The 56,572-nt window shown below is 63.5% G+C and carries 55 protein-coding genes and 3 tRNA genes (2 of these 58 cut by a window edge); 27 read left to right on the forward strand and 31 right to left on the reverse strand.

All coding sequences use genetic code 11. The features are described from left to right. Positions 1-293, reverse strand: partial view of an Lrp/AsnC family transcriptional regulator gene (locus QE379_RS14005; protein WP_307001364.1) — the 5' portion only. Its footprint begins 169 nt before the window's first position; the window shows 293 of its 462 coding nt (coding positions 1-293); it begins with the start codon at positions 291-293; its stop codon lies beyond the left edge, outside the window. 115 nt (positions 294-408) lie between these two features. Here QE379_RS14005 and QE379_RS14010 point away from each other — a divergent pair, with 115 nt between their 5' ends. Together QE379_RS14010 and QE379_RS14015 are read left to right on the forward strand one after the other, a co-directional pair. Beyond that, a complete protein-coding gene (locus tag QE379_RS14010; RefSeq protein ID WP_307001366.1) occupies positions 409-1,554 on the forward strand; it encodes a PLP-dependent cysteine synthase family protein in 1,146 nt (381 codons plus the stop codon). After that, complete coding sequence (locus QE379_RS14015; protein WP_307001369.1) at positions 1,551-3,566, forward strand: M3 family metallopeptidase; 2,016 nt, start codon at positions 1,551-1,553, stop codon at positions 3,564-3,566. The genes QE379_RS14010 and QE379_RS14015 overlap by 4 nt, the downstream gene beginning before the upstream one ends. Positions 3,567-3,785: 219 nt before the next feature. On the opposite strand, the gene QE379_RS14020 is transcribed toward QE379_RS14015, so the two are convergent. The 3 genes from QE379_RS14020 to QE379_RS14030 form a co-directional block, all read right to left on the reverse strand. Next, a tRNA-Ala gene (locus QE379_RS14020) sits at positions 3,786-3,861 on the reverse strand. A gap of 76 nt (positions 3,862-3,937) precedes the next feature. Then, positions 3,938-4,013, reverse strand: a tRNA-Ala gene (locus QE379_RS14025). Positions 4,014-4,099: 86 nt separating this feature from the next. Beyond that, positions 4,100-4,423 carry a TIGR02300 family protein gene (locus QE379_RS14030; RefSeq protein WP_058717749.1) on the reverse strand — a complete coding sequence of 108 codons (324 nt, stop codon included), beginning with the start codon at positions 4,421-4,423 and terminating at the stop codon, positions 4,100-4,102. 95 nt (positions 4,424-4,518) lie between these two features. On the opposite strand from QE379_RS14030, the gene aroA reads away from it, so the two are divergent. The 5 genes from aroA to QE379_RS14055 all read left to right on the forward strand — a co-directional run bounded on the left by aroA (position 4,519) and on the right by QE379_RS14055 (position 9,211). Then, positions 4,519-5,850, forward strand: a complete 1,332-nt coding sequence (gene aroA, locus QE379_RS14035; RefSeq protein WP_307001373.1) for a 3-phosphoshikimate 1-carboxyvinyltransferase — start codon at positions 4,519-4,521, stop codon at positions 5,848-5,850. Beyond that, on the forward strand, positions 5,847-6,482 hold the full coding sequence (gene cmk / locus QE379_RS14040; RefSeq protein WP_307001375.1) for a (d)CMP kinase: 636 nt from the start codon (positions 5,847-5,849) through the stop codon (positions 6,480-6,482). Before aroA ends, cmk begins: the two co-directional genes overlap by 4 nt. A gap of 380 nt (positions 6,483-6,862) precedes the next feature. After that, positions 6,863-8,572: a 30S ribosomal protein S1 gene (gene rpsA / locus QE379_RS14045; protein WP_175310703.1), complete on the forward strand. Its 1,710-nt coding sequence runs from the start codon at positions 6,863-6,865 to the stop codon at positions 8,570-8,572. Between the two features lie 154 nt (positions 8,573-8,726). Next, positions 8,727-9,014, forward strand: coding sequence for an integration host factor subunit beta (locus QE379_RS14050; RefSeq protein WP_307001377.1), 288 nt, complete (start codon positions 8,727-8,729; stop codon positions 9,012-9,014). Positions 9,015-9,127: 113 nt separating this feature from the next. After that, positions 9,128-9,211 (forward strand) — tRNA-Leu (locus tag QE379_RS14055). 65 nt (positions 9,212-9,276) lie between these two features. On the opposite strand, the gene QE379_RS14060 is transcribed toward QE379_RS14055, so the two are convergent. Further along, entirely contained in the window at positions 9,277-10,446 is a 1,170-nt protein-coding gene (locus tag QE379_RS14060; protein ID WP_307001379.1) for a site-specific integrase, read from the reverse strand. 211 nt (positions 10,447-10,657) lie between these two features. Here QE379_RS14060 and QE379_RS14065 point away from each other — a divergent pair, with 211 nt between their 5' ends. The 5 genes from QE379_RS14065 to QE379_RS14085 all read left to right on the forward strand — a co-directional run bounded on the left by QE379_RS14065 (position 10,658) and on the right by QE379_RS14085 (position 16,751). Further along, positions 10,658-10,855, forward strand: coding sequence for an AlpA family transcriptional regulator (locus QE379_RS14065; protein WP_307003236.1), 198 nt, complete (start codon positions 10,658-10,660; stop codon positions 10,853-10,855). Positions 10,856-11,435: 580 nt separating this feature from the next. Next, entirely contained in the window at positions 11,436-12,851 is a 1,416-nt protein-coding gene (locus QE379_RS14070) for a hypothetical protein (protein WP_307001381.1), read from the forward strand. 160 nt (positions 12,852-13,011) lie between these two features. Beyond that, positions 13,012-14,177 (forward strand): IS3 family transposase gene (locus QE379_RS14075; protein ID WP_373461696.1). Its coding sequence is split into 2 segments (ribosomal slippage): positions 13,012-13,273 and positions 13,273-14,177, totalling 1,167 coding nucleotides; the frame shifts between segments, so codons are not numbered across the junction. Between the two features lie 112 nt (positions 14,178-14,289). Further along, positions 14,290-15,497 (forward strand): IS3 family transposase gene (locus QE379_RS14080; protein WP_306998613.1). Its coding sequence is split into 2 segments (ribosomal slippage): positions 14,290-14,614 and positions 14,614-15,497, totalling 1,209 coding nucleotides; the frame shifts between segments, so codons are not numbered across the junction. Positions 15,498-15,543: 46 nt separating this feature from the next. Next, positions 15,544-16,751, forward strand: a protein-coding gene (locus QE379_RS14085; RefSeq protein WP_307000024.1) for an IS3 family transposase whose coding sequence is annotated in 2 segments (ribosomal slippage) — positions 15,544-15,868 and positions 15,868-16,751 — 1,209 coding nt in all. Because the reading frame shifts where the segments join, the coding sequence is not laid out codon by codon here. A 267-nt stretch (positions 16,752-17,018) separates the two neighbouring features. Here the strand turns inward: QE379_RS14085 and QE379_RS14090 are convergent. Then, on the reverse strand, positions 17,019-18,782 hold the full coding sequence (locus tag QE379_RS14090; protein ID WP_307001384.1) for an RNA-directed DNA polymerase: 1,764 nt from the start codon (positions 18,780-18,782) through the stop codon (positions 17,019-17,021). A 243-nt stretch (positions 18,783-19,025) separates the two neighbouring features. On the opposite strand from QE379_RS14090, the gene QE379_RS14095 reads away from it, so the two are divergent. Further along, on the forward strand, positions 19,026-19,568 hold the full coding sequence (locus QE379_RS14095) for a MucR family transcriptional regulator (protein WP_307001386.1): 543 nt from the start codon (positions 19,026-19,028) through the stop codon (positions 19,566-19,568). Between the two features lie 40 nt (positions 19,569-19,608). Here the strand turns inward: QE379_RS14095 and QE379_RS14100 are convergent, their stop codons facing one another. Beyond that, positions 19,609-20,235 carry a recombinase family protein gene (locus QE379_RS14100; protein ID WP_307001388.1) on the reverse strand — a complete coding sequence of 209 codons (627 nt, stop codon included), beginning with the start codon at positions 20,233-20,235 and terminating at the stop codon, positions 19,609-19,611. Positions 20,236-20,686: 451 nt separating this feature from the next. Between QE379_RS14100 and QE379_RS14105 the strand changes: the two genes are divergently transcribed. The 4 genes from QE379_RS14105 to QE379_RS14120 all read left to right on the forward strand — a co-directional run bounded on the left by QE379_RS14105 (position 20,687) and on the right by QE379_RS14120 (position 25,536). Further along, positions 20,687-22,045: an AAA family ATPase gene (locus tag QE379_RS14105; protein ID WP_307001390.1), complete on the forward strand. Its 1,359-nt coding sequence runs from the start codon at positions 20,687-20,689 to the stop codon at positions 22,043-22,045. 26 nt (positions 22,046-22,071) lie between these two features. Beyond that, positions 22,072-22,569, forward strand: coding sequence for a hypothetical protein (locus tag QE379_RS14110; protein ID WP_307001392.1), 498 nt, complete (start codon positions 22,072-22,074; stop codon positions 22,567-22,569). Between the two features lie 1,102 nt (positions 22,570-23,671). Next, the gene (locus tag QE379_RS14115; RefSeq protein ID WP_307001394.1) at positions 23,672-25,111 is read left to right on the forward strand and encodes an ABC transporter substrate-binding protein; all 1,440 of its coding nucleotides are present in this window, start codon (positions 23,672-23,674) and stop codon (positions 25,109-25,111) included. A gap of 5 nt (positions 25,112-25,116) precedes the next feature. Continuing rightward, positions 25,117-25,536 (forward strand): DUF4112 domain-containing protein, encoded by a 420-nt coding sequence (locus tag QE379_RS14120; protein WP_307001396.1) that lies wholly within the window; start codon positions 25,117-25,119, stop codon positions 25,534-25,536. 5 nt (positions 25,537-25,541) lie between these two features. On the opposite strand, the gene QE379_RS14125 is transcribed toward QE379_RS14120, so the two are convergent. The 11 genes from QE379_RS14125 to QE379_RS14175 form a co-directional block, all read right to left on the reverse strand. Beyond that, on the reverse strand, positions 25,542-26,249 hold the full coding sequence (locus QE379_RS14125) for a ribonuclease T (protein WP_307001398.1): 708 nt from the start codon (positions 26,247-26,249) through the stop codon (positions 25,542-25,544). Next, positions 26,246-26,641 carry a hypothetical protein gene (locus QE379_RS14130; RefSeq protein WP_307001401.1) on the reverse strand — a complete coding sequence of 132 codons (396 nt, stop codon included), beginning with the start codon at positions 26,639-26,641 and terminating at the stop codon, positions 26,246-26,248. Before QE379_RS14130 ends, QE379_RS14125 begins: the two co-directional genes overlap by 4 nt. Positions 26,642-26,670: 29 nt before the next feature. Beyond that, entirely contained in the window at positions 26,671-27,507 is an 837-nt protein-coding gene (nadC, locus tag QE379_RS14135; RefSeq protein WP_307001403.1) for a carboxylating nicotinate-nucleotide diphosphorylase, read from the reverse strand. After that, complete coding sequence (nadA, locus tag QE379_RS14140; protein ID WP_307001405.1) at positions 27,504-28,496, reverse strand: quinolinate synthase NadA; 993 nt, start codon at positions 28,494-28,496, stop codon at positions 27,504-27,506. Before nadA ends, nadC begins: the two co-directional genes overlap by 4 nt. A 45-nt stretch (positions 28,497-28,541) precedes the next feature. Then, a complete protein-coding gene (locus QE379_RS14145; RefSeq protein WP_307001407.1) occupies positions 28,542-29,276 on the reverse strand; it encodes a DUF4230 domain-containing protein in 735 nt (244 codons plus the stop codon). Next, on the reverse strand, positions 29,258-30,118 hold the full coding sequence (locus QE379_RS14150; protein ID WP_307001409.1) for an MBL fold metallo-hydrolase: 861 nt from the start codon (positions 30,116-30,118) through the stop codon (positions 29,258-29,260). Before QE379_RS14150 ends, QE379_RS14145 begins: the two co-directional genes overlap by 19 nt. Positions 30,119-30,209: 91 nt before the next feature. Continuing rightward, complete coding sequence (locus QE379_RS14155) at positions 30,210-31,829, reverse strand: M56 family metallopeptidase (protein WP_307001412.1); 1,620 nt, start codon at positions 31,827-31,829, stop codon at positions 30,210-30,212. Beyond that, positions 31,826-32,194, reverse strand: coding sequence for a BlaI/MecI/CopY family transcriptional regulator (locus tag QE379_RS14160; RefSeq protein WP_307001415.1), 369 nt, complete (start codon positions 32,192-32,194; stop codon positions 31,826-31,828). Before QE379_RS14160 ends, QE379_RS14155 begins: the two co-directional genes overlap by 4 nt. Positions 32,195-32,432: 238 nt before the next feature. Next, positions 32,433-32,756, reverse strand: coding sequence for a Grx4 family monothiol glutaredoxin (grxD, locus tag QE379_RS14165; RefSeq protein ID WP_056439494.1), 324 nt, complete (start codon positions 32,754-32,756; stop codon positions 32,433-32,435). 23 nt (positions 32,757-32,779) lie between these two features. Continuing rightward, complete coding sequence (locus QE379_RS14170; protein ID WP_267435363.1) at positions 32,780-33,016, reverse strand: BolA/IbaG family iron-sulfur metabolism protein; 237 nt, start codon at positions 33,014-33,016, stop codon at positions 32,780-32,782. Between the two features lies 1 nt (position 33,017). Beyond that, positions 33,018-33,341 carry a DUF1476 domain-containing protein gene (locus QE379_RS14175; RefSeq protein ID WP_307001419.1) on the reverse strand — a complete coding sequence of 108 codons (324 nt, stop codon included), beginning with the start codon at positions 33,339-33,341 and terminating at the stop codon, positions 33,018-33,020. Positions 33,342-33,581: 240 nt separating this feature from the next. Between QE379_RS14175 and QE379_RS14180 the strand changes: the two genes are divergently transcribed. Then, a complete protein-coding gene (locus tag QE379_RS14180) occupies positions 33,582-33,713 on the forward strand; it encodes a hypothetical protein (RefSeq protein WP_307001422.1) in 132 nt (43 codons plus the stop codon). Between the two features lie 40 nt (positions 33,714-33,753). On the opposite strand, the gene leuD is transcribed toward QE379_RS14180, so the two are convergent. Together leuD and leuC are read right to left on the reverse strand one after the other, a co-directional pair. Beyond that, positions 33,754-34,374, reverse strand: coding sequence for a 3-isopropylmalate dehydratase small subunit (gene leuD, locus QE379_RS14185; protein WP_307001424.1), 621 nt, complete (start codon positions 34,372-34,374; stop codon positions 33,754-33,756). Between the two features lie 163 nt (positions 34,375-34,537). Beyond that, a complete protein-coding gene (gene leuC / locus QE379_RS14190) occupies positions 34,538-35,992 on the reverse strand; it encodes a 3-isopropylmalate dehydratase large subunit (protein ID WP_307001426.1) in 1,455 nt (484 codons plus the stop codon). A 152-nt stretch (positions 35,993-36,144) separates the two neighbouring features. On the opposite strand from leuC, the gene QE379_RS14195 reads away from it, so the two are divergent. Next, complete coding sequence (locus tag QE379_RS14195) at positions 36,145-37,398, forward strand: MFS transporter (protein ID WP_307001428.1); 1,254 nt, start codon at positions 36,145-36,147, stop codon at positions 37,396-37,398. Between the two features lie 20 nt (positions 37,399-37,418). Here the strand turns inward: QE379_RS14195 and QE379_RS14200 are convergent, their stop codons facing one another. The 4 genes from QE379_RS14200 to QE379_RS14215 form a co-directional block, all read right to left on the reverse strand. Beyond that, complete coding sequence (locus tag QE379_RS14200) at positions 37,419-38,108, reverse strand: glutathione S-transferase family protein (RefSeq protein WP_307001430.1); 690 nt, start codon at positions 38,106-38,108, stop codon at positions 37,419-37,421. Continuing rightward, entirely contained in the window at positions 38,108-38,743 is a 636-nt protein-coding gene (locus QE379_RS14205; RefSeq protein WP_307001431.1) for a CoA transferase subunit B, read from the reverse strand. Before QE379_RS14205 ends, QE379_RS14200 begins: the two co-directional genes overlap by 1 nt. Positions 38,744-38,745: 2 nt before the next feature. Continuing rightward, positions 38,746-39,603, reverse strand: coding sequence for an HAD family acid phosphatase (locus tag QE379_RS14210; RefSeq protein WP_307001433.1), 858 nt, complete (start codon positions 39,601-39,603; stop codon positions 38,746-38,748). A gap of 244 nt (positions 39,604-39,847) precedes the next feature. Beyond that, a complete protein-coding gene (locus QE379_RS14215; protein ID WP_307001435.1) occupies positions 39,848-40,549 on the reverse strand; it encodes a CoA transferase subunit A in 702 nt (233 codons plus the stop codon). 101 nt (positions 40,550-40,650) lie between these two features. On the opposite strand from QE379_RS14215, the gene QE379_RS14220 reads away from it, so the two are divergent. Further along, entirely contained in the window at positions 40,651-42,300 is a 1,650-nt protein-coding gene (locus QE379_RS14220) for a thiamine pyrophosphate-binding protein (protein WP_307001438.1), read from the forward strand. Positions 42,301-42,572: 272 nt separating this feature from the next. Here QE379_RS14220 and QE379_RS14225 read toward each other — a convergent pair whose 3' ends face one another. Both QE379_RS14225 and thiS read right to left on the reverse strand, forming a co-directional pair. Further along, positions 42,573-42,755 (reverse strand): CsbD family protein, encoded by a 183-nt coding sequence (locus tag QE379_RS14225; protein ID WP_307001440.1) that lies wholly within the window; start codon positions 42,753-42,755, stop codon positions 42,573-42,575. A 90-nt stretch (positions 42,756-42,845) separates the two neighbouring features. Further along, positions 42,846-43,895: a sulfur carrier protein ThiS gene (gene thiS, locus QE379_RS14230; protein ID WP_307001443.1), complete on the reverse strand. Its 1,050-nt coding sequence runs from the start codon at positions 43,893-43,895 to the stop codon at positions 42,846-42,848. Positions 43,896-44,010: 115 nt separating this feature from the next. Between thiS and aroQ the strand changes: the two genes are divergently transcribed. The 7 genes from aroQ to QE379_RS14265 all read left to right on the forward strand — a co-directional run bounded on the left by aroQ (position 44,011) and on the right by QE379_RS14265 (position 49,406). Continuing rightward, positions 44,011-44,445, forward strand: a complete 435-nt coding sequence (aroQ, locus tag QE379_RS14235; RefSeq protein ID WP_307001444.1) for a type II 3-dehydroquinate dehydratase — start codon at positions 44,011-44,013, stop codon at positions 44,443-44,445. 14 nt (positions 44,446-44,459) lie between these two features. Next, positions 44,460-44,945, forward strand: a complete 486-nt coding sequence (gene accB / locus QE379_RS14240; RefSeq protein ID WP_307001446.1) for an acetyl-CoA carboxylase biotin carboxyl carrier protein — start codon at positions 44,460-44,462, stop codon at positions 44,943-44,945. A 6-nt stretch (positions 44,946-44,951) separates the two neighbouring features. Beyond that, the gene (gene accC, locus QE379_RS14245) at positions 44,952-46,304 is read left to right on the forward strand and encodes an acetyl-CoA carboxylase biotin carboxylase subunit (protein WP_307001448.1); all 1,353 of its coding nucleotides are present in this window, start codon (positions 44,952-44,954) and stop codon (positions 46,302-46,304) included. A 208-nt stretch (positions 46,305-46,512) separates the two neighbouring features. Continuing rightward, positions 46,513-46,848 (forward strand): arsenate reductase (glutaredoxin), encoded by a 336-nt coding sequence (arsC, locus tag QE379_RS14250; protein WP_307001449.1) that lies wholly within the window; start codon positions 46,513-46,515, stop codon positions 46,846-46,848. A 160-nt stretch (positions 46,849-47,008) separates the two neighbouring features. After that, on the forward strand, positions 47,009-47,347 hold the full coding sequence (locus QE379_RS14255) for a P-II family nitrogen regulator (protein ID WP_007405799.1): 339 nt from the start codon (positions 47,009-47,011) through the stop codon (positions 47,345-47,347). A 103-nt stretch (positions 47,348-47,450) separates the two neighbouring features. After that, positions 47,451-48,863 carry a type I glutamate--ammonia ligase gene (glnA, locus tag QE379_RS14260; RefSeq protein WP_307001451.1) on the forward strand — a complete coding sequence of 471 codons (1,413 nt, stop codon included), beginning with the start codon at positions 47,451-47,453 and terminating at the stop codon, positions 48,861-48,863. Between the two features lie 258 nt (positions 48,864-49,121). Beyond that, on the forward strand, positions 49,122-49,406 hold the full coding sequence (locus QE379_RS14265; protein ID WP_307001452.1) for a hypothetical protein: 285 nt from the start codon (positions 49,122-49,124) through the stop codon (positions 49,404-49,406). 30 nt (positions 49,407-49,436) lie between these two features. Here the strand turns inward: QE379_RS14265 and QE379_RS14270 are convergent, their stop codons facing one another. From QE379_RS14270 to QE379_RS14290, 5 genes are all read right to left on the reverse strand, one after another. Continuing rightward, complete coding sequence (locus QE379_RS14270) at positions 49,437-49,745, reverse strand: putative quinol monooxygenase (RefSeq protein ID WP_307001453.1); 309 nt, start codon at positions 49,743-49,745, stop codon at positions 49,437-49,439. After that, positions 49,742-50,356, reverse strand: a complete 615-nt coding sequence (locus QE379_RS14275) for a peptidylprolyl isomerase (protein WP_373461794.1) — start codon at positions 50,354-50,356, stop codon at positions 49,742-49,744. Before QE379_RS14275 ends, QE379_RS14270 begins: the two co-directional genes overlap by 4 nt. 166 nt (positions 50,357-50,522) lie before the next feature. Next, a complete protein-coding gene (locus QE379_RS14280; RefSeq protein ID WP_307001455.1) occupies positions 50,523-51,497 on the reverse strand; it encodes a quinone oxidoreductase in 975 nt (324 codons plus the stop codon). Between the two features lie 34 nt (positions 51,498-51,531). Beyond that, positions 51,532-55,692, reverse strand: coding sequence for a translocation/assembly module TamB domain-containing protein (locus QE379_RS14285; protein WP_307001457.1), 4,161 nt, complete (start codon positions 55,690-55,692; stop codon positions 51,532-51,534). After that, a protein-coding gene (locus QE379_RS14290; protein ID WP_307001459.1) for an autotransporter assembly complex family protein crosses the window boundary here: on the reverse strand, positions 55,689-56,572 show its final stretch. 1,126 nt of this gene lie beyond the right edge of the window; the window shows 884 of its 2,010 coding nt (coding positions 1,127-2,010); the start codon falls outside the window, past its right edge; it ends in the stop codon at positions 55,689-55,691. Before QE379_RS14290 ends, QE379_RS14285 begins: the two co-directional genes overlap by 4 nt.

Genomic DNA, 56,572 nt, shown 5'->3' on the forward strand with positions numbered 1-56,572 from the left:
CGGTAGAATTCGACCACCTCGGGCATATCGCTGACCGCGCGCGCGAAGGTGTCCAGCCACTCGGCAGAGTGCTCGGCGGTACGGACGCTGACGAACACCGCCATGCCGGCCTCCAGCTTTTCGGGATCGAGCAGCGCGACGCGCTTCAGGATATACCCCTCGTCCTCCAGCCGCCGGATGCGCCGCCAGCAGGCATTTTGGGAGAGGTTCACCCGGATCGCGATCTCCGCGACCGAAAGGCTGGCGTCGGATTGGAGCTGGGCAAGAATGGCAGTGTCAATTTTATCGATCATGGCGCGTTGATCCGCAAATTTCTCACATTCCAACCGCGATTACACCGCAGCTTTGGTATGATTTGGCAGGTGATTCCGCATATTCTTATCGACGAATAAGGAAAAGTCGATGTTGATGACCACCGCGAATCCACCCCATCAGGACACATCCAGCCATGCTTCGGCGGCCGAGCGGCTGGGGATCGTGACGGCCGAGCGCCCGATCGACCGGGATTTTGTCGCCCGTGCGCTGGGCGTGCTCGACCGCGACCGGCGTCGCTGCCCGGAGACGCCGTTGCTGGCGCTTCACCTGCCGGCGGCTCCCTTGATCGATCTCTATATGAAGGACGAGTCGGCGCACCCGACCGGCAGCCTGAAGCACCGGCTGGCGCGTTCGCTCTTCACCAGCGGCGTCGTGGCGGGCGTGATCCGCGAGGGGCGGCCTTTGGTAGAAGCGTCGTCCGGCTCGACCGCGGTATCGGAGGCCTATTTCGCACGGCTGCTCGACCTGCCCTTTCACGCGGTCATGCCCGCCAGCACCGCGCCCGCCAAGATCCGGGCCATCGCCGCTCAGGGGGGGCAGTGCCATCTAGTCGCGCCGCACCGCCTGTATGACGAAGCCCGCGATCTGGCCGATGCGCTGGGTGGGGTCTATCTGGACCAGTTCACCAACGCTGCCCCGGCGACCGACTGGCGCTGCGACAATATCGGTTCGGCGATCCTGACCCAGATGGCGGGCGAGCCGCATGTGGTTCCCGATTGGATCGTCGTCGGTGCGGGCACCGGCGGGACCGCCGCTACCATCGGACGCCATTGCCGCCATCGCGGTCTGCCGACCCGGCTGTGCGTCGCCGATGTCGAACATAGCGCCTTTTTTGCGGGGTATCGCGACGGGGATCCCGCGGCACGCTGCACCCAGCCATCGCGAATCGAGGGGGTCGGACGTCCGCGAGTCGAGCCGTCCTTCCTGCCCGGTACGATCGACCGGATGATGAAGCTGCCCGATGCCGTGTCGATCGCCGGGATGCGGATCGCCAGCGAACTGCTCGGCCGTCCGGTGGGCCCGTCGACGGGAACGAACTTCGTCGCAACCGCGATGCTGGCGCTGGAAATGACGGCCGCCGAACAGGTCGGTTCGGTCGCCACCCTGATCTGCGACCACGGCGCGCGCTATGCCGATTGCCACCATGATCGACGCTGGCTGGCGCAACAGGGCCTTGCCGAAAGCGTCGACGCTGCCGAGATGAGCCTGCGACATATGTTTCTCAAGGATGCCGAATGACCATGAATCCGCTTCTTGCCGATACCGACCTTCCTGATTTCGCCGCGATCCGGCCGGAGCATCTGGTTCCGGCCGTCGACCAGATGATCGCCGACGCGCGCGCCGCCGCCGACCGGATCGGCGGCTCCAACGCCAGCGACTTCGCCGATGTCGTATTGGCCAGCGAGCGGGCGGGCTTCGCGATCGCGCGCGGCTGGTCGCCGGCAAGCCATCTCCATTCTGTCGCCGACACGCCCGAACTGCGCGCCGCCTTTGCCGAGGCGCAGGCCAAGCTGGCCGAATATGGGCTGGAGGCGGGACAGGACCCGCGCCTGTTCGCCGCCTTCAACCGGGTGAACCTGGCGCCGCTGACCGAGGCGGAGGCGCGCGCCGTGGTGCTGGCGCGGCGCGATTTCACCTTGTCGGGCGTCGGGTTGGACGATGCCGCCAAGGCGCGCTTCCGCGAGATCGGGGTCGAGCTGAACAAGCTGACCACCGAATTCGGCAATGCCGTACTCGATTCGAGCGAGGCTTGGAGCGAGCACGTCACCGACGAGGCACTGCTGTCGGGCCTGACCGACAATGCGAAGGCGATCCTGGCCGCCTACGCCGCCGAGAAGGAGTTGGACGGCTGGCTGGTCACGTTGCGCGAACCCAGCGTGCAGGCGATCCTGACCCAGGCCGACAATCGCGACCTGCGGGCGCGCGTCGCGAAGGCCTATGCCACCCGCGCATCGGACCAGGCCGCCGATCCGAGCCATGACAATAGCGCACGGATCGACCGTATCCTGGCGCTGCGTCACGAAGCGGCCCGGTTGCTGGGCTTCAGCGATGCCGCCGCCCGTTCGGTCGAAACCAAGATGGCGCAGTCGGCGGACGAGGCGCTGGCCTTCCTGTCCGACTTGGCCACCCGCGCGCGCCCGCTCGCCGAGCGCGAACTGGCCGAGGCGAGCGCCTATGCCGCCGAGAAGTTCGGCATCGCGAAGCTGGAACCCTGGGACACGGGTTATGTCGCCGAGCATATGCGCCGCGAGCGCTTCGGCGTCGATCGCGAGGCGATCCGGGCATACTTCCCCCTGCCCCGCGTGATGGAGGGCACGATCGCGCTGATCGAGCGGCTTTACGGCATCCGTCTGGTCGAGCGTGCGGGCGTGTCGGTGTGGAACGCCGATGTCCGCTATTATGACGTGCAGGATGCGAGCGGTGAGATCGTCGCAGGGGTCTATTGCGATTTCCATGCGCGTGCAGGGAAACGCGGTGGCGCCTGGATGGATGTGTGCCGTCCGCGCTTCCGCGATGCCGATCGCTTCCACCGGCCGATCGCCTATCTGACCTGCAACTTCCCGCCCGCGACCGGCGACACCCCTGCCCTGCTGGCGCATGGCGATGTCGTCACGCTGCTGCACGAGTTCGGCCATGTGTTGCACCATCTGCTGACCGAGGTCGATCTGCCGTCGATCGGCGGGATTTCGGGCGTGGAATGGGATGCGGTCGAGTTGCCCAGCCAGTTCATGGAGAATTTCGCCTGGGACCGTGCCACGCTGACCGCCTTGTCGGCGCATGTCGAAACCGGCGAGCCGCTGCCCGATGACCTTTTCGCCAAGATGCTGGCGGCGCGGCGTTTCCAGGCCGGGCTGTTCCTGCTCCGCCAGATCGAGTTCGCGACCTTCGACCTGCGGCTCCACCGGGATTACGATCCGGCAACGGGCGGCCGGGTGATGGAGGTGCTGAACGCGGTGCGCGACGAAGTGGCGGTGATCCGTCCGCCGGAGTGGAATCGCTTCCCGCACAGCTTCAGCCACATCTTCGCGGGGGGCTATGCGGCGGGCTATTACAGCTATCTCTGGGCCGAGCTACTGTCGGCGGACGCCTTCGCCGCATTCGCTGAGGAAGGCCAGGCGGCGGGCGACCGTTTCCGCCGCGAGGTGCTGGCACGCGGGGCGAGCCGCCCGGCGGCGGAGAATTTCCGCGCCTTCCGGGGCCGCGCACCGCAGCCGGACGCGCTGCTGCGCCATCACGGGCTGGCGGCGTAATCACAGGGGCCGGGCCGTCGATCGGCCTGGCTTTTTTCCTATCCCGGACGTGCCGAACCATCATCGTCGCGCGAGAGATGTCGACTGATAGAATGCGGGCATGTCCCGTGTTCGCGATCAACTTGCGGTTCATGCAAAGCGCTAGGCCGAACGGTACGATGCCGAAACGCACAAAAGGCCCCACCGGTCAGGTGACGCCGAATTCAATCTGCTGGTGAATGGTGGAGCCGAGGGGGATCGAACCCCTGACCTCTGCAATGCCATTGCAGCGCTCTCCCAGCTGAGCTACGGCCCCATCGATTTCGGCTATGCCCGGCGGGATGCGGGCTTGCCTGTCAGCGGATCGAATCGCGCTGAATCATCCGGCGGAATGGTGGAGCCGAGGGGGATCGAACCCCTGACCTCTGCAATGCCATTGCAGCGCTCTCCCAGCTGAGCTACGGCCCCATTCCGCTGTGGAGGCAGCCCAGTAGCGGGGCCGCCGGGGCTCGGCAAGCACTTTTTTCGAGCGCCCGCCGAGCCGTTCCGACACCTTAGTGTTCGTCGTCCTCGCTGGACGTTTCCACGCCCAGATCGTCGTCGCCACCCAGATCGACTTCATCGTCGGGCGAGGGCTCTTCGTCCTCACCGGTGATGTCCAGATCTTCGTCGTCACCGCCCGCCAGATCGCTGTCGGCTTCCTTGTTTTCGGGCTTGTTCTGCTCGAACGGCAGAGGCTGCTTCGACTTCAGGATGGGCTCGGGCTCCCACTGCGTCCCGCAATTGATGCAGGTGACAGGGTCGTCCTTTTCGAGGTCGTAAAAGCGCGTCGCGCATTTCGGGCACGTACGCTTCGTGCCCCATTCCGGCTTGATCATGCCGTGTATCACCTTTCGGATTGGGTTTTCCGCCGGAGCGAAAAGTGGGCGCGCCTTGCCACAGCGCAAGGCCCCTGTCAAAAGCCCGCGCCATCATGGCGCACACTCTTCCCCAGCCTCGCACCGTGCGAGCCGCCGCCGCCCTTCGCGGCACCATCGCCGTTCCGGGCGACAAATCGATCAGCCATCGCTCGCTGATGCTCTCCGCGCTCGCGGTCGGCGAAAGCCGGGTCGAGGGGTTGCTGGAGGGTGAGGACGTGCTCGCCACCGCCGCCGCGATGCGCGCGATGGGCGCGGATATCGTCCGGCAGGATGACGGGGTATGGGTGATCCACGGCGTCGGCGTCGGCGGGCTGCTCCAGCCCGAAACCGCGCTCGACATGGGCAATTCGGGCACCTCGACGCGCCTCCTGATGGGTCTGGTCGCCAGCCATCCGATCACCGCGACCTTTGTCGGCGACGCCTCGCTCTCCAAGCGCCCGATGGGCCGCGTCATCGAGCCGCTGTCGCAGATGGGCGCGACCTTTCAGGATACGCCGGGCGGCCGCCTGCCCCTGATGGTTCGCGGGATCAGCCCCGCCGTGCCGATCCGCTATACCCTGCCCGTCGCCTCGGCACAGGTGAAGTCGGCGATCCTGCTCGCGGGTCTCAATACGCCCGGCGAGACGACCGTGATCGAGCCGATCGCCACCCGCGACCATAGCGAGCGGATGCTGGCGGGATTCGGTGCGGACCTGACCGTCACCCCCTCCCCCGAAGGCCGGGTCATCACGATTCGTGGACAGGCGGAGTTGAAGCCGCAGAATATCGTCGTACCGGGCGATCCGTCATCGGCCGCTTTCTGGCTGGTCGCCGGCTCGATCGTGCCGGGCGCGGATCTGACCATCACCAATGTCGGCATGAACCCGACCCGCACCGGCATCATCGCCGCGCTGAGGATGATGGGCGCCGATATCACCGAACTCGACGCCCGAATCGTCGGCGGCGAGCCGGTCGCGGACCTGCGCGTCCGTCACGCCCCGCTCTCGGCGATCGAGGTTCCGCCCGAACTGACGCCGAGCATGATCGACGAATATCCCGTGCTGTTCGTCGCGGCGGCCTTCGCCAAGGGCACCACCATCGCTCGCGGGGCGGAAGAATTGCGCGTCAAGGAATCGGATCGCATCACCGCCATGGCCGATGCGCTGGGAGCCTGTGGCGTCGCTTGCGAGGAATATGAGGACGGCATGGCCGTGACCGGCACGGGCGGCGATCCGATCCCCGGCGGCGCGACCATCGCCACGTTGCTCGACCACCGGATCGCGATGAGCATGACGATCGCCGCGCTCCACGCCCGCGAGTCCGTGACGCTGGACGACGCCGCGCCGGCCGCGACCAGCTACCCCATCTTCTTCGACACGCTGGAAAAGCTGGGAGCCTTCGCATGATCATCGCCGTCGACGGACCGGCGGCGAGCGGCAAGGGCACCATCGCCCGCGCTCTGGCGAAGCATTACGGCCTGCCGCATCTCGACACCGGCCTGCTCTACCGCGCGGTCGCCGCGACGGTGCGCGAGATGAATCTGGACCCGACGCGCGAGGCGGATGCCGTTGCGGCATGCGGGTTCGACGACGCGTTGCTGGCCGATCCGTCGCTGCGCGATGACGAGACGGGCAAGCTTGCTTCGATCGTATCCGCGCATCCGCTGGTCCGGGCGGCGCTGCTCCAGCGGCAGAAGCGTTTCGCCAACCAGCCGGGCGGCGCGCTCCTCGACGGGCGCGATATCGGCACGGTCATCGCACCCGACGCCGATGCCAAGCTGTTCGTGAAGGCCAGCCCGCAGGTGCGCGCCCGCCGGCGGCATAATGAGTTGGCTGCCAACGGCTCGACCGCGAGTTTCGAGCAGGTGCTCGCCGACATCCGCGCCCGCGACGAACGCGACAGTGGCCGCGCGGCCGCCCCCCTTACCCAGGCGGCAGATGCGGCTGCGCTGGACACCTCCAGCCTGACGATCGAAGCCGCCGTCGCCCGCGCGATCCAATTCGTCGACGCGCAGGTCGCCGCCAAGACGCGTCCGTAAATTCCTCCCCCTGCAAGGGGAGGGGGACCATGCGCAGCATGGTGGAGGGGTGTCCCGCTATCGAGAGGGCGACACCCCTCCGTCAGGCCTTCGGCCTGCCACCTCCCCTTGCAGGGGAGGAATAGACGCCCCCCTCTCCTTGCGCGAAATCCCCTTTTCGGCTATAGGCGACGCGCTCGCGGACCCTGTTCCGCGGAGAGGCTGACGCGGGGCCATGCCCTCAGCGTCCTTTCCGCATTTCTGGCGGACCGCCGCTTTTCCGTGTTTCAGTACCATCTTCGGGCTTGGTGGCGTCGGCATGGGGTCGGCGCGGCCATCGTCGAAGGTCTTGGGAATCGCCCGGACCGGAGGCGGAAAACTATCAGGAACCTAACCCTTTTATGGCAACCAACCCCCAGCCCACGCGCGACGATTTCGCGGCGATGCTCGATGACATGTTCGGCGGTGCCGACAGCTTCGAGGGTCGCGTCGTGCATGGCACCGTCACCGCGATCGAAAACGACATGGCCGTCATCGACGTCGGTCTGAAGTCGGAAGGCCGTGTGCCCCTCCGCGAATTCGCTGCCCCCGGCCAGAAGGCCGACCTGAAGGTCGGTGACGAAGTCGAGGTCTATGTCGACCGCGTCGAGAACATGCACGGCGAAGCGATGCTCAGCCGCGACCGCGCGCGCCGCGAGGCCGCCTGGGACAAGCTGGAGCTTGAATTCTCGAAGTCGGCCCGCGTCGAAGGCGTGATCTTCGGCCGCGTGAAGGGTGGCTTCACCGTCGACCTGAACGGCGCCGTGGCATTCCTGCCCGGTAGCCAGGTCGATATCCGCCCCGTCCGCGACGTCACCCCGCTGATGGACATCCCGCAGCCGTTCCAGATCCTGAAGATGGACCGCAAGCGCGGCAACATCGTCGTGTCGCGTCGCGCGGTCCTGGAAGAAACCCGCGCCGAGCAGCGTTCGGGCCTGATCCAGAGCCTGGCCGAGGGTCAGATCATCGACGGCGTCGTCAAGAACATCACCGACTATGGTGCGTTCGTCGACTTGGGCGGCATCGACGGCCTGCTGCACGTCACCGACCTGTCGTACAAGCGCGTCAATCATCCGTCGGAGATGATCGCGATCGGCGACACCGTGAAGGTGCAGATCATCCGCATCAACAAGGACACGCAGCGCATCTCGCTCGGCATGAAGCAGCTCGAGAGCGATCCGTGGGATGGTGCCGGTTCGAAGTATCCGGTCGGCGCCAAGCTGTCGGGCCGTGTCACGAACATCACCGAATATGGTGCGTTCGTCGAACTGGAGCCGGGCATCGAAGGCCTGGTTCACGTGTCGGAAATGTCCTGGACCAAGAAGAACGTCCATCCGGGCAAGATCGTGTCGACCTCGCAGGAAGTCGATGTGGTCGTTCTCGAAGTCGATCAGGAAAAGCGCCGCATCTCGCTGGGCCTCAAGCAGGCCCAGGCCAATCCGTGGGAAGCGTTCGCCGCGGCCCATCCGATCGGCTCGACTGTCGAGGGCGAAGTCAAGAACGCGACCGAGTTCGGCCTGTTCATCGGGCTGGACAACGATGTCGACGGCATGGTCCACATGTCGGACATCGCCTGGGGCGTGTCGGGTGAGGATGCCCTCAACCTGCACCGCAAGGGCGAAGTCGTTCAGGCCGTGGTCCTGGACATCGACCCCGAGAAGGAGCGTATCTCGCTCGGCATGAAGCAGCTCGAGCGCGGCGGCCCCGTCGCGGGCGGCGTGGCTGCGGCTGGCGATCGCCTGAACAAGAACCAGGTCGTCACCGTGACCGTCCTCGAAGTCCGCGATGCGGGCCTCGAAGTCCAGGCGGGCGACGATGGTGCGACCGGCTTCATCAAGCGCACCGATCTGGGTCGCGACCGTGACGAGCAGCGCCCCGAGCGCTTCCAGGTCGGCCAGAAGTTCGACGCGATGGTCACCGGCTTCGATCGTTCGAAGAAGCCGACCTTCTCGGTCAAGGCGATGCAGATCGCCGAAGAGAAGCAGGCTGTCGCTCAGTACGGTTCGTCCGACTCGGGCGCGTCGCTGGGCGACATTCTGGGCGAAGCGCTGAAGGCGCGGACTCAGAAGTAAGTCACTGGACCGGGGCATGTTTTTTAAGCATGTCCCGGTTTCGTGCATGTTTGACATAATTAGACATACCCGTTGCTTAATTGTATAATAAAAACACTTTCAGCAGCGAGAAACACAGGTTAGGAACGGCTGGTCTATAGCTTGGGACTAGACGATGATCCGTTCGGAACTGGTGCAGAAAATCGGTCAACACAATCCGGGGCTCAACCCGCGTGAAGTCGAGTTGATCGTGACTATCTTCTTTGACGAAATCACAAAACGTCTTGCGGATGACGGTCGTGTTGAACTGCGCGGCTTCGGCGCCTTTTCGACCCGCTCGCGCGGCGCACGTACCGGACGCAATCCCCGCACTGGCGAAACCGTCGAGGTCATCGCCAAGCGCGTTCCCTATTTCAAGCCCGGCAAGGAAATGCGCGCTCGCCTGAACGTCGAGGCCGGCTGATCCCTTTTCGCGCGCATCCGGCAGTGGAGCGGGAGACAGGCAATACTATCATAGCCTGACGACCGGTCTTCACTTGACCTTTGCGGCGACCTCGTCTCTTCCTGTGCCCGTGCGCGGACGTGGCGAAACCGGTAGACGCTGCCGACTTAAAATCGGCTTCCCCTGGAGTGCGGGTTCGAGTCCCGCCGTCCGCACCATGGCTCAACCCACTCTAAAAGCAGCATTTTTACTGCCGCTAGATGGTTGAGCCAAATGGCGCGAATCAGGCCGCGTGTAATTCTGGTGTAATCCGCTCGCTAAAGCGCATGTCGATTGCGGTTATGGCAGCGTCGATATGCTCGCCATGGATATGGACATAGCGGAGGACCATAAGCATCGTCTTATGACCGCTAATTTTCTGGATCGTAGGCAAATCGATCCCTGCCTTCACCAGACGGGTGATAGCGGTGTGCCGCATGACGTGCGGGGTCACCTTCCTAGGGTCCAATCCCGCTCGCTCTACAACGCGTAGAAACTGCTTTGCCATGCTCACCCGATGAGGATGCTTCCCTTCGCGGCGATGCGAAGGGAAAAGCCATTCAGAGCTATTTCCCCGCCCTTCTAAGTGGGCACGGATCATATCGGTAAGGGCCGGAGTGATAGGTTGCTGACGCTCGCCTGCCTTCGCTTCGGGGATGTAAATACGGCGCGACGCAAGGTCGATATCGCAAACACGAATGCGTACGATTTCCCCATGCCTCATGGCAGTGTTCAGCCCGCAAGCGATGAACAGCCAAATCAGAGGGTCTTGGTCAGCTACCGCCGCCGCCATAAGTTTGGCGATGTCGGAATCGGAGAGGATCACGATACGCTTACGGAGTTCAGCCCCCTTCTCGATCTCTGGCACCGCTTCGGGCTTTAACCACCCCCATTTGACCAACCGGCGAAACAAATGAGACAGGGTAGCCAACTCCCGGTTGACCGTTGCCTGCTTGATCCCGGTTTTAAGGCGTGTCCGCACGTATTCCTGCACCAGCGCCCCGGTGATCGCATTCGCCTTATAAGGGCCGAAAAACGGAACAAAGAGTTGGTCAACATGCTGCCGCTTGGCCTTCATGTTCCGCCCACCGCCCTCTTCCAGGCGCTCCATGTACTTCAACGCCTGCTCGCGGAAGGATGGATGCGACTTCCTGCCCTTGGGGAGGTTTAGGCGCTCCTCGCGAGCCTGCGTCCTTAGTGCCTCCAAAGCCTCTTCGGCCTGATGCCGCGTAACGCCTTCGCTTTCCCTGCCAATGACACGGTGTATGCGTTGGTTATCGACCATCACGTTGACACTGTACGCTATATCGCCGTTAGCCATGCGTTTTGCAGTGATGCCATGCTCAGACAGTGATTTTCCTGGCCCTAGCACTTTGATAGCCGGACGAGTAAGCTTTGTGAATCGAATCGCCATGTCTGCGACGCTATATTGCAAGACTATCTAGAGTCAAACCCCCACGTCCCCGCCATTTCTTTATGGCATCTAAAGTAACGTACGTAATTTTATTACTGTTTTTACTTATAGTTTACTTGATAAAATCCGCATTTTCCGACCGATGCCGCGATTTTGCCTTGACGCCTTCGGGCCACAACATCATATGCGCGCCGCAACGAGGAGCACAATGATGCCACGCCGAGCTACAATCCAAATTACCGTTCATCCTGACGGACGCGTTTCGCGTAAAGATGCTGCTGAATATTTGGGCCTGTCAGCAAAAACTTTAGCGGAACGGCAACGCAAGGGGCTGCGCCCCCACAGCGTAAAGGTCGGTGGTCGACGCTTCTATTTTCTTCAAGAGCTCGACAGTTTTGTTAATCAATAATCTGAAAATCTATTCAACGTCGCATGCCCCTGCCTACAAGAACTGAATATCGTTACACATCAGATTTGAGCCGGTTTAAGAGCACATTTTCCAAAGCCAGTGGACCAGACACAGAGGGGTAAAATTCCTCTGTATGGGGCTATAAACGGAAAATTTGGTGCATCCGCCTACGCATATCGGCATCCAATTGCTCTCTAGGGTTGGATCATCTGCACGTGTGAGAAATCGGCGATAAACGCCCACTCACGCAAATCATTCAATTTAACTTTTTCCGCTCTTCTGCCTGCCCTGAAAATATGGAAAATGAGGCTTACGCGTTAACATTCACATGACCAAATTAAACGTTAGATTTTATTCCTAATGTTTAATTTAGGTCTATTTTTCAACAGTGTTAGCCCGGCGTATGGCGACTTTACGCTTGAATTCCTGCTCTATTCACGCTAGAGCATCCCACGGTTAGGGGATTCGTTCCCCTATACCTATAGAAGGGGCCTCCTTTCTCTTCTCTCTCCCTTCTCTTTCTTTAATTTATAGAAGGATTAAGATTCTCAATAAAAAATAGTAATAATAAGATTACAATATGAATATGATGACTACCGAAGGATTCACTTCACTGAATCCTTATGATGGTTTAGTAACACCATCTTTTGATGAATTCGAAAAAGGAATTTATCTAAATCTTCGTTTAGAGCCTTTTACTAACGAAGCAAAATTTCTGATTGAAGAGATTCTATCAAACTCGACACAGGTCAGCGGCCCCAAGCGCCCCTTTGAGGCAGCCGTAGGCGCGTTGGTAGGTGACATGCTTCGGGTAAGGGCATCTGGGCCGGAGAGATACGGCTTTCGAACCGTAAAAAAGCAGTCTTTCACTGGTGAGTTTGTCGGATACCGACCCTTCATACGGGCAGCAGAACACCTTAAAAACATGAATCTGATAGGTTGGAACAAGGGTCAAAATGCGACCTATGTTTCGGCCGGGATAGCTAGCCGTTTTTGGTCGATGGATTCACTTCTAAGCTTAGCAAAAAGCTTCGGAATAACTCCGGAAAACTACAAGCAGCACTTCCGCCGCCGTTCCGGCATGAGGGGGACAGCAAACTATGTCACCCTAAAGTCAGCTTCTCGGAAAACCAGGGAAACATACGGCGCAAAGATCGCCGGGCGTGACATGGGGCTACCGGTTGGGAACAATCATGTTTTTCGCTATCAACAAGAAATGCGCGCAATAAATGAAGCGCTTTTCAGACATGACTATAGCTTTGAATTTTCCGGTCTGCGTCGCTTGTTTAACAACGGTGATACGACCGGGGAGACCCTCAATGAGGGCGGCAGAATGTACGCTATTGGCGGTGGATATCAGCAGATGCCCAAGGCCAAACGAAGCAAAATACTGATAAACGGCCTACCGACCGTGGAGATCGATTTGTCAGGAAGCCATTATACGATTGCAACGCTCTTGCTTGACCAACCATACAACCGAGACATCGATCCTTACTCGGTACCTGGATATCCACGGGAGATTGTAAAGTCGTTTGTAAACGCCAGCATGGGCAATGGAAAACCGATCCATCATTGGCCCAACCATATTAAAGAATCATACGGTGAAAACGAAGACGGCTTACTCGATGTCAATGAAGCAGATAAAGAAAGTCCACGCAAGGAAAACGAATTAAGAACAGCAACTATCGAAGCAGGAAAGATTTACACCGGTAATCTCGAAGCGGACTGGCCAATCAAAAATATGAAAGCCGATGTGCTCCCTCACTTCCCCATACTTAAGATGATAGAGGACAACGGCATATTTTGGGGCAAGCTTCAATTTGAAGAAAGCTGCGTGATCGTAGAAGCAGTGCATCGGCTGTCGGTTGAAATGGGTATTCCTACGTTGCCAATTCACGATTCTCTGATAGTTCCTAACCAAGATCAAGAAGCGGGGCGTCAGGTTTTTGAACAGTTCTTCTTTGAACGCTTCGGTTCGATTCCACGAATTAAATAAACAGCTATTCAAAGCCCCGTACAGCCAATGTTTTTGGAAGTGGCACCCCGCATCCAAAAACTCGAAAAATCTTCTGTACGGGGCTATATGAGCTATGACGTGACCCCCGTTTCTTCATCCAACTGGAAGTAGAGACCGTCTCCTTAAAGGGACGGACGGAATGAAGCGGAAGCAGTTTTCGGAAGAGCAGATCATCGGCATCCTGAAGGAGGCCGAGGCGGGTGCGGTGGTGACGGAGCTGTGCCGCAAGCACGGGATGTCGAGCGCGACTTACTATGCGTGGAAGGCGAAGTTCGGCGGCCTGGAGGTGTCCGACGCAAAGCGCCTGCGGTCGCTCGAAGAGGAGAACGCCCGGCTCAAACGGCTACTGGCGGACACGATGCTGGACAATGCGGGGTTGAAAGACCTGCTGTCAAAAAAGTGGTGACGCCCGCCGCGAAGCGGCAAGCGGTCGCGCATCTCCAGGCGACGCTGGGGATGAGCGAGCGGCGGGCATGCACGGTCGTTGGGGCAGACCGCACGAGCATGCGGTATCGCTCGTGCCGGGCGGATGATGGCGACCTGCGGTCGCGGCTGCGCGAGCTGGCGCAGCAACGCCGACGGTTCGGCTATCGGCGTCTGCACATCCTGCTGCGCCGGGACGGCATCACGATCAACCGCAAGAAGACCCAGCGGCTCTATCGTGAGGAGGGTTTGACGGTCAGGCGCCGGAAGGGACGAAGGCGCGCCACAGGCAGCCGTGCGCCCGCGTCAGTGCTGGCGCTTCCCAACCAGCGCTGGAGTCTGGACTTCGTCCACGACCAGCTCGTGACCGGCCGTCGGTTCCGCGTGCTCAACATCGTCGATGACGTCACGCGCGAATGCCTTCGGGCGGTGGTGGACACGTCGATCTCGGGCCGGCGGGTCGTGCGCGAGCTGGCCGATCTGATCGCCGAGCGTGGCAGGCCGAAGATGATCGTCAGCGACAACGGGACCGAACTGACGTCGAACGCGGTGCTCGCCTGGTCCGGCGATGCCCGCATCGAGTGGCATTACATCGCGCCGGGCAAGCCCACGCAGAACGGGTTCGTCGAGAGCTTTAACGGTCGCATGCGCGACGAGCTGCTCAACGAGACGCTGTTCTTCACCATCGGTCAGGCCCGCTCGATTCTGGCCCGCTGGGTCGACGACTACAACAACGAGCGTCCGCACTCCTCGCTCGGCTACGCCACTCCGGCAGCCTTCGCTGCCGGGCTCGAACAGCAACGGGCGGGGTTAACCCCGCCCGTTGCTTCACCTGCGCTTATGCGCGAAAACCACGGTCGGTCTCTGGTTGCCGCTGGATGAAAGACCGGGGTCACGTCACCGCCACCAATTGGGACGTGAACTGGCCCCCATTTCGACCGGACGGATTTGAGCCTAGGAAGGAGGCTTGGGGCTATCCCCTGAGCATAGGCTTATGTCCGTGTCCGAGATCATCACCGACGGCGGTCGTCGCCGTCACTGGAGCACGCCCGAGAAGCTGAGGATCGTCGAGGAGACGCTCGATGGTCGGGAGAGCATATCGGTGGTGGCGCGCCGCAACGGCGTGGCGCCGAACCTGCTGTACCGTTGGCGGCGGCTGATGCTGGAAGGCGGGAGCGTTGCAGTTGCCGGCGACGACGACGTGACCAGCAACCGGCAGGTCCGCGAGATGGAAACCCGCATCCGCGAACTGGAGCGCCAGCTCGGGCGCAAGACGCTGGAGGTCGAGATACTGAAGGAGGCGCTGGAGCGCTCGCGCCCAAAAAAAGCGAGCTTGCTCATGCACTCGCCGCTGCCGGAGACTATCCGGTGAGCCTGGTCGCCAGCACGCTCGGGGTCGGGCGTTCGACGGTGTACGACCGCCTGACGGGAACCACCAGGACGCGCGGGCCGTACGCCAAGGCCGACGACACGGATCTGCTGCCCTGCATTCGCCAGATCGCCGCGCAACGGCCAACATACGGCTACCGCCGCATCGCGGCGGTCCTCAATCGGCAGCGGCGCGCCGAAGGACTTGCGCCGGTCAACCACAAGCGCGTCTACCGCATCATGGCGGCGGACCGCCTGCTGCTGGCGCGGCGCTACGCCGAGCGAGCCGACTATGGGCATGACGGCGTCGTAGTGACGATCCGCTCGAACCTGCGCTGGTGCTCCGACGGCTTCGAGTTCACCTGCTGGAACGGTGAGGTCGTGCGCGGTGCCTTCATCATCGACGCCCATGACCGCGAGATCATCTCGTGGCGCGCGGTTGCCAATGCCGGCATCAGCGGCTCGGACGTGCGCGACATCATGCTGGAAGCCGTGGAAACCCGCTTCGGCACCATGCGCGCGGCGACACCGGTCGAGATGCTGTCGGACAACGGTTCGGCCTATACCGCCTGCGAAACACGGACCTTTGCCCGGCAGCTGGGCCTCAAACCCTGCTTCACCCCCGTCCGCAGCCCGCAGTCCAACGGCATCTCGGAGGCCTTCGTCCATACCCTCAAACGGGATTACGTCCGCGTCTCGCCGCTGCCGGACGCACTCACCGCGTTGACATCGCTTGCCGGATGGATCGAGGACTACAACGACAACCACCCCCATTCAGGGCTCAAAATGCGTTCGCCGCGCGAGCATCGCGCACTGGTTTCTGCAACCGCTTGAACCCGTCCGGTGAAACGGGGGCCAGATCACCCCTGAGCATAGGCTTATGTCCGTGTCCGAGATCATCACCGACGGCGGTCGTCGCCGTCACTGGAGCACGCCCGAGAAGCTGAGGATCGTCGAGGAGACGCTCGATGGTCGGGAGAGCATATCGGTGGTGGCGCGCCGCAACGGCGTGGCGCCGAACCTGCTGTACCGTTGGCGGCGGCTGATGCTGGAAGGCGGGAGCGTTGCAGTTGCCGGCGACGACGACGTGACCAGCAACCGGCAGGTCCGCGAGATGGAAACCCGCATCCGCGAACTGGAGCGCCAGCTCGGGCGCAAGACGCTGGAGGTCGAGATACTGAAGGAGGCGCTGGAGCGCTCGCGCCCAAAAAAAGCGAGCTTGCTCATGCACTCGCCGCTGCCGGAGACTATCCGGTGAGCCTGGTCGCCAGCACGCTCGGGGTCGGGCGTTCGACGGTGTACGACCGCCTGACGGGAACCACCAGGACGCGCGGGCCGTACGCCAAGGCCGACGACACGGATCTGCTGCCCTGCATTCGCCAGATCGCCGCGCAACGGCCAACATACGGCTACCGCCGCATCGCGGCGGTCCTCAATCGGCAGCGGCGCGCCGAAGGACTTGCGCCGGTCAACCACAAGCGCGTCTACCGCATCATGGCGGCGGACCGCCTGCTGCTGGCGCGGCGCTACGCCGAGCGAGCCGACTATGGGCATGACGGCGTCGTAGTGACGATCCGCTCGAACCTGCGCTGGTGCTCCGACGGCTTCGAGTTCACCTGCTGGAACGGTGAGGTCGTGCGCGGTGCCTTCATCATCGACGCCCATGACCGCGAGATCATCTCGTGGCGCGCGGTTGCCAATGCCGGCATCAGCGGCTCGGACGTGCGCGACATCATGCTGGAAGCCGTGGAAACCCGCTTCGGCACCATGCGCGCGACGACACCGGTCGAGATGCTGTCGGACAACGGTTCGGCCTATACCGCCTGCGAAACACGGACCTTTGCCCGGCAGCTGGGCCTCAAACCCTGCTTCACCCCCGTCCGCAGCCCGCAGTCCAACGGCATCTCGGAGGCCTTCGTCCATACCCTCAAACGGGATTACGTCCGCGTCTCGCCGCTGCCGGACGCACTCACCGCGTTGACATCGCTTGCCGGATGGATCGAGGACTACAACGACAACCACCCCCATTCAGGGCTCAAAATGCGTTCGCCGCGCGAGCATCGCGCACTGGTTTCTGCAACCGCTTGAACCCGTCCGGTGAAACGGGGGCCAGATCAGGACGGGTGAGGCGGAGCCAATTCCAAGGCTTCCACTACAGGGGCAGTTAGCCGACGCTCATAGTTACCATCGTCCAGAATGGCTGCCACTGCCTATGGTTGATGTTCCCGTCCAGATTTGCAGCAAGATCGCCATCATGGCGGGTTTTTAGAGACACACGGGTCGCCTCCATTTGCTTTTCAGCGCATCCGCCTACGAGGTTTGCAAAAACATTTTCTATTTCAGGCTTGGCTCTTTTTAAAATGGAACTTCATCATCGTCATCGTCGCCCAGTTCGAAGAGATTGAAGCCAGACGTCCAATCCGAATCCTGGGAGCCGTAATCTTCTCCAAGCTTTTCGTAACGACGAGGCCTTCCTGAGTCGTCATTCTCTACATATATTGCTCCTGGCAGTACTGCATATCGCCTCCCTTTCAAGCTTGACCTCAATCGTGAAGCGATACCGGGGAGCTCCAATGCAAGGTTTGTTGCAGATGCATCAAAGAACGAAACACCGCTATCCCTCAAAATTTGGAAAAGAGGACTGGCTTCAACCGCTTCGGCAGCTCCGGGCAATCTCCAACTCTTTCTTATTGCAGCTTCATATATTAGCAGCCAATGCTCTCCGTGAAGGTCCTGTGCCTCAACCGGGGACATCCAATCTGATATGGCACCTCTACCTGTCAGCAGCCCGCGCGCACGAAGCATGAATACAAGGCATGCACACATACTATTCTCTACACGAGCTACTAACGCAGTCGCTTTGGCACTAAGCTTCAATTCTAAAGATCGACACAACCACAATGTCCATACGACTTCGTAGTGATTGTTGTATGGTGCATGGGCTTCTATCATATATTCCGCGAATTTTTGTACGCGGTCAGATATTTCATACCCTATAGCCGCATATGTGCACAGTATCTTTATGACTGAATCAAGGCAATTTGAATTTTCTCTTGCCACTCTAATAAGATATGACTCGTATATCTCCCAGTTTTGTCGCATTATCGAAATGCGGGAGGTTTTCCTGATAGAATAAGACGCTATGCTCTCATCAGGCCATGTTTTTGAAAGTCGCACGATTTCGGTGAAGAATCGCATAAGATCGCGACGCTGGTCTGTGCCAGAAGAGATTTTCATTTGTGCAATATCGCCGGGCCACGTCTCTTCGTTAAATTCCAAAGAATCGATTATTCGTGTCTTGTCGGCATTCAGTTGGAGATCAAATTCCAATACTGACTCACGTAACGCCGCCAAGAATGTCTCGGCGTCTACATGTGAATCAAAGCACAGAAAAAAATCATCCATATATCTATAGCCGCCCTTTAGCCCCTCCATGACCTTCGTCGGGATTAGCGACTCGATGGCTAAAAGAATGATCTCCGATATAATTCTTGACGTGTCCGGCCCAACAGGTATCCCTACGGTTTGACCATCTTGGCAGGATCTCATTAGTAGGTCTAATTTATTCCCGTACACTGTTGGATCATCTAAGCGCCTATTTCGCTTGCCAACCTTTTTAGTGTGAAGGGCCCAGGGAATGGAATGGGTATAAATCGTATGATAGAAGCTCAAAACGTCTGTTTGCAAAATAACTTTTGTCGTTGAATATGCTTTTATTCGAATTTCTCCCAGCCTTGATATCTTAGGCATGGCAACCGCTCGGCCATCGCCTTCAACGATATTTACCGTTGTTAAACTTAAATTTGATAAACCCGACAGATTTTCGAGTTTATCTTGATGCTCTGCAATGAGATCAGAAATATAATATTGGTTTATAGGATTTGGAACGCCAAGCATTCTCCGGGAATGCCCCTTTCTTGCCATATTAAATCTGGCAAACCGAGATAGGGGAGGATAAGCGCGGCGCTGTTGAGCGTTCAGTCCTGCCTCATGCGCAGACAACAATGGTATGATTTGATCCAATTTGTCTGAAAATCTTTGTGTAGTGAAAGGCGGTGGAAGCTCCTTAGGGAAATATCCCCGGCCAATAAGAATTTTCAGCCGAGCTTCCTTATCCATACCTCTTCTCCTTTAACCGCCAATGATATCTACAATCATGTATAGCGCAATGACATTTTGCCTACGCAAAGCTCCATTTTGGCGATGAAGTGCAATCGTTTGCGGATGGTAATAGATAGGCTTTGGCCTTTAACGACGGATGTCAGCCATAAACACCAAACCGCTAGAAGGCCCTACTCAAATCAACACCATTGCAACCTTACGCTACCAATATGATTACAAGGTCATAGCAAAGGAGCGATCATGTCGGACGAAGCCGTAAACGTGAATGCCGTAGAGTTGGCAACGGACCTGACTATCGCGTGGTTGGGCAACCCGAACACCCGTACCCCTGCCGATGAAGTACCCGCCTTTCTCGGCAAAATGCATGAAACGGTGTCAGCATTGCTCGGCGGCGGTAGTGCCCAAGCCGCCGAACAAGGGGCTCCTACCGAATACACCCCCGCTGTATCGGTTCGGAAGTCGCTGGCCTCCAAAGACCACATTATCTCGATGATCGACGGCAAGCCTTACAAAACGCTTCGCCGTCACCTCGCCACCAACGGCCTTACCCCCGAAGAGTACCGGGATCGCTATGGCCTTAAGGCTGATTATCCCATGGTTTCCGAAACGTATTCGGAAAGCCGTCGCGCGATGGCGAAAAAGATCGGCCTGGGGCGCAAGCCCGGTCAAAGTCCGAAGGCGGCACAAGCTGCAAAGCCGGAAGCGAAGCCCACACGTAAGGGGAAGTCGATCTCGGATGCCAAGGCCGCTGCACAGGCACATTTGGGCAGCTCTAGCGAATAGTCGAGACGGGGACAGGGCCAACCCTGCCCCCCCTCCAACGTCACTCATCCTCGGCGGCTACTAGGGCATCCATCAATTGGCCCCGTAGGCGCGTCCTCCCCGCCACGCTCCGACAGAATGCGTCATCTGCAAAAGCGCGATAGACGCTGGCCCGACCGATACCCAACCGCTTGGCAATCTCGGTAGCGCCGATACCTTCTGTACGAAGAGCATTGATCGCGGTGATATCGATCGAAGGCTTCCGCCCCTTATAAACGCCAGCAGCTTTGGCCTTCGCAATGCCCTCCATCTGACGCTCCTTACGGATTGCGGTTTCAAACTGGGCAAAAACACCAAGCATTTGAAGAAAGGCAACGCCAGCGGGAGTCGAGGTATCAATCGGCTGCTCTGTTGCCCGCAAAAAAGCCCCCCGCTCTTTCAGCATGGCAACAATCTTCTCTAGATCGGCAACCGACCGCGCAAGGCGGTCAATCCGGGTGACCATCAGCGTATCGCCAGAGCGGATAAAGGATAAGATCGTATCCAATTCTGCCCTACCCTCGACCGTCGTGCCTGAACGCTGCTCCGACCGAATGATAGTGCAACCGGCGGCGCGCAACGTGGCTTCCTGGATTTCGCAATTCTGATCGTCGGTGGAAACGCGGGCGTAGCCGATGATGGTCGACATGGCGGAATGTCCCAATAGCCTCTAGACCAAAACACTCTGCTGTCTCAACCAGCGTAAGTCAACCCTATTGGGACAGCCCCAGCGTCTCATTCATTTGTCTCGTTCGGGTATACCCATTTGACTGCATCTGCTGTTACCAGGCAACGCCCTTCCAGTGGCATCTCCTACGGCTAAAACGGCGATCCACATGAGGCTGAGTCAGGAATGCCGCCTGGGAAGCTGCGTACGAGCGGAAACCCAATTAAAGCGGACCAAGCGCTCGATCTGAATTCTTCAAGTGTAATGGCGCGTCGGAATTTTTTGCTGCCGCCGCACAATCCTCGCTTTGCTGGCAGCCATCAGCATAAACGAGTCGCCTGACGCGAAGCCTGTGACTTACCTTGGGACATTGCTATCTGATGGGGTTGCAAGATGCGAAAATCGCGAATAGCCTGCGGTTAGCGAGGTCAAGATGATTAACAGGCTGTATTTGGGTAACTTTAGGGCGTTTAAAGATCAGGAATTTAAGTTCCGACGCCTAAATATATTTGTAGGAAAGAACAATTCTGGCAAATCTAGCGCCATTAGCGCGCTCAATGTGTTGGCGCAAACATTCAATGACCAAGACTTGGATGGAACCCCACTACTGTTAAACGGTCCATTTGATAATCTCGGTACATATATTGACGTCGTGAATGGCAACCACCCGCGCCGGAAAATATCAATAGAGATAGACGTGGACGGGTATCATTTAAAGACAGAATACAAATACAGAACGCAACGCCGCCAGATAGATCTTACTTACTTTGAATTATTCAATAAGGGCAAGTCTACAGTTCGCTTTGTTCAAAGGAAAGATGCCTATGATTTCGCGATAGGCGGGGAAGCATATGAAAAGCTTTTTCCTGACATGCCTAAACGTCGACCGCGTTTTAGAAATTTCTGGCCAATTACGCTTGGGGTAAATAGGTTCGCGCCCGCCCCAGGAGGCATGGCCGCGTCTAGCAGCAAGGTTCGAGATGCAGAGCGGGTCGTACTACAAGCCCGCAGATCGTTCGATGCACATTTCTCTAGCTTCGATACCATTTCGCCATTTCGAGACAAGCCGCAACGAACTTATCTATACTCTGGGGAAACCGCACGCAAAATCGGGGTCACTGGATCGAATACAGCTACCATGCTTGCGTCTGATTCAGCAAAGCGAGGTTCGCAGAAAAAGCATTTGGTCGATAACATATCAAACTGGTTTCAATACACCGGCATAGCCAAGGGCCTTGAAGTTGTCAGCTTAACTCCGCGCCATTTTGAAATATGTCTTATAAGCAATGATGGCACTAAGCACAACATTTGTGATGTTGGCTTTGGATGCAGTCAAGTTCTACCGGTTCTAACCGCAGGGCTAAATCTTTTTGGTGCCGATAACAGCCCGAGGCATTCCCAGATATTGGTTGTGCAGGAACCCGAGATACATTTGCACCCGAATGCACAGGCCGCGATGGGCTCCTTCTTTGTTAGCCTTGTATCAGGCGGCGGACAGGTTTTTGTTGAAACACACAGCGATAATATGGTTCTAAGGATTGCCCGGCACGTCGCGCTCGGCGACATACCTTATCAAGACGTTGCTATATTTTTTGTTTCAGACGAGGGGGAGGAGCGGGTGACGCCTATTCACCTGACCCAATCCGGTAAATTTGTACCCGACTTTCCAGGCGGCTTCTTCCCGCAAAGACAAGCCGAGAGCTTGGAAATTGCCCGAGCAGGATTAAGGCCTCATATTGTGCCTGAGCCATCCCAGCAGATGACTTTCGTCTACCCGGAATTGAAGAAATGAATCCGCATGTAGTAGACGCAAACGTCATGAATTCTTTCCAGAGAGAAAGACTGCATGAAGATGATACTGTTGCTTCGGAGGCTATAGCGCACGCCACGACTAATAATTACATTGTTCTTGATGAAGGCGGACAATGTCAGCAGGAATGGCTAGATTGTGCGGGCGGCTCCTATCCTCTGCATTTGCAAGATTGGTTGGCCGATATGATGGTGACCCAGCAGATTCGGCTTGCGCGACTTTGCGCGGACTCAATGCACAAAGAACTCAATAACCTTGGCATACCAAAAAAAGATCATAAGTGGGTTAGATTAGCCATTGGATCAAACAGTAAGATAATATTAACTGACGACATAGATTTATTTGATCCGACCAAGAAAAATTCCTCATCCAGCAATATTGCCAACATTAAGGCAAAGTGTGCCGGGCCAGTATCTAAACACCTGAAAAAAAGACATGGTATATGCGTGGCTACGCCAACGTGGTTTGTCAGTAACAAGCACAATGAGGAAGCTGTTGATACGTAGTTCTAAGTGGCCCTGACGCTTATACCCTCCGACGCCTTCAAAGCGACACGTGAGTAGTCAATGATCTCTGGATCGCCGCCGCGTCGCACGTCCGCAACATTTCTCTGTGTTTTCCGAAGGCCTTGGTCATACCCGAGCCTATCGATGTAGCTTTTTGCTTGCTTGTAGTGTTCGCTTTCCATCGCTTGATGCTAGACAACGCCACAGACAGCGCAACCCGGTTGTACTCGGGTTGGCCCAGACACCCATCTGGGCTTAATTATGAGGGCTTACCCATTCCCAGCGTTGACCCAGGAGTGTTGTAAAACCCTGCAAAATTTCAACAGCGTATGCAGAGTGGGGTACTGATACCTAAACGTCCAGCGCTGTATAAAAGTAGCAGGGTTTTCCTGCAAAAAATGAACCTATCGGCCGTTTTTTGCGCGCTCCCGATCCATGTCGCGAAGCTTTTCATCAATCCGTGCTATTTTTACGGGATCAATAACGCCATTTTTCCTGCAACCACGAGGAAGGGGACGAACAGGGTGCAATGGGCACGATGTCACAGAACAAACTGCAATCTGCTCCAATGCAGTACCAGGACTTAAGTGATCAAAATTACAATCTTTACACATCAACTCAATATTCAATTTTAAGCTCATTATTTCAACTTTTGCTTGTCGCTCCGTTTCTCTATGCGCACTACGGCCCGACGTTCGCCTCCCATAACTTACTTGCTTGTCTAAATCAACAGAAACTACGTAGATTTGCAGTGCCGCATCTGTCGCGTGTCGATTTTAACTCTATGGCACTTAATATTATGACTTTACCTCATCGGAATATCTATAACGACCACTTCCCTAGTCATTCTTTCGAGTGGTATTGGGTTAGTCATAGACCCCCTGTCGCTTCTATTTTTCCGACGTCAGACCGCGTGTAATTCTGGTGTAATCAATGCCGGAAAAGGGGGGTAAAAGGGGGTATTTCTGGGTATCAGCCCTAAGCACGGAGCGCGGCTAAAGGCATGAAATTAGGTCGAAATAGGCATATTTGGGGATATGTCCCCTATCGACTTAAAATCGGCTTCCCCTGGAGTGCGGGTTCGAGTCCCGCCGTCCGCACCATGGCTCTGGCCGTCGCGCTTCTGTCCGTCGGCGGCTGTAACCGCCAGGCCGATACCGGAGCGGTGACCGTCAGTGCGGTTCACGGGCGAAGCGGCGGCGTATCAGGCCCCGGCCGATCCGGCTTCGCCGATGGCGATACATCGCATCGCCTGTTGCGGGATTCGCTGGCGCAGGGGCTGGTCCGGTTCGATGCCAATGGACAGATCGAGCCGGGACTGGCCGAACGCTGGATAGTCATCGATGACGGCGGCAGCTTCATCTTCCGCCTGCGCGAGGCGAAGTGGGATGATGGCAGCCCCGTCACCGCCGAGCAAATCGTGCCGATCCTCCGCCGCCTCGCCTCTCCGCGATCCGGCAATCCGCTCGCGCCGTTCCTGACCGCGATAGACGAGATCGTCGTGATGACCCCGCAGGTCATCGAGGTGCGACTGTCACGGCCCCGTCCCGACCTGCTCAAGCTGTTCGCCCAGCCCGAAATGGCGATCATCGATCGGACGCGGCATGGCACGGGACCGTTCCGGATCATCCGCGCCGGGCCGCCGCCGCTGCTTCGCCCCATTCCCGATCCCCGGCGTGCCGAGCCCGACGACGATGCTGCACCGGCGCCCGAGGACGATGTCCGCCTGATCTCCGAGAGTCCGGCCCGCGCGATCCTGCGTTTTGCCCAGGGTGGGTCGGACCTGATGCTGGGGGGGCGGTTCGCGGAATGGCCGTTGCTGGACGGCGCACAGATCAACCCCGCCGCCGTCCGAATCGATCCTGCCGCCGGGCTGTTCGGACTGTCCATCGCCAATCGCCAAGGCTTTCTGGCCGATCCCGCCAATCGCCAGGCCCTGTCATCGGCATTCGACCGGGCGGCATTGCTGTCGGCGGTGGCGGCCAATTGGGAGGCGATCGACCGATTGCTACCCGATGCGCTGGATTCGGATGCTCCGCCGCAAATCCCAGGCTGGGCGCTGCTGACGCTGGACGAACGGCGCGCGGGTGCACGCGCCCGGGTCGCGGCATGGGGACAGCCGGTCAGGCTGCGGATCGCACTACCCGACGGGCCCGGCGCGAACCTGCTCTACGGACAGATCGGCGCGACCCTGCTGCGCATCGGCATCACGCCGGAACGGGTGGCGAGCGACGCGCCCGCCGATCTGCGGCTGATCGATGCGGTCGCGCCCTTCGACAGCGCCCGCTGGTATATCGCCACCGCCTGCGCGCCCTGTGGCGAGGCGGCCCAGGCGGCGATCGAGCAGGCGCGGCTCGCTCCCACGCTGGCGGAGCGGAGCCGGGCCATCGCCCTTGCCGATGCCGCATTGAACGCCGACACGCCCTTCATTCCGCTGGCCCGCCCGCTGCGCTGGTCGCTCGTCGCCAATCGCTTGCGGCAATATCAGGCCAATAGTCGCGCATGGCATCCATTGAACCATCTGCGGGGCACCCCCAACTGATAGCCATGGCCAACGCATCCCGTATCGATCCCGGCGCCTTCGACGTGCTTCCTCTCGACAAGGGGATCGCCGCCAGCCGTCGCCGGATCGAGGCGATGGAGGCCATGCTGGAGCGCGTGGTCGTGCTGCCCGGCATCAACCGCCCGATCGGGCTGGACGTGGTGCTGGGGCTGGTCCCCGTCGTCGGCGATATCGCCGCCGCCGCGCTGGGCAGCTATATCATCTGGGAGGCGCGCAATCTGGGCCTGTCGAAGTTCCAGATGCTGCGGATGATGGGCAATGTCGGCTTCGACGCGGTGCTGGGCTTCGTGCCGCTGATCGGCGATGCGGCGGACGTGCTGTTCCGGTCCAACACCCGGAACCTGCGGATCATCCGCAAGCATCTCGACAAGCATCACCCCTCCACCGTGACGGTGGAGGGATAACAGGCTCAGCGTGCCCCGCGCCAGATCTTGATCGGCGCGCTGGGCGACAATCCGCCCTGATGGACCGGGCAGCGGGCATAGCGGAACGCCTTGTTGAGGCAGATCCAGATTTCGTCCAGCCAGCCGTCGCGGGTCGCGGTCACGCGCATCATGTCGGCGGTCATGCCCCGGTTCGCCGCCGCCACCGCACTCGCCAGATCGCCTGCGGTCAGCGCGCTACGGCGTGACAGCGCATTCATGTCGGGGAAGCGCAGGCGGTGGTACAAGCCGTTCGACTGGGTGAAATAGCGCGATGGGCTATAGCCCGCCATGCAGGTGCCGTGCTTGGCCCATTCATGCTGCATGAGCTGGGCGGAGGGGGTGGCGCAGATGTGACGGCGCACGACCGGCTGGGGCAGGATCGCGGTCGGGCGGCAATATTGCGGCCAATCCTTGCCCACCCCATCGGGCCAAAGCCCGTGCAGGGTGAAGCCGAAGCGATTGCCCGATCCGCACTGGAAACGGCTGTCCCCCTTGGGGTCGCGGCAATATTGCGGGCTCCAGGTGATGGCCAGCGTATAGCCGCCGATGGGCAGGACACGCACCGGCTGGCTGCGGCTGGGCAGATCGGGGCGGATGCTCTGCGTGGCCATCGGGGCGGAGCATTGCAGCGTCTGCGCGCCCGCCAGTTGCGGTACCGCCAGCATCGCCAGCGCGATCAGGGTCGTCTTCATGCCTCACTCACCTCCGCCATGGTGCGATACCAGGCCATCGCATTGGGCCGCATCAGCATGACGACGGCGACCAGCGACGCCGCCGCCTGCACGCTGGTCAGCACCCCGAACAGCCCCTGCGCCAGCGCGCCTTCGGACACCTGATACAGAAAACCGAGCAGATTCAGCACGGTCAGGATCACCAGGAAGACCAGTCCGCCCCGGCTCGCCATCCGCGTGACCAGCAGGGTCGCCAACAGGAACAGCCCGATCAGCAAGCCATTGGCGATCACCGCGATCGCCACCCCCGCCTGCGCGACCGTGTCGCCCCAGCCCAAGACCGCCAGCACGAGCAGCAACAGGATGGCGAGGAACGACAGCCGCTCGCCCAATATCACCGATTTCGGTCGCACGCCCTTTTCCCCTTCACGAAACGCCGACGTCAGGCGGCGGCGAAATCCAGTCCGATATCCGCCGCCGGGGCCGACTGGGTCAAGCGGCCCACGCTGATATAGGTCACGCCGGTTTCCGCCAGCGCGCGGATGGTGTCCAGCCGGACGCCACCCGATGCCTCGGTCGGCACGCGCCCGGCGACCAGCGCGACACCCTCCGCCAATTGCGCCGGGCCCATATTGTCGAGCAGCAAATGAGTCGCCCCCGCCGCCAGCGCGGGCTCGATCTGGTCGAGATGGTCGACCTCGACGATGATCCGGGCGATCCCCGCATCCCTGGCGGCCGTCACCGCCGGACCGATCCCGCCCGCGACCGCGACGTGATTGTCCTTGATCATCGCCGCATCCCACAGGCCCATGCGATGGTTCTGCGCGCCACCCATGCGGGTCGCGTATTTCTCGATCAGGCGAAGGCCGGGGATCGTCTTGCGGGTATCGAGCAGCGTCGCGCCGGTCCCCTCGATCGCGGCGACATAGGCCGCCGTCATCGTCGCGATGCCCGACAGGTGCTGGACGGTGTTGAGCGCAGAACGCTCGGCGGTCAGCATCGCCCGTGCCTTGCCCGACAGGCGGAGCAACGCGGTGCCCGGTGCGACGCTCGCCCCGTCCTCGACCAGCCGCTCGATCACCACATCCGGGTCGAGGCGGCGAAAGAACGCCTCGGCAATGGGCAGCCCGGCGACGGTGATCGCGTCACGGCTGGCCATGGTGCCGATGAAGCGCGCCTCGGCCGGGATCACGGCGGCGGAGGTGATGTCGCCCCCCGGCCCCAGATCCTCGGCCAGCGTCGCCGTCACGAAAGCGTCGAGGTCGAACCCGTCGATCATCCCGCGCGGACCGGACCCAGATCGCCCCGGCCCACCGTGCCGCTGGCGAGCGTCAGCATCGCGTCCAGGCTCTTCTTGGCCTGGAGCCGCAGCCCTTCCTCGATCTCGACGCGCGGGGTCAGGTCGCGGAGCGCCAGATACAGCTTCTCCATCGTGTTCAACGCCATGTACGGGCAGATATTGCAGTTGCAGTTGCCGTCCGCGCCCGGCGCGCCGATGAAGCTCTTGCCCGGCATCGCCTTCTGCATCTGGTGGATGATGTGCGGCTCGGTCGCGACGATCAGCGTGTCACCGGTCACGGTTTGCGCGAATTCCAGGATGCCGCGCGTCGATCCGACATAATCGGCATGGTCGAGGATGACGGCGGGACATTCGGGATGCGCGGCGATCGGCGCATCGGGATACTGGGCACGCAGCTTGAGCAGTTCGGTCTCGCTGAACGCCTCGTGCACGATGCACACGCCCGGCCAGAGCAGCATCTCGCGCCCGGTCTTGCGCGCCAGATAGCCGCCGAGATTGCGGTCGGGGCCGAAGATGATCTTCTGATCGGGATCGATCTGCGACAGGATCTGCTCGGCAGAGGATGACGTCACGATGATGTCGGAGAGCGCCTTCACCTCGGTCGAGCAGTTGATATAGGTCAGCGCGATATGGTCCGGGTGCTGGGCGCGGAACTCGGCGAACTGCTCGGGGGGACAGCTATCCTCCAGGCTGCACCCGGCGGCCATGTCGGGCAGGACCACGATCTTGTCGGGCGACAGGATCTTGGCCGTCTCCGCCATGAAGCGCACCCCGCAAAAGGCGATGACGTCCGCATCGGTCGCCTGCGCCTTACGGCTGAGGTCCAGGCTGTCGCCGACGAAATCGGCCAGGTCCTGAATCTCGGGCTTCTGATAATAATGGGCGAGGATGACGGCGTTGCGTTCCTTGCGGAGGCGGTCGATCTCGGCGCGCAGGTCGAGGCCCGTCAGATTCGTCTGGATGGTCATGTCATTTCCCCTAGGCGCACGCGCGTGCGCCGACAATCGGTGACGTTAACCCGCGTTGTCCAGAACCTCCTGCACCGTGCGGGTGGTGTCCCAATGTTCGTCGTTGGGCGACTCGTCGGAAAAGTGCACCTTCACGGTCGCATCCACCCCGGCGGCGCGTAGCGGCATGGCAAAGCTCCGCTCCACCGCGCGGCGGGTCGCATCGCGCGCCAGCTTCATCGGCGAAGGCGCGCGGGCCTGGCGCATCAACTCGACCTGTCCGGCAGTGCGATTGGCGGCGTCCAGCCGCTGCTCGGCATCGGTAAAGGTGGTCAGCACCCCGCCCGAGCCATATTCGCGGATCGCCGCCAGATCGACCTGCGGCCCGTCGACCTCCACCGGCGGCAGCGTCACCGACAGGGTGCGGTTCCCCGCATCCCAGCGGACGTCCTGCTGGCGCAGCTTGCCCAGATCGACCTCATAACGGACCATGCCCGGCATGATCAGCGTCCGCTCGGTCGAAAAGCCCAGTTGCGACTGGCGCGAGGTGACGACCGCGACATAGCGCGCGGCGAAGGCGGACAGCCGGTTCTGCTCGCGAAGTCCGTCCAGGCTGGCCCGCGCGATCGTCGTCGGATCGGGGGTCAGCCGGTCGGCGATATAGCGCTGCACGCCCCATATGGCGATCAGGCCCGCCAGGACCAGCAGCACCAGCACGCCGGCCACCTTGGTCAGGAGCAGGCCGACACCGCCGCGTGACGGAGTCGTGGGGTCGGGGGAGGTCACGCCGCGCTCGTCCATGATGCTCCTTCCTCGCGGACCAGCCCGCGTGTGCGCAGGTCGTAGAGATGCGCCATGACCGAGCGTTCCGCCGCCGGAAGCAGCCTGGGGTTCAGCCCGACATACATACGCGCGGTCATCGCCGCGATGGTCAGGTCGTCGCCCTGGCGCAGCAGACGCAGAATCTGCCCCTCGCGCTGCTTGCGATGGCCCAGCATCCCGCGCACCAGCCGCTGCGGATTGTCGACCGCCTCGCCGTGTCCGGGATAATAGACGCGGTCGTCGCGCTCCATCAGCTTTTCGAGGCTCGCCATATAATCGGCCATGTCGCCATCGGGGGGCGAGACGATGCTGGTCGACCAGCCCATGACATGATCGCCGGAAAACAGCGCCCTGGTCTCGGGCAACGCGAAGGCCAGATGGTTGGAGGTATGGCCCGGCGTCGCGATGGCGGTGAGCGTCCACCCATCGCCGGACACGCCCTCCCCCTCCGCCAGCACATGGTCGGGCGCATAGTCCCGGTCGAACGCCGCGTCGGACCGCCCGCCATCATAATCCGGCGCGAAGGGGGCCGCGCCGACGATCGGCGCGCCGGTCGCCTTCGCCAGCGGGCGGGCGGCCGGGCTATGGTCGCGGTGGTGATGGGTTATCACGATCGCTTCCACGCGGCGTCCGCCGATCGCGCGCAGCAGCGCGTCGAGATGGGCGGGATCGTCGGGCCCCGGATCGATCACCGCGACGTCACGGTCGCCGACGATATGCGTCTGCGTCCCCGTATAGGTGAAGGGCGAGGCATTGGGAGCGAGCACGCGGGAAACCAGCGGCTCAAGCTGGATCGGAATGCCGGTCGGGTGCTCAGCCATCGCCCTATATGTGGGCAAGAGGCGCGCAAGAGGCAACCCCTGTGCCCGACGGGCGAACACAGGGGTCGAGTGGGGGTAACATCGTGAAGGATCAATCGTCGGCGCGGTTCGCCATCTCGGCCTTCAGTTCGGCGGTCGCCTCGTTCAGGCCATTCAGCGCGTCGCGGCGAGCATCCTCGGACAGGTTGCGGTCGCGGATGATCGAGGCGCGGGCATTTTCGATGCTGGCCAGCGCGATCCGCATGTTCACCTGCGCCGTGCGCTGGGCGCTCAGGGCGGACAAGGACGCCTGGCGTGCCATCTTTTCGATCCGGTCGGTGCAGATGACGGTCACCTGCTGCTTCGTCCGGCCATTGGTCGTGACATAACTCGTCCGCGTATCGCTGCCGGCGGTGCCGCACGTGCCCGACCGGACCAGCGGCATGGGGCCCATGGCGACGCGACCGTCGGTGGTCACGATCCGGAAACGGCGACCGTTGCGGGTGGTGACGACACGCATCCCGTCCGTTTCCGCGACTTGCGGCGTTTCCGGGACCATCGGCGTCATGGGGGCCATCGGGTCCAGCGGTGCCGCCGCGACCGCCCGCTTGGCGGGTGCGGCGGGTGCGGCGGGTGCGGCGACGCCGGGTGATGCCACCGTCGACGGCGTGACAAGGGCTTCGGGCGCTTCAGGGGGTTCGGGCGATTCGGCCTGTTCGGGCGCTTCGGGCGCTGCGGGCAAGGCGGGTGTGGTCAGGTCGACGCCGATCGTCCGTTCGACCTTCTTGGTCAGCGCCGCCGCCGCCGGAGTACCCGACGCCGTCATCCCCAGCCCGCCCAGCACCAGCAACGACACGGTCGCCGCGCCCAGCGCCAATTGACGACGCGATGTCGGAGAAGTGGTCAACATCTTCAGCCTCCCTTTCAGATCATCGATGGTGTGGAGATGGCATGCGCCCGACAGCGCCCGGCCATGCGCGGCCTTGACGATCGCGCAGGCATAGACATGCCGGTCGGCGCGGCTGCGGCCCTTCAGCACGCGGGCGTCATTGGCAAGTTCCTGATCGGCGCGAAACGCATGGAAGGCGCGCCAGGCGATCGGGTTGAACCAGTGGAGCGCCAGTACGCCGAGCGCGATCCAGTTGGCGATCAGGTCGCCGCGCGCATGGTGGCCCAGCTCATGCGCCAGCGCCAGGTCGCGCTCGTCGGCGTCGTAGCGCTCGGCGAAATCGCGCGGGAAGGCAACGTAACGGCGCCAGATCCCGAAGGCGAGCGGCCCCGGTGCACCGTCGCTGGCCACCACATGGACGCCGTCCACTGCCTCCAGCGGCTCGGCCGTCGCAAGCAACCGGCTGCGGAAGCGCCAGTGGCGGAGAAGCTGAAATGCCAGGAACCCGGCGGCCCCGACGATCCAGAACAGCGCGATCCCCTGCCCCAGGCTGGGCCAGACGCTGGAGGTCGCGATCGGTGCGGGAAGCTGGGTCGCCATCGGCACGACGACATAGGCGTTCAGCGTCTCGCCCATCGCCGAGAGCGGCGGCGTCGCCTGCTCCGACACCTGATGCGGCATCCGGGGCAGCAACAGCCGGAGCAGCGGCAGCGCCCAGAGCGCATAGGCGATCTGTGGCCCGAAGGCCTCACGGACATGACGCCGGGCCAGCAGGACCAGCGCCATGAGCAGGGTGGAGGCGATCATGGCCTCCACCGCCCAGCCCAACGTCGCGCCGCTCACGCCTTCAGTTCCTTGAGCAGGGCCTCGATCTCGGAAATATCCTGCGCGGTCAGTTCGTCCCGCTCGGCCAGATGCGCGACCAGCGGGGTCAGGCGACCACCGAACAGCCGGTCGATCAGGCGACGGGATTCGCCGACGACATAATCGTCGCGCGCGACCAGCGGGCGATAGAGATAGCGCCGCCCCTGTTCCTCATGCGCGATCGCTTCCTTGGCGAGCAGGCGGCCGAGCAGCGTCTTGACCGTATTGGTCGTCCAACCGCGTTCGGGATCGACCCTCTCCGCCACGTCCTGCGCGGTCAGTGGAGCGTCCTCCCACAGGACCTCCATCACCGCGTGTTCGGCATCGCTGATACGCTCGGCCATCGACTCGCCCTCTCATTGATTACAAATGTAATCCTATAGCGATTACAGACGTAGTCAATAGGGCACTCGATGCGCTGCGGCACGGGGAGGTGGCAGGGCGCAGCCCTGACGGAGGGGGGCCTCCACAAAGGACGTCACTCGTGGAGCCCCCCCCTCCACCACCGCTTCGCGGCGGTCCCCCTCCCCGTTCCGGGGAGGATAGAAAAAGGGCCGGATCTTCATCCGGCCCCCTGTCGCATCACGCGGTCTTCACGTCCTGGACCAATTCGGCCAGTTCGCCGCTTTCGTACATCTCCATCATGATGTCCGATCCGCCGACGAATTCGCCCTTCACGTAAAGCTGCGGAATGGTGGGCCAATCCGAATAGGCCTTGATGCCCTGGCGGATGCCCTGATCCTGTAGCACGTCGACGCTCTCGAACGGCACGTCCAGATGGTTCAGGATCGCCACCGCCCGGCTGGAGAAACCGCATTGCGGGAAGAGCGGCGTGCCCTTCATGAACAGCAGGACGGCGTTGTCCTTTACCAGCGCGTCGATCCGCGCGTTCGTATCGTCAGTCATATCGGTCATCCTCAGAAAAGGGATCAGGCAGCGGGCACGGCGGTGGTCAGTTGCAGCGCGTGGAGTTCACCCCCCATGCGCCCGCCCAGCGCGGCATAGACGGCGCGGGTGCGGGCCACCCGGCTCATCCCCGCAAAGCTGGCGGCGGTGACGTGCGCGGCATAATGGTCGCCATCCCCGGCCAGGTCGGTGATGTCGACCTGCGCATCGGGGATGGCGGCGCGGATCATCGCGGCGATATCGTCGGCGGCCATCGGCATGTCAGCGGCTCTCCAGCAACTGGCGGCGCGCCTCGACCAGTTGCTCGTCCAGCGCGCGGCGAACCTCGGCTTCGTCCACATCAATCCCGGCGGCGGTCAGGTCGCCCAGCAGCTTGCGGATGACATCCTCATCGCCCGCTTCCTCGAAATCGGCCTGCACGACCGCCTTGGCATAGGCATCGGTTTCCGCAGGGGTCAGCTTCATCCGCTGCGCCGCCCATTGCGCGACCAGTCGATTGCGCCGCGCCGTGATGCGGAACATCATGTCCTGATCCGCCGCGAACTTCGCCTCGAACCCGCGCCTGCGCTCGTCAAAACTGTCCATCGGTCCGCCATCCCCCTGCCCGCTCGGGGCGAATTAGTCATGGCGCCGAGATAGGATGGACCGTCGCCCCGCGCAACCGATGCCCAGCATGAGCCCGTCCGATAGCCGAAATCTCGTTTCTCTATCGTAACGTCGGGAACTCTAGATCGCCAACGATCGTATTGGAATTATAAGAAAAAATGAGACGGAGCGCCCGCCGGTCCTGCCGAGGTCGCCCGATCCGCAGCATAGGAGAGAGCCATGCGCAACACCTTCCCCCTGCCCCATGACGGCAGGCGTGACGGCGGCCCGATGGTCGGCATCATCAACGGCATCATCGGGTCGCTCGCGATCTGGGCCGTGATCGCGGCGGTGATCCTCACCGCATCCTAAGCCGCCAACGCCTTGGCTCGAGAGGCGCGGCCAGCCGCGCTCAAGCGTCGAGCGCGGCTTCCGGCTGGAGCCGCGCCCGGCCCTCGACCCAGGGGCGACCGCTCGCCATCCGCCCCTCGAACGCGCCGATCGCCTCGTCACGGGCCAGTGTCAGGCCCACTTCGTCCAGGCCGTTCATCAGGCATTCGCGACGAAACGGATCGAGTTCGAAGGGAAAGCGATCCTGAAACGGCGTGGTGACGCTCATCGTCTCCAGATCGACCGTGATCGGCTGATCCCTGGCCACCTCCAGCAGACGATCGACCGCCTCCTGCGGCAGGACGACCGGCACGATGCCGTTCTTGAAGGCATTGCCGGAGAAGATATCCGAGAAGCTCGGCGCGATCACCGCCTGGATGCCCATATCGGCCAGCGCCCATGCGGCATGTTCGCGGCTCGACCCGCAACCGAAATTATCGCCTGCGATCAGGATCGGCGCGCCCGCATAGGCGGGGTCGTCGAAGATATTGCCCGGCTGCGCCCGCACCGTCTCGAACGCGCCGCGCCCCAACCCGGCGCGCGTGATAGTCTTCAACCAATGCGCGGGAATGATGACGTCGGTGTCGATATTCTTGGCACCCCAGGGATAGGCGGTGCCGGACACGGTCGTAACCGGATTCATGCGATTATCCTGTCTTCAAGGCGTCCGCGTCAGCGGCGCTGCTCCGCGGTGGCGGGGCGCGATGCTATCCCCGCGGCATAGGCGGCGGCGCCGCACAGAACCGCGCCGGTGACGAGCATGACCAATACGTGCTTCATGATATGTGTCTCCCCTGCCTTGGCGGTCAGATCGCTTCACGATCGAAATCGCGATGCATCAACTCTCTAACATCGGAAAGGCGCCCGGTCACGGCCGCCGCCGCCGCCATGGCGGGGGACAGCAGATGAGTGCGCGCCCCCGGTCCCTGCCGCCCGACGAAATTGCGGTTGGAGGTCGAGGCGCAACGCTCGCCCGGCGGCACCTTGTCCGGGTTCATGGCGAGGCACATGGAGCAGCCCGGCTCGCGCCATTCGAAGCCCGCCTGGACGAACACCCGGTCCAGCCCCTCGGCCTCGGCCTGGCGCTTGACCAGCCCCGATCCGGGCACGACGAGCGCGCGGACGCCGTCCGCCACCCGGCGGTCGCGCGCAACGGCGGCGGCGGCGCGAAGATCCTCGATGCGGCTGTTGGTGCAACTGCCGATGAAGACATGCTGGATCGCCACGTCCCGCATCGCCGTCCCCGGCTCCAGCCCCATATAATCCAGGGACTTGCGTGCCGCCTCGCGCTTCGACGGATCGGCGAAGCTGTCGGGATCGGGGACGATGCCGGTGATCGGCACCACATCCTCGGGGCTGGTGCCCCAGGTCAGGTTGGGGGCGATATCGGCGGCGTCGAGCATGACGACGTTGTCATACACCGCCCCCGGATCCGTCGGCAGCGTCCGCCACCAGGCGACCGCCTTGTCCCAGTCCGCGCCCTGCGGCGCCATCGGACGCCCCTTCAGATAGGCGAAGGTCGTTTCGTCCGGCGCGATCAGCCCGGCGCGCGCGCCGCCCTCGATCGACATGTTGGCGATGGTCAGGCGGCCCTCGACCGACAGATTGCGGATGACGCTGCCGGTGAATTCGATGACATGGCCGGTGCCGCCCGCGGCGCCGATCTTGCCGATGATCGCCAGCACCACGTCCTTGGCCGACACGCCGTAACCCAGCACACCGTCGACGCGGACCTCCATCGTCTTGGAGGGCGAGAGCAGCAGCGTCTGGGTCGCCAGCACATGCTCGACCTCCGACGTGCCGATACCGAAGGCCAGCGCGCCCAGCGCACCGTGCGCCGAAGTATGGCTGTCACCGCAGACCAAAGTCGTGCCCGGCAGGGTGAAGCCCTGTTCCGGCCCGACGACATGGACGATGCCCTGCTCCGCCGCCGTCGCGTCGATATAGTCGATGCCGAACTCGGCGGTGTTGCGGCGAAGCGCATCCAGTTGCTGCGCACTTTCCGGGTCGGCGATGGGCAGCAGGTGTCCCGCCGCATCGACGCGCGGCGTCGTCGGCAGATTATGGTCGGGAACCGCCAGCGTCAGCTCGGGACGGCGCACCTTGCGGCCCGCGACGCGTAGCCCTTCAAAGGCCTGCGGGCTCGTCACCTCATGAACGAGGTGACGGTCGATATAGATGAGGCAGGTGCCATCGGGCCGCCGTTCGACAACGTGCGCGGCCCAGATCTTCTCGTACAGAGTCTGGGGTCGTTGGGCCATGATGGGGGCGCTGTTATCCGAAAACATGCGCGAGGCAAAGGCCGGGCGCAATGTTATTTCGCCGCGCGTATGCAAATGTCGGATTCGTCATGGACCTGTCGGCCCGATGCGGCGTTCCGGCGGTCCCGTTCCTTGATCCAGGTGTGCAATCCATGGCGACCGCCGCGCTGCCCCGGCCTTCCCACGCGCGGCGCGAGCGGTTGCCCGCGCTCGACGCGATGAACTTCTTCCTGGCGGATGTGCGCGACGGGCTGGGCCCCTATCTCGCCATCTATCTCGTTTCGGTGCGTGGCCCTAGCCATGGGTGGAACGAGGCGAGCGCCGGGGTCGTCATGACGATCGCCGGGATCGCCGGGCTGATCGCCAACGCACCCGCAGGGGCGTTGATCGACCGGGTCCATGCCAAGCGCGCCGTGCTGGTCGCCGCTGCCGTCGCGGTGACGCTGGCGTCCGCCTCGCTGCCCTTTGTCGAGGGATTCTGGGCGGTCGCCGCCGGGCAGTCGCTGGCCGCCGTCGCGGCGTCGGTCTTCGCGCCGGGCATCGCCGCCATCTCGCTGGGCATCGTCGGGCCCAAGGCCTTCACCGCGCGGATCGGGCGGAACGAGGCGTTCAACCATGCCGGAAACGCCGTGTCCGCCGCGCTGGCCGGGCTGCTGGCGTGGAAGTTCGGGCCGGTCGTGGTCTTCTGGCTGATGGCCGGGCTGGCGGCGCTCAGCATCGGGGCGACGCTGTCGCTCGATCCCAATCGGATCGACCATGCCATGGCGCGCGGCTGTTCCGACGACGACGAGGAAGCGGACGACGCCTGCGACCCGCCCTCGCTCTGGCAGACGCTGAAGGGCGCGCCGACGCTTGCCTGGTTCGCGGCGGCGGGGTTCCTGTTCCATCTGTCCAACGCGGCGATGCTCCCTTCGGTCGGGCAATTGCTGGCGCGCGAGGTGGGTGGCGACAAGGCGACGTCGCTGACCTCCGCCTGTATCGTCGGGGCGCAACTGGTGATGGTGCCGGTCGCGATGATCGTCGGGCGCAAGGCGGATGACTGGGGCCACCGGCCGATCATGCTGGTGGCCTTTGCCGTGCTGGCGGCGCGTGGGTTGCTCTATACCGTGTCGGATGCGCCGGGCTGGCTGCTGGCGATCCAGTTGCTCGACGGCGTGGGCGCGGGGATATTGGGGGCGCTGGGCCCGGTGATCGTCGCCGCGATCATGCGGGGGTCGGGGCGGTTCAACGTCGCCCAAGGGGCGGTGACGACGATCCAGGGTATCGGCGGCGCGCTCAGCACCTCGCTGGCCGGGGTGATGATCGTCGGGGCGGGCTATCACGCCGCCTTCTGGCTGCTCGCGGCGATCGCGGGGGGTGGGTTGGTGTTGTACCGGCTGGTCATGCCGGAGACGGCGCGGGGTTAAGGTTTCGCCAAGCCCCACTCTCACCCCTTGGCGCGATAATCCGCCGTCACACCGCCGCATTCCAGCAGTTCGGCCTCATGATCCGGATCGCGCCACGTCTCGGCCAGCGCCTGCGCCTCCCAGTCCTTCACCGCCGGATGCGCCAGCACCGTCTCGACCCAGGCCGCGCCCGCCGCACCGACATCGATGCCATAGGTCCGCACCCGGAACGCCACGGGCGCGTAAAAGGCGTCGACCGCCGAGAAGGTCTCGCCCGCCAGCCACGGCCCGCCGAAGCGCGACAGACCTTCGCTCCATAGCTCGACCAGCCTTGCGACATCGCGCTCCAGGCGTGACGAAGGGGGCTTGGGATCGACGCGAACGCCGATATTCATCGTCCGTTCGGCCCGGAGCGCCGCGAAGCCGCCGTGCATCTCCGCCACCGCGCCCATAGCCCAGCCGCGCGCGCCCTCGTCCTCCGGCCAGACGCCCGGATGCCGCTCGGCCAGATAGAGCGCGATGCCGAGCGAATCCCACACCACCCGCCCGTCATTCAACAGCACCGGCACCTGCCCCGTCGGCGAGAAGGCGCGGAACGCCGCGTAATTCTCCGCCGCCTCGAACGGCTCGATCCGGTCGGCGAAATCGATCCCCAGCGCCCTCATCAGCAGCCAGGGACGCAGCGACCAGCTGGAATAATTCCGGTTCGCAGTGATGAGGGTATAGGCCATCAGCGTTGGAACTTCGCCGTGGTCTTGGCCGCGACCTCATCCGCCGTCACGCCCGGCGCGCATTCGACCAGGCGGAAGGCGCTGTCATGATCGGGCCGCTGGAACACGGCAAGGTCGGTGACGATCATGTCCACCACGTTGCGCCCGGTCAGCGGCAGCGTGCATTCGGGGATGAACTTGGGGCTGCCGTCCTTGGCGTTATGCTCCATGACGACGATGATCTTCTTGACGCCCGCGACCAGATCCATCGCGCCGCCCATGCCCTTGATCATCTTGCCGGGGATCATCCAGTTGGCGATGTCGCCACCCTCGGACACCTCCATCGCGCCGAGCACGGTCAGGTCGATATGCCCGCCCCGGATCATCGCGAAGCTGTCGGCGGACGAGAAATAGACCGAGTGGGGCAGTTCGCTGATCGTCTGCTTGCCCGCATTGATCAGGTCGGGATCGACCTCGTCCTCATAGGGAAACGGCCCGATGCCCAGCATTCCGTTTTCGGATTGCAGCGTGACCTCGACCCCTTGCGGGATATGGTTGGCCACCAGCGTCGGGATGCCGATGCCGAGATTGACGTAGAATCCGTCCTTCAGTTCCCTGGCCGCACGGGCGGCCATTTCGTCGCGGGTCCAGGCCATGGTCACTGCTCTCCTGTCGGATGCCACCGCCGGTCGGCGGGGAAGATGTCGTCGGCGCTGCCCTTCAGCGCCTTGCCATAGACGGGATTGGGGAAGACGAACCAGCCACGCCCCCAAAGAGCCGCGACACGCGGGCCATCGGCCCGGGCCCGACGCTCGGACGCGCTGGCGGGGCCGTTGAACAAGTCACTGAAATCGCCCAGTTGATCACCGCCCATCGCGATCACGCAATAACGCTCCGCTATCCTCCAGCGACGCGCGTCCTTATTATCGCCGGTATTGGTATCGATGCGCACGAACAGCGTGTCGCCATGCACCGCCGGACCCAACCCTGCCGCGTCGATCGCGCGGGCCGTCCCCGCCGAGTCGTCGCGATTGGTGTTGAAGATCACCGTCACGCCCATCGTCCGCAAGTCGGCGATCGCCGCCGCCGCGCCGGGGGTCGGCAGCACGGCATGGCCATCGCTCTGCTCCCAGGCGCTCCAGCGGCCCGGAAAGGCGCGGTCGGCGCGGCCGGTCAGGTCGTCCTGCTCGAAACCAAGGTTGAGGAGGACGGTTTCGTCGACGTCGAACACCGCCGCCGGACTCTTGCCGGTGCAGGAGACGAAGCGGGGAGCGTCGAGGGTCGCGCCCGGTTCCAGCACGACACTGTCGCGCGGTGGGTGGCGGACCCTGTCGGCGGCATAGGTGACCAGCGCATTCCACGCCTGGCGCGAGATCGCGTCGGCCTCCGCCGAGCCGTAGAGATATTGCATCCCCGCCAGCTTGGAGTTCGTGGCCGCGGGAGGTGGGGGCGCGGGGCTGTTGTTACCGACGGCGACGACGCAGCCGGATAGGGCAAATCCCAGGGCGAGTGTCATGCCCAGCCTCAGGCCGGGACGCCCTCCCCCAACCCAGTTGCGGGTGAACGATGCCCCGCATCGTTCAGGCCATGCCGGGGGCATGGCCGACCCGCAACTCGCCTGCGGGAGGGGAGAGGTTGCCGGGCTGCCGCCTTGCTGAACCTTCATGCGTTTCATGAACCACCCCTCCGCCACAAGCGCTCCCCCTCCCGCAGGCGGGAGGGGGCCGGGGGAGGGCCTGCCCCACCCCCACCGTCATCCATCAAACCCGCTCGCGCACCGTGCGGAACTCGATCTTCTTCTCATACGGCGCGCCGACGATCATCCGCTTCACGTAAATACCAGGGAGATGAATCTGGTCGGGGTCGAAGCTGCCGACCGGCACCACCTCCTCCACCTCGGCCACGCAGATGCGGCCCGCCGTCGCCATCGGCTGGTTGAAGTTGCGCGCGGTCTTGCGGAAGATCAGGTTCCCCGCCTCGTCCGCCTTCCACCCCTTGATGATCGACAGGTCGGCGCGGATGCCGCGTTCGAGGATATAGTCCTCCCCGTCGAAGCTCTTCACTTCCTTGCCCTCGGCCACCTTCGTACCGACGCCGGTCTTGGTGTAGAAGCCGGGGATGCCCGCGCCCCCTGCCCGGCAACGCTCGGCCAGCGTTCCCTGGGGGCAGAATTCCACCTCCAACTCACCGCTCAGATATTGCCGCTCGAACTCCTTGTTCTCGCCGACATAGGAGGAGATCATCTTCTTGACCTGATGCGAGCGGAGCAGCTTGCCCAGCCCGACTCCGTCGATCCCGGCGTTGTTGCTGGCGATGGTCAGGTCTCTGGTCCCGGCCGCCTCGATCGCGTCAATCAGCCGTTCCGGGATGCCGCACAGGCCGAAGCCGCCCGCACAGATCGTCATGCCGTCGAACAACAGGCCGTCCAGCGCGTGCGCCGCGTCGGGATAAAGCTTCTGCATGGGCGTCCTCCCTATGATGGGGGCCAGCGTTAGGCGGAGCGACGGAGCCGGGTCAACCCGGCGTTTGCGCTTTGCCGACAAGCGGCGCTAGGCTGCCGGACATGAGCTTGAAAACCGGCGGACGCCTGCTTGTCGATGCGCTTCTCGAACAGGGGTGCGACCGTATCTTCACCGTGCCGGGCGAGAGTTTCCTGGCGGTGCTCGACGCGCTGCACGACACGCCCGCGATCGATCTGATGACCTGTCGGCAGGAGGGCGGCGTGACCTTCATGGCCTGCGCCGATGGGACGATGACCGGGCGGCCGGGCGTCGCCTTCGTGACGCGGGGGCCGGGCGCGACCAACGCGGCGATCGGCGTGCATGTCGCGCGACAGGATTCGCAGCCGATGATCCTGTTCATCGGAGACGTGGACCGGGGCACCCGCGATCGCGAGGCTTTTCAAGAAGTCGATTTCCAGGCGATGTTCGCCCCGCTCGCCAAATGGGCCGCGCGGATCGATGACGCCGCGAGAATCCCGGAATATGTCGCGCGCGCCTATGCCACGGCGATGAGCGGGCGGCCCGGCCCGGTCGTGCTGGCGCTGCCCGAGGACATGCTGTGCGATCTGGTCGAGGGCCGTCCCCGCCCCCGGATCGAACGGCCCGTGCAGGACGTGTCGATCATCGACATACTCGCCGCCCATGACATGATCGCCAAGGCCGAGCGACCGGTCGCGATCATCGGCGGCGCGTACTGGGACGCCGATGCCGTCGCCCTGGTCGAGCAATGGGGCGAAGCGGCGGGCGTCCCGCTGGTGGCGGCGTTCCGGCGACAGGATGCGGTGTCCGCCACATGCCCCGTCTATGCGGGCAATCTGGGCTATGGCCCCAACCCCGCGCTGGTCGCCCGCGTGCGGGAGGCCGACCTGCTCATCGTTCTCGGCGCGCGCCTGGGCGAGGCGACGACCGATGGCTACACCCTCATCACCCCCGACCATCCCGGCCAGACGCTGATCCACGTCCATCCCGACCCGGAGGAATTGCACAGCGTCTATCGCACCGATCTGGCGCTTTGCGGCGACGTCGCCGAAGCCGTCGCGATGCTGGAGTTGATGGCGTCCGAGCAGGGTACTCCCCATACCTCGGGCGTCGAGGCCCATGCCGCATATCTCGCCTGGTCGGAGCCCGCCCCGCGCGAGGGTGTGACGCTGGACCTGGGGCAATGCGTCGCGGCGATGCGGGAGCGGCTTCCCGCCGACTCGATCATCTGCAACGGCGCGGGCAATTATTCCGGCTGGTGGCACCGATACTGGCGCTATGAGCCGGGGAGCCAGTTGGCTCCCACCTGCGGCGCCATGGGCTATGGCGTCCCCGCCGCCACCGCCGCCGCGCTTCGCCACCCCGACCGGACGGTGGTGGCGCTGGCCGGCGATGGCTGTTTCCTGATGAACGGACAGGAACTGGCGACCGCCGTTCAGCATGGCGCGTCGATGCTGGTGATCCTGGTCGACAATGGCGGCTATGGCACGATCCGGATGCATCAGGAGCGGGAATATCCCGGCCGGGTCGCGGCAACGGCACTTGCCAATCCCGATTTCGCGGCACTGGCGCGGGCCTATGGTAGCTGGAGCGAGACGGTCGCACGGACCGAAGACTTCGCCCCCGCCTTGTCGCGCGCCATGGCCGAAACGGGCGTCCGTCTGCTGCATCTGAAGACCGATATCGAGGTCATCACCCCCGCCACGACCCTGTCGCGAATCGCGGGGCGGTAGCGCAGTTTCCTACCCTGCCAGGGCGAGCGGCAGCGCGTGAGCGCTGCCGGAGGGACATTCCGCTATCAAGCGTTCTTTACCCCGCAACCAACTTTGCCGACGCCCCCTTCCTCGCAAATATGGCATCAGATACCCGCAACACCTCCAAAGTAACGTTACCAGGAAAACGATTGCACTATTTGATTTCATTTCGACAAAAGAAAACCGCCCCGGCGCAAACCGGGGCGGTGAGTTCGTTGCTGATTGCTTTAGTCAGAAAACGACTAGCAGGTTCAGATGTTGTCGCCAAGAGCGCCCTTTACCGACCCCTTAACTTCCTGACCCTTGCCCTTGAGCTGCTGGGCCTGACCCTCGGCCTTCAAATCGGCGTCGTGGTTGTGATCGCCGAGCGCTTCCTTGGCCTTGCCAACCAGTTCGTTGACGTTGCCCTTGATCTTGTCGGTGAGCTCACCCATCGCGGCCTCCATTTACTGGGGATCGAATGATCCCGTTGAACACTCTGAGACTAAACACGTCGTTACGCGGGGGGTTCCCTGAAATTAATGTCAGATCAGGCCAGCGAGCGGGCTGGACGGGTCGGCATAGCGGCGCATCCCCATCCGCCCCGCACGATAGGCCATGCGCCCCGCCTCGACCCCCGCCTTCATGGCGCGGGCCATCAGCACCGGGTCCCTGGCCTCGGCGATCGCGGTGTTCATCAGCACACCGTCGCAACCCAGTTCCATCGCCACCGCCGCCTCGGACGCGGTGCCGACGCCCGCATCGACCAGCACGGGCACCTTGGCCCCCTCCACGATCAATCGAATCGTGACCTTGTTCTGAATGCCCAGTCCAGACCCGATCGGCGCGCCCAGCGGCATGATCGCGACCGCGCCCACATCCTCCAGCCGCTTGGCCGCGATGGGATCGTCGACGCAATAGACCATCGGCTTGAAGCCTTCCCTGGCCAGGATCTCGGTCGCGCGCAGCGTCTCAACCATATCCGGGTAGAGCGTCTTGGCCTCGCCCAGCACCTCCAGCTTGACCAGATCCCAGCCGCCCGCCTCACGCGCCAGCCGCAGCGTGCGGATCGCATCCTCGGCGGTGAAGCAGCCCGCCGTGTTGGGCAGATAGGTGATCTTCTTCGGGTCGATATAATCGGTCAGCATCGGTGCGTTACGATCCGACACGTTCACCCGGCGCACCGCGACGGTGACGATCTCCGCCCCAGCCGCCTCGACCGCCGCCGCGTTCTGGGCGAAGTCCTTATACTTGCCGGTCCCGACGATCAGGCGCGAGCGGAAGCGCTTGCCCGCGACCTCCCACGAATCATCGTCCGCCGCCTCGGTCATGGGCGCCGCCGCATGATCGCCGCCGCCGCCCGCGACCGGATGGTCGCCGCCGCCGACGAAATGGACGATCTCGATCTCGTCGCCATCCTCGACCTCGACCTGCGCCAGCGTCGAGCGGGGCACGACCTCCAGATTGCGCTCCACCGCCACCTTTTCGGGCACCAGCCCCAACTGGCTCGCCAGATCGGCCAGCGACAGGCCAGCCGCCACCCGCTTATGCTCGCCATTCACGGTGATCGTCACGGTTCCATCGGTATGGGGCATATCAGTGTCACTTACCATGCAAGTCGCTGCCCGCTCGACGTGGGATAGGGCATGCGGTTAAGGAAGGCCCTCGATCTAGGCCCGGCCACCCCGAGCCGCAACCATGGGAGTGCCGATGCCCGCGACCATCTATGTCCTCAACGGGCCGAACCTGAACCTGCTGGGTATGCGCGAGCCGCATATCTATGGCCATGACACGCTGGACGATATCGCGGGGATGCTGGAGGACCGGGCGCGCGAACTCGATCTGGAGATCGACATGCGCCAGTCCAACCATGAAGGCCATCTGATCGACTGGCTGCACGAGGCCCAGGCCTATGAGGCGAAGGCCGTGCTGCTCAACGCCGGTGGCTTCACCCATACGTCGATCGCGATTCACGACGCGATCAAGTCGGTGAAGACGCCGGTGATCGAGGTTCACCTCTCCAACCCCCATGCGCGGGAGCCATTCCGCCACGAAAGCTATATCGGGCGTGCCGCAAAAGGCACAATTGCGGGTTTTGGCGCGCATTCCTATCTGCTCGCGCTTGAAGCCGCCGCCCGGTTCTGACAGGAGCGCGTCCCATGACCGAAAAGACTGAACAAGCGATGAAGGTCGATGTCGACCTCGTCCGTCAGCTCGCCGAGCTGCTCGACGCCACCGCCCTGACCGAGATCGAGGTCGAGCATGGCGACCGCAAGATCCGCGTCGCGCGCAAGGCTGCTCCGGCCGCGCAGATGGCCTATGCCCCTGCGCCCGTCGCCGCCGCGCCCGCTCCGGTGGCCGCTGCCCCGGCAGCCGCCGCGCCTGCGGAAGCCGCCGCGCCCGCCGTGTCGGCCAATGCCGTGAAGTCGCCGATGGTCGGCACCGTCTATCTGTCGGCCGAGCCGGGCGCCAAGCCCTTCGCCTCGGTCGGCCAGAAGGTCGCCGCCGGTGACACGCTGCTGATCGTCGAAGCGATGAAGGTGATGAACCCGATCACCGCGACCGCAGCCGGCACCGTCACCGCCGTGCTGGTCGAGAACGGCCAGCCGGTCGAGTTCGACCAGCCCCTGGTCGTCGTCGAGTAAGCCGCCTTGGCGCAGATCAAGAAACTCCTGATCGCCAATCGCGGTGAGATCGCGCTTCGCATCCACCGCGCCTGTCACGAGATGGGGATCGAGACCGTCGCCGTGCACTCCACGGCGGACGCGGATGCCATGCATGTGCGCCTCGCCGACCAGGCGGTGTGCATCGGCCCGCCCTCGGCGACCGACAGCTATCTCAACATCCCCAACATCATCTCCGCCGCGGAGATTTCGGGCGCGGACGCGATCCACCCCGGTTACGGCTTCCTGTCGGAGAACGCCAAGTTCGCCGAGATCGTCGAAGCGCATGGCCTGATCTTCGTCGGCCCCAAGCCCGAGCATATCCGGGTGATGGGCGACAAGGTCGAGGCGAAGCGGACGGCGGGCGCGCTCGGCCTGCCGCTCGTTCCCGGCTCGGACGGCGCGATCGCGGATCTCGAGGAGGCCAAGGCCCTGGCGGCCGGGATCGGCTATCCCGTGATCATCAAGGCGGCCTCGGGCGGCGGCGGACGCGGCATGAAGGTCGTGTCCTCCGAAGACCAGCTCGAAACGCTGATGCAGCAGGCGGGCTCCGAGGCGAAGGCCGCGTTCGGCGACGCCACCGTCTATATGGAAAAATATCTGGGCAACCCCCGGCATATCGAATTCCAGGTGTTCGGCGACGGCAACGGCAACGCGATCCATCTGGGCGAGCGCGACTGCTCGCTCCAGCGTCGCCACCAGAAGGTGCTGGAGGAGGCCCCCTCCCCGATCATCTCCGCCGAGGAGCGGTCGCGCATGGGCGGCATCGTCGCCAAGGCGATGGCGGACATGGGCTATCGGGGCGCGGGCACGATCGAGTTCCTGTGGGAAGATGGCGAATTCTATTTCATCGAAATGAACACCCGCCTTCAGGTCGAGCATCCCGTCACCGAGATGATCACCGGTCTGGACCTGGTGCGCGAGCAGATCCGCGTCGCCGAGGGGCACCCGCTGACGCTCCGCCAGGAAGACGTCCAGTTCCGCGGCCATGCCATCGAGTGCCGCATCAACGCGGAAGACCCGCGCACCTTCGCCCCCTCGCCGGGCACGGTGAAGATGTATCACGCGCCGGGCGGCATGCATGTCCGTGTCGATAGCGGGCTGTATCAGGGCTATAAGGTGCCACCTTATTACGACAGCATGATCGCCAAGCTGATCGTGTACGGCACGACCCGCGAGGGCGCGCTACGCCGCCTGCGCCGCGCGCTGGAGGAGTTCGTGATCGAGGGGATGAAGACCACCATCCCGCTCCACCAGTCGCTGCTGGATGATCCCGAATTCCAGAAAGGCGACTATACGATCAAATGGCTGGAGGAGTGGCTGGCCAAGCAGGGGACGTAAGCATCCTGCCCCTCCACCCCCCGGCTGCGCCGGGCGGTCCCCCTCCCCATCAGAGATGGGGAGGATTTGCGAAAACCCATTCCTCCCCAAGCACAGCTTGGGGAGGGGGACCGCCGGGCAAGGCCCGGTGGTGGAGGGGCCCTCCCCTTCCCGATTTTTCCCGATACCCCCTCCACATTCCGCGCCGCCCATGCCAAAAGCATCGGCGATGAAGGCGACGATCCTCCACAACCCGCGCTGCTCCAAGTCGCGCGAGGCGCTGGCCCTGCTGACGCAAGCGGGCGCGGATGTGACGGTGATCGAATATCTCAAGACTCCCCCGACGGCCGGGGAACTGGCGCGGCTCTATGCCAGGGCCGGGCTGAGCCCCCGCGAAGGCCTGCGCAAAGGCGAGGCCGAGGCGAAGGAGTTGCTGAACGCCGACGACGCGACGATCCTTGCCGCGATGGTTGCCAACCCGATCCTGATCGAACGGCCTTTGGTCGAAACGCCAAATGGCGTGGTCATCGGCCGTCCGCCCGAAGCCGTGCAGGGCCTGTTGTGACCGCTGCCCACAAAACGAGCAGCACCAGTCCTTCTGCCCGATTTTCGGGCGTCATCCCTACCATATCCTTGCTCTCACAGGAGAGCGACGCAATTGGCACGGTCCATGCTACGCGCATGATCGGGCGAGGGTTCGAACATCATCGGGGACAGTCAGACTCGTGAAAAAGATTGAGGCGATCATCAAGCCGTTCAAGCTCGATGAGGTGAAGGAAGCGCTGCATGAGATCGGCGTGTCCGGCATCACCGTCACAGAGGCCAAGGGCTTCGGCCGCCAAAAGGGGCATACCGAACTGTATCGCGGCGCCGAATATGTCGTCGACTTCCTGCCGAAAGTGAAGCTTGAGGTGGTGGTGGAGGACGGTCTGGCCGAGCGGGTGGTGGAGGCGATCGCCGCCGCCGCGCAGACGGGCCGCATCGGCGACGGCAAGATCTTCGTGATCCCGGTCGAGACGGCGCTCCGCATCCGCACCGGCGAACGCGACGACGCGGCGATCTGACGCCCCCACCCTCTTCGTCACCGGGATGACACCCGGGCCGATTAGCAGTTTTTCACCGGTCCCGGTTTCCGGGGCACGGCCTTAAGCAGAGAGAGAACGACACATGGCGAATACGGCCAGCGACATCCTGAAGAAGATCAAGGACGAAGAGATCGAGTGGGTCGATCTGCGTTTCACCGATCCCAAGGGCAAGTGGCAGCACCTGACCATGGTCGCGTCGATCCTGGGCGAGGACGAATTCACCGACGGCCTGATGTTCGACGGTTCGTCGATCGAGGGGTGGAAGGCGATCAACGAGTCGGACATGGTCCTGAAGCCCGACCTCGACGCCGTCTACACCGATCCCTTCTCGGCAACTCCGATGCTGATCGTGTTCTGCGACGTGGTCGAGCCGTCGACCGGCGAGTTGTACGCCCGCGATCCGCGCTCGACCGCGAAGCGCGCCGAGGCTTTCGTGAAGACCACCGGCATCGGCGACACCGTCTATGTCGGCCCGGAAGCCGAATTCTTCATGTTCGACGACGTGCAGTTCGACACCAACTATTCGTCCTCCTACTTCAAGATCGACGATATCGAACTGCCGACCAACACCGGTCGCGAATATGAGGGCGGCAATCTCGGCCACCGTCCGCGCGCCAAGGGTGGCTACTTCCCCGTCGCGCCGGTCGACTCGGCGGTCGATATCCGTGGCGAGATGGTCACCACCATGCTCGAAATGGGCCTGCCCTGCGACAAGCATCACCATGAGGTCGCCGCCGCGCAGCACGAGCTGGGCCTGACCTTCGGCACGCTGACCCAGACCGCCGACCGCATGCAGATCTACAAGTACGTCGTGCACCAGGTCGCCCATGCCTATGGCAAGACCGCGACCTTCATGCCCAAGCCGATCAAGGAAGATAACGGCTCGGGCATGCACACCCACTTCTCGATCTGGGAAGGCAAGACCCCGCTGTTCGCCGGCAACGGCTATGCGGGCCTGTCGGAAACCTGCCTGTACTTCATCGGCGGCATCATCAAGCATGCCAAGGCGATCAACGCCTTCACCAACCCGACCACCAACAGCTACAAGCGCCTGGTGCCGGGTTACGAAGCGCCGGTGCTGCTCGCTTACTCGGCGCGCAACCGCTCGGCTTCGTGCCGCATCCCGTACGGCACCGGGCCGAAGTCGAAGCGCGTCGAAGTGCGCTTCCCCGACGCGCTGGCGAACCCGTATCTCGCCTATGCGGCGCTGCTGATGGCGGGTCTGGACGGCATCCAGAACAAGATCCATCCGGGCGAGGCGATGGACAAGAACCTGTACGACCTGCCGCCCGCCGAGCTGGCCCAGGTCCCGACCGTCGCTGGTAGCTTGCGCGAAGCGCTCGACTCGCTGGCCGCCGACCACGACTTCCTGCTGAAGGGCGACGTGTTCACCAAGGACCAGATCGAAAGCTATATCGAGCTGAAGATGAGCGAAGTGATGCGCTGGGAAATGACCCCCAGCCCGGTCGAATACGACATGTATTACAGCGGCTGATCCAGCCCCTGATCGATGTCACTACGGGGAAAGGGGCCGCAAGGCCCCTTTCTTTTTGGGGATCGTTGCAGACCCCATCGCACCATCCCCGGCGAAGGCCGGGGTCCAGTTGCGAGGCGATGGGAGTGGTTTGCCAGCCTATCCCCAACTGGATCCCGGCCTTCGCCGGGATGGTCTGGCGGGTTTTGCAACGATCTCTTTTTGGGGAGGGGGCGATCCGTGTTGCTCAGCTTTGGATTTTCGACCTTTGCCGACCTGTTGAGCTGGATCGTCGTTCTGACGCTGGGGACTAAGGTCGGGGCGACGACGGCGCTTCTGGTCGCCGGGAAAGACATCAGGGATCAGCCCGGATGGGGATCGGGGCTGTGGTGGCTGACCAAGCTGACGCCCTACCTGGCCATAGCCTGCGCCATAGCCCTGGCCATGATGCGCGAGCATGACGCCATCCTGCCCCTGTCGGCCATGGCGGTGTTCGTTGCGATCGCCGTGCCGCTGAAGATTCGCCAGCGCCGCGTGCGGATACGCAGGCGGCGTCCGACGTAACCAGCACGGCCACAGCCCGCCTCCACCCGCTCAAATGGCGCGAGCTTCGCTTACCCCGTAGAGCCGAAGGTTCCGTTCACCCAGTCCGAGCGATGGCCATGCCGCCCGCCACCGGGCGATATGGGGTGAGGCGAAATGCCGATCGAGCGCCGCCTGATCGGCCCACATCTCGGTCACATGGATGAGGCCGGGATCGAGCACGTCCTCGGCATAGCCATAGTCCAGACAGCCCGGCTCCGCGCGGCTGGCCTCGACCATCGCCCGCATCACCGGACGGGCCGCATCGAGATTCTCCGGCGGCAACCGTACCGTCCCGATGATCAGCAACGGGCCGCTCATTGCCCGACCGCCACCCGCTTGGCCGACAGGATCTTGACCGGCGCGGCCAGCATCTCGCCCTTGAACGGCCCCTTGGCGGGATCGGCGGGGGCGTCGAGGATGCGGTGGATCACGTCCATCCCCTCGACCACATGGCCAAAGGCGGCATAGCCCAGATTGTCGCCGGGTTTGGACGGGTCGGCGTCGAGCGAGGGCTGGTCGCCGACCATGATGGTGAAGTCGCCGCGTGCCGAACCGGGCGCCAGCCGCGCGACCGAGATCGTACCGTCGGTATGCTTGATCCCGGTCTTGGTCGTCGGCTCATGCGCTATGGGGGGCAGGATACGCTTGGGCTCGTTCTGGATACCGAACTGGACGAAGCCGAAATCGGCGGCTGGCCGGACCGTGCGGTAGAAGGTCACGCCGTCCAGCCGCTGCTGATCGACATAGCGCAGGAAATTGGCGGTGGTGATCGGCGCATGGGTGCGGTCGAGGTCGAGCACTACGGGTCCAAGGCTGGTCTGCATCGCGACGCGGACCATGACGGGTTTTGGGGCTTCGGCCACGGTTGGCGTAGGCGTCGCGATAGGAGCAGGCGCGACTTGCAGGGCGAGCAACAGAAACGGGAACATCAATGTCTCCGAGGACGGGTCGGGCTTTAGTCTAACGGGATTTCGGGGCGGGGTGAATCCCTTGGCCTTCGACTTCGCCCAGGCCGAACGGAGGTCGGGAATGGGTAATCACAAAACTCCGTTCGGCCTGAGCGAAGTCGAAGGCCACGCCCCGACGCCACGTCCCTCACGGGAGCAGCACCGAACTCCCCACCGTCTCCCCCGCTTCGATTGCGCGGTGAGCATCCGCCGCGTCGGTCAGCGCGAAGGTCTGGCCGATCTTCGGCGTGATCGCGCCCATCCCCAGCATCGCGAAGACCCGCGAGACCAGATGACGTTTCTCTGTGGGGCTGACGGCATAGTCGAACAGGGTCGGCCGGGTTACGAACAGCGATCCCTTCGACGCCAATATCCCCAGATTGACGCCATCCACCGGCCCCGACGCATTGCCGAAACTCACCACCAGCCCCCGCCGCGCGGCACTATTCAGCGAGGCGTCCCAGGTCGCCTTGCCCACGCCGTCCAGCACCACCGGCACGCCCGCACCGCCGGTAATCTCCCGCACGCGCGCCGCGACATCCTCGTGCCTGTTGAGGATGACGTGATCCGCCCCCGCCGCGCGAGCCTTTTCGGCCTTGGCCTCGCTGCCGACCGTGGCGATCACGGTCGCGCCGATCGCCTTGAGCCAGCCGACCGCCAGATGCCCGACCCCGCCCGCCGCCGCATGGACCAGCACGGTCCAGCCCGGCCGGACCTTCGCGCAATCCTCGATCAGGAAAGCGGTCGTCGCGCCTTTCAGCAGGATCGCCGCCGCCGTCCGGTCATCGACACCATCGGGCAAGGGCACGAGCAAATCGGCGGCGATATTGCGCGCGGTCGCATAGGCACCGCGTGCCGGGCCGAACACGCCCACCCGGTCGCCGACGGCGAAGTCGGTGACGCCCTCGCCCACCGCCTCGACCACGCCCGCCGCTTCCGAGCCCAGTCCGCCGGGCAGATCGATCGGATAGAGCCCGCTGCGATGATAGGTGTCGATATAGTTCAGCCCGACCGCATGATGCCGCATTCGCACTTCCCCGGCACCGGGCGGGGGCAGTTCGGCCTCGCGCCATTCGATGACTTCCGGGCCGCCGGTCCGGGCGATGAAGGCGATCTTTTCCATGCAATGCTCCTGTCCGGTTTCGGGCCGAAACGCCTCAATAGTCCTTGGATATCCGCACGTTCACGCTCTGCCGCCCCAGGGTCGAGATGCTGGAGAGCAGCGACAGCCACCGGGTGACCTGAAACTCCACCTGGGTCGCCGAATAGCCCTGCCCGTCGGTGATGATCTCCGCATAAAGCTTGCGGGTGACGTACTTGCCCGCCGCGACCGAGGTAGCGCGCCCCTGTTGCACATCGGCGGGCAGGACACGGAGCCTGTCGAGCCCCGCCGCGCGCCGCACCGCGTTGATCGGGTTCAGCCCGCCGCCGCCATCTTGCAACGCTGCCACCGCCGCCGCCAACTGCAATGCCTCGGGCGCGGAGAGGCTGGCGATCGAGGTGCCGAACAACAGGCGCGAGAGGAGTTCGTCATTGGGCAGAGCGGGCGTGCTGGAGAAACCGATCTCGGGCTTCAGCGCGGTGCCGGTCACGCGGATCGAGGCGCTCAGTCCCTGAACATTGGCATTGGCCGCGATGTCGAGCGCCGGGTTGGCGGGCACTTCGCCGCCGAAGCGGATGACCCCGCGCGCCAAATCGAATTCGCGACCGGCGAACTCGTAATCGCCCCGGATCAGCGTCGCCTGGCCGGTGATCGCCGGATTGTCGGGCGCGCCGCCGATCTTCAGGTCCGCCGACCATTCGCTGTTCAGCCCCAGGCCGGAGACGATCAGGCCACCCGGCGCCTTCGCCCGGATCGCCAGCGTCCATGGCTTGCGCGGCGCGTCGTCCTCTTCGCCGCCGCCGGGAATGTTGATCTCGCGGATGTTGAGTTGCGGCACCGCCGTCGCCGCCGTGGCCCGACCCAGGCGATAGCGGCTGCGGTTCAGCACCACGTCGCCCGCGATCGTACCCCCCGCCCCATCCGAATGGATGGTCAGCGGACCCGTCACCGTCGCGCCGATATCGTCGCGCGCGATCATCGTCGCGTTGCTCGCCTGAAGCGACAGATCGAGCCCGACGCCGTTGGCGGCGGCGAACTCGAACTGGCCGGTGCCGCTGACCCGCCCCTCGCGCCCCGCCTGCGCGGCGAAGCGATCGATGACCAGCCGCGAACCGCCGAACCGCCCGTTCGCCTGCACATCGGTCAGGACGGTGCCGGTCGTCGCGCTTTCGATCCGCGCGCCGACCGCCTTCACCGCGCCGCGAATGACCGGCTGGTTCAGCGATCCGCTGACGTCCGCGCCGATCGCGACGGGGCCGGACAGATCGAACATCTCGACCCCGGTCAGCCGCCACAGCGTATCGGCGGGCCCGGCATAGCGAAGCTGCGCGATCAGCCGCCCGGTCTGCATCCGGCTCGCCCAGTCGCCTTGCGCGGCGGGCACCAGCAGCGCCTGCGCGCGTCCGATGATCCGCCCGCCCGATGCCATGACCGAACGCACGCCCAGCCGGTCGGCGGACAGCACCCCAGCCACCCCCATATCGATCGGGCGCGAGGTCAGGACCAGCCCGGCGCGGGTCAGCCCGCGAATGGTCAGGTCCACCTTGCCGGTCGGCGCGCCCGCCCCCTGTCGCATGGTCAGCGTCCCCGTCGCGCTGCCGCCCAGGCCCAGCCCCGGATAGCCGATATCCAGCACGGTCAGCGGCATCCGCGTCAGGCTGGCCTGCACCTCCGTCGCGTCGGGGTCGAGCCGGCCGGCCAGCTTCGCCTCGCCGCCCGCGAAGCTCAGCCGGGTCGGGGCCAGCACCCAGCCATCGCCTTCGCGCGTGACGATGGCGGGCGACAGGAACTGGAGCGGACGCCGGTCGAGCGTCCCTTGCGCGCTCACGGCGAAACGGTCGGGCGTGACCTGCGTCACCGTCTGGATCGCAAAGGCCCGCCCGCGCGAGCCCGAAATGCCGACCCGCACCTCGCCCGTGCCGCCGCGCATCCGGGCGGTGCCGTTCAACTGCGCGATGTTGAACGCGCCGTGCCGCAACCCCTGCGCACGGGCGCTCCCCTCGACCGAGGCACCGGCGGGGTCGAGCAGCGCGACCAGGTCCAGCCGCCCCTGCCGCACGGTGATGCCCGAAATCTGCGCCTGGCGTGCGGCGAGATGCGTCTCGATCCGCTGCACCTCGCCGACCGGGCGGAACAGCAGTTCGCCCGACAGGCCACCGCCCGCCACGTCCAGCCGACCGGCGAAACCACCTGCCGCCACGGTCAGCGCCCCGGTCGCGCGGGTGCCCGCGACGGTCAGCGGGTTGATCTGAACGACCGCGTCCTGCCCCCTGGGCAACAGGATCGCGCCCGCCGCCTGGAACGGCCCCAGCCGCGATCCCCCGGCAGCGCGGAAGGTGAAGCCCTGATCGCTGGGGTCGAGATGCGCCTTCACGTCGCGCAGGCCGAGTGCCGCGTTGGGCGAGGCAAGGACCAGATCGAGCGTCGGTCGGTCGATCTGTCCGTCCAGCACCATCTGCACCGGGCCATAGCTCTTCTGCTGCCCGCCGCCGACGAAGCGGAAGGTACCATCAGTCCGCCGGATGGCCTCCCCGGTCAGGCGGATGCTCGGCCCGGTCAGGACCAGGCGATGGAAGTGGAAGACGCCGTCCGCCCCACGCTCCAGATCGGTGGTCAGGTGCGGCAATCCCCCGGCCAGCGAACGGAGGAAGTCATTGTCGAGCCGCCGGACCTGCGCCTCGCCCCGCCCGACGACGCGCGTGCCATGCCCATTCGCCCCGGGCACCGCGCTGAGCCGCGAGCGGACATCGACGATGCCGAGGCCGGGGATCAGGTAACGCTGCAACGCCCCGTCCAGCCCGACATCGTAGCGCCCATTGGTCAGGTCGATCCGCAGGTTCAACCGCCCCGCCAGCTTGTCGGACCGCAGCGCGAGGCCCTGCCCCGCAATCTCTCGACTGTTGATACGCAGATCGCCCGCCACCGACAGGCGATGGAGGATGCCCCCCGCCGCCTCGCCCACGCCCGTCACCCGCTGCGCCGTGAAGCGCACCGGCAGGGTCAGCGGCCAGCCGCCCGCCAGCCGCCCCTTGCCCGCCGCCGACGCCTGCTCGAACCCGGTCCGGTCGAAGGCGAAGCGGGTCGCAGTCAGGCGATAATCGAACGCCGCGCGATCGAACGCGCCGTCCAGCCGCAGGGTCAGCGCGATCGCCTGTCCGCTCATATTGCCGAACAGCGCCTCGGGACGGAGCAACCGGGCATCGACGCGCAGCCCCTCGAAGCGGCTCGCAGCAAGATCGACCAGCCCCCGCGCCCGCACACGCAAGGCCGGGGAGCGCAGTACCAGCGCACCGTTCAGCCGCCGCCCGGCGAAATCGCCCTGCCCCGCGACGATGATGCGGGGGCTGGTCAGCCGCTGCAACCGGCCATGCAGGACCAGCGAGGGCGCGATCGTCCCCGACAGGGCATAGCGTCCCGATTGCGCCGACAGCGACAGGTCGACCGCGCTCGCCGCGCCGATACGTCCGAGCGCGCGCCCCGCCCAATGCGACCAGCGCCCCGCGCCTGCCACGGAGAGCGACACAGGCGCGCGGACGCCCGCCATCTTCGCCAGCACGCCGTCGCGCAATCCCCGCGCCTCGACCGCCAGATCGAAACGGTCCCGGTCGGGCTGCGCGTCCAGTTTCAGGCGGAGATCGTCGCTGCCCGCGACGCCCGCGTTCAGCGTCACCTGCGCGCGCCCGTCGCGGATATCCGCCTGCCCCTCGACCCGCGCGACGCGCGCGCGGCCGAGCACCGGCCTGGCAAGGATCAGCCGCTGGAGGTGCAACCGGTCGATGCGGATATCGAAATCGGGCAGGATCGGCCCCTGCCGCCCCGTCCGCCGGGTATGCGGTACATGATAGAGCGTCGCCAGCGGTGCCTCGACCCGCCGGATGTCCAGCGTGCCCCGCGCCCAATTCCAGGGCCGCCAGTCCAGCCGCGCCGACGGCACCTGCACGAGCAGGCCGTCCAGGTCATAGACGCGCAGATCGACCAGCCGCATGTCCGAATAGACCGAACCGTCGATCCGCCCGACCGAGAAGCGCAAGCCCGTCTCGGTACGGATGGTCCCGATCCGGTCGGCGACCCAGCGATGCCCGATCGACGTATCGACGATCAGCAGCGCCGCGACGACGATCGCCACCAGCGCCGCGAGCAGGCCGCCCAGCACCCGCAACCAGCCTATCCCCCGACGCGGCGCAGGGGATGGGGGAAGCTGAACCTCCTCGGTCAAAAGGCCTGTCCCAGCGAGACATAGACTGCGACCCGGCTGTCCCCGCGCTGGGGATTGAGCGGGGTGCCGACATCGAGGCGGATCGGCCCGAAATTGGAATAATAGCGCACGCCCAGCCCCGTGCCGAACCGCAGCCCGGTCAGGCGCGGCAGCGGCGAGGTCGAGATATTGCCCGCGTCCAGAAAGGGCACCACCCCGAAATTGCCGAAGGTTCGCACCCGCGCCTCGATCGAGAATTCCGCAAGGCTGCGCCCGCCGATCGGATCGTTGTTCGCGTCGCGCGGCCCGATCGCCTGGAAGCCATAGCCGCGCACCGAAGCACCCCCGCCCGCATAGAAGCGCCGCGACGGCGCGATCTGGTCGCGCGGCGCACCCACGATGGTGCCCAGCCGCGTCCGCGCCGCCAGCACCACCCGCTCCCCGAAAGGATGATAGAGGCTGGCGTCGATCTGCGTCCGCGCATAGCCGAAGGCACTGCCCTGCAACGACAATTCCGGGCTCAACCGCCCGCCCAGGCGAAAGCCGCGCGTCGGGTTGAGCAGATCGTCCGACCCATCGTAATTCAGGCTGGTCGGCAGCGCGCCGATGAAGAAGGTCCGCCGACGCGGCTCGCCGGTCGACTCGATCACGTCGCGTTCGTCCGAGGTCAGCAGTTCCGCCCCCAGCGACCAGGTCCAGGTCTTCTGGAAGAAGATGTTGGTCTGTCGCTCCAGGCTGCCCGACAGCGACAGCGTCTTGGCCTCATAGGCGTCGCGCAGGATATGCGCGGCGGAGAATTGCGCGGTCAGCACCCGGTCGCGACCGTTGAAATTGTTGCGGCGGAAGACGACCGCGCCCAATTGCTCACGGGTGCCCAGCACGCTGCGCAGGGTCAGCGCGC

Origin of the sequence: Sphingomonas sp. SORGH_AS_0879 (assembly GCF_030819175.1) — a bacterium.
GTDB lineage: Bacteria > Pseudomonadota > Alphaproteobacteria > Sphingomonadales > Sphingomonadaceae > Sphingomonas.

Coding starts and splice junctions, on each gene's coding strand:
- grxD (WP_056439494.1), bottom strand. CDS start 32,756: ATGACTGACGATACGAACGCGCGGATCGACGCGCTGGTAAAGGACAAC.
- QE379_RS14030 (WP_058717749.1), bottom strand. CDS start 4,423: ATGATCAAGCCGGAATGGGGCACGAAGCGTACGTGCCCGAAATGCGCG.
- nadA (WP_307001405.1), bottom strand. CDS start 28,496: ATGACCATCCAGACGAATCTGACGGGCCTCGACCTGCGCGCCGAGATC.
- leuC (WP_307001426.1), bottom strand. CDS start 35,992: ATGGCCCAACGACCCCAGACTCTGTACGAGAAGATCTGGGCCGCGCAC.
- QE379_RS14220 (WP_307001438.1), top strand. CDS start 40,651: ATGAGCTTGAAAACCGGCGGACGCCTGCTTGTCGATGCGCTTCTCGAA.
- QE379_RS14110 (WP_307001392.1), top strand. CDS start 22,072: ATGAATTCTTTCCAGAGAGAAAGACTGCATGAAGATGATACTGTTGCT.
- QE379_RS14210 (WP_307001433.1), bottom strand. CDS start 39,603: ATGACACTCGCCCTGGGATTTGCCCTATCCGGCTGCGTCGTCGCCGTC.
- QE379_RS14175 (WP_307001419.1), bottom strand. CDS start 33,341: ATGGACAGTTTTGACGAGCGCAGGCGCGGGTTCGAGGCGAAGTTCGCG.
- QE379_RS14200 (WP_307001430.1), bottom strand. CDS start 38,108: ATGGCCTATACCCTCATCACTGCGAACCGGAATTATTCCAGCTGGTCG.
- leuD (WP_307001424.1), bottom strand. CDS start 34,374: ATGAATCCGGTTACGACCGTGTCCGGCACCGCCTATCCCTGGGGTGCC.
- QE379_RS14010 (WP_307001366.1), top strand. CDS start 409: ATGACCACCGCGAATCCACCCCATCAGGACACATCCAGCCATGCTTCG.
- QE379_RS14270 (WP_307001453.1), bottom strand. CDS start 49,745: ATGAGCGGCCCGTTGCTGATCATCGGGACGGTACGGTTGCCGCCGGAG.
- QE379_RS14115 (WP_307001394.1), top strand. CDS start 23,672: ATGGCTCTGGCCGTCGCGCTTCTGTCCGTCGGCGGCTGTAACCGCCAG.
- QE379_RS14160 (WP_307001415.1), bottom strand. CDS start 32,194: ATGGCCGAGCGTATCAGCGATGCCGAACACGCGGTGATGGAGGTCCTG.
- QE379_RS14070 (WP_307001381.1), top strand. CDS start 11,436: ATGAATATGATGACTACCGAAGGATTCACTTCACTGAATCCTTATGAT.
- glnA (WP_307001451.1), top strand. CDS start 47,451: ATGGCGAATACGGCCAGCGACATCCTGAAGAAGATCAAGGACGAAGAG.
- QE379_RS14205 (WP_307001431.1), bottom strand. CDS start 38,743: ATGGCCTGGACCCGCGACGAAATGGCCGCCCGTGCGGCCAGGGAACTG.
- QE379_RS14195 (WP_307001428.1), top strand. CDS start 36,145: ATGGCGACCGCCGCGCTGCCCCGGCCTTCCCACGCGCGGCGCGAGCGG.
- QE379_RS14060 (WP_307001379.1), bottom strand. CDS start 10,446: ATGGCGATTCGATTCACAAAGCTTACTCGTCCGGCTATCAAAGTGCTA.
- QE379_RS14150 (WP_307001409.1), bottom strand. CDS start 30,118: ATGGCTGAGCACCCGACCGGCATTCCGATCCAGCTTGAGCCGCTGGTT.
- cmk (WP_307001375.1), top strand. CDS start 5,847: ATGATCATCGCCGTCGACGGACCGGCGGCGAGCGGCAAGGGCACCATC.
- QE379_RS14050 (WP_307001377.1), top strand. CDS start 8,727: ATGATCCGTTCGGAACTGGTGCAGAAAATCGGTCAACACAATCCGGGG.
- QE379_RS14145 (WP_307001407.1), bottom strand. CDS start 29,276: ATGGACGAGCGCGGCGTGACCTCCCCCGACCCCACGACTCCGTCACGC.
- QE379_RS14065 (WP_307003236.1), top strand. CDS start 10,658: ATGCCACGCCGAGCTACAATCCAAATTACCGTTCATCCTGACGGACGC.
- thiS (WP_307001443.1), bottom strand. CDS start 43,895: ATGCCCCATACCGATGGAACCGTGACGATCACCGTGAATGGCGAGCAT.
- nadC (WP_307001403.1), bottom strand. CDS start 27,507: ATGATCGACGGGTTCGACCTCGACGCTTTCGTGACGGCGACGCTGGCC.
- aroA (WP_307001373.1), top strand. CDS start 4,519: ATGGCGCACACTCTTCCCCAGCCTCGCACCGTGCGAGCCGCCGCCGCC.
- QE379_RS14090 (WP_307001384.1), bottom strand. CDS start 18,782: ATGGATAAGGAAGCTCGGCTGAAAATTCTTATTGGCCGGGGATATTTC.
- QE379_RS14125 (WP_307001398.1), bottom strand. CDS start 26,249: ATGAAGACGACCCTGATCGCGCTGGCGATGCTGGCGGTACCGCAACTG.
- QE379_RS14275 (WP_373461794.1), bottom strand. CDS start 50,356: ATGTTCCCGTTTCTGTTGCTCGCCCTGCAAGTCGCGCCTGCTCCTATC.
- QE379_RS14105 (WP_307001390.1), top strand. CDS start 20,687: ATGATTAACAGGCTGTATTTGGGTAACTTTAGGGCGTTTAAAGATCAG.
- QE379_RS14215 (WP_307001435.1), bottom strand. CDS start 40,549: ATGCAGAAGCTTTATCCCGACGCGGCGCACGCGCTGGACGGCCTGTTG.
- aroQ (WP_307001444.1), top strand. CDS start 44,011: ATGCCCGCGACCATCTATGTCCTCAACGGGCCGAACCTGAACCTGCTG.
- QE379_RS14225 (WP_307001440.1), bottom strand. CDS start 42,755: ATGGGTGAGCTCACCGACAAGATCAAGGGCAACGTCAACGAACTGGTT.
- QE379_RS14095 (WP_307001386.1), top strand. CDS start 19,026: ATGTCGGACGAAGCCGTAAACGTGAATGCCGTAGAGTTGGCAACGGAC.
- QE379_RS14120 (WP_307001396.1), top strand. CDS start 25,117: ATGGCCAACGCATCCCGTATCGATCCCGGCGCCTTCGACGTGCTTCCT.
- QE379_RS14180 (WP_307001422.1), top strand. CDS start 33,582: ATGCGCAACACCTTCCCCCTGCCCCATGACGGCAGGCGTGACGGCGGC.
- QE379_RS14280 (WP_307001455.1), bottom strand. CDS start 51,497: ATGGAAAAGATCGCCTTCATCGCCCGGACCGGCGGCCCGGAAGTCATC.
- QE379_RS14100 (WP_307001388.1), bottom strand. CDS start 20,235: ATGTCGACCATCATCGGCTACGCCCGCGTTTCCACCGACGATCAGAAT.
- QE379_RS14015 (WP_307001369.1), top strand. CDS start 1,551: ATGACCATGAATCCGCTTCTTGCCGATACCGACCTTCCTGATTTCGCC.
- accB (WP_307001446.1), top strand. CDS start 44,460: ATGACCGAAAAGACTGAACAAGCGATGAAGGTCGATGTCGACCTCGTC.
- arsC (WP_307001449.1), top strand. CDS start 46,513: ATGAAGGCGACGATCCTCCACAACCCGCGCTGCTCCAAGTCGCGCGAG.
- rpsA (WP_175310703.1), top strand. CDS start 6,863: ATGGCAACCAACCCCCAGCCCACGCGCGACGATTTCGCGGCGATGCTC.
- QE379_RS14170 (WP_267435363.1), bottom strand. CDS start 33,016: ATGCCGATGGCCGCCGACGATATCGCCGCGATGATCCGCGCCGCCATC.